This is a genomic window from Streptomyces sp. NPDC050617, assembly GCF_040654795.1.
In the GTDB taxonomy this organism is placed as follows: domain Bacteria; phylum Actinomycetota; class Actinomycetes; order Streptomycetales; family Streptomycetaceae; genus Streptomyces.
Genome location: NZ_JBFAIS010000021.1, coordinates 1 through 55,881 on the forward strand (window position 1 = coordinate 1; position 55,881 = coordinate 55,881).

Here is a 55,881-nt window from a genome sequence, read left to right on the forward strand (position 1 = left end):
GGACTTCCTGCACACCTACAACCACCACCGCTGCCACACCGCACTCAACGGCCACCCACCCATCACCCGCGTAAACAACCCTGCGGGTCAATACATCTAGGACGTCAACAGATAAATAGAGCAGTTACTCTGTTAATGTCGTAGAGCAGCGATACACCGAACCGCACGGGAGGCGCGATGCACAGCAACCGGACCCCCGACGAGGGGATCAGTCGCAAGCAGTTCCTGGCCGCAGCCGCGGCTCTCGGGGTCGCGGGGGCGACCATGGCCGCCAACCCCGCTGAAGCGGCCGAGCCCGCATCCGCCTCGGCGGCGGGAGCGGGCGGGCGCTCCGTGCGCTACCGGGGCGTGTGCTACACCGTCGGCGCCGGGGAGACGCCGGCGACCGCGTACAACGCCGATCGCATGCGCGAGGACGTCCGCGCGGTCAAAGAGCAGTTGCACGCCAACTCGATCAAGGTCACTGGTGATGGCGTCGACCGGCTGACCGCCACGGCCGAAGCAGCGGCGCAACGCGGACTGCACCTGCGCATCGAGCCCACGTTGGGGGACCGCCCGCCGCAGGAGATCCTTGATCACCTCGCGGAGACCGGTCGGTACGCCGAGCAACTGCGCCGAGGCGGCGCGCGCGTCGAACTCAGCGTCGGCTGCGAGTTCTTCCTGTTCGTACCGGGCATCGTGCCGGGCGCCGACGCCGTCGAGCGGGTCAACAACCTCGCCAGCGGAAACTTCGACGCGCAGCAGATGCAGAAAGAACTGGCCCGCTTCACCGCACGTGCCGCGAAGACCGGCAGGTCGGTCTTCCGCGGGCCGCTGAGCTATGCCGCCGCCCAGGATGAAGACGTCGACTGGAACCTCTTCGACATCGTCGGCATCGACTACTACTCCTACCACCCCCGCCGCCAGGACTACGTCCGGGAACTGCGCCGCTATCTGCGTCACCACAAGCCGGTGACGATCGCGGAGTTCGGCACCTGCACCTACAAGGGCGCCCCGGCCGAGGGCGGCATGGGCTGGGACATGGTCGATTACTCCAAACGCCCTCCGCGGATCAAAAAACCACTGGTCCGCAGCGAGCAGACCCAGGCCGACTACCTCTCCACGGTGTACGGAGCCTTCGAGTCGACGGGCCTGCACTCGGCGTACGCGTTCGAGTTCATCACCCCGGACGCGCCGCACTGGCCCCATGACCCCTGCCACGACCTCGACATGGTCAGCTACAGCATCGTCAAGACGATCCAGGACACCCCCGGCGCCCCGGAGTCCCCCTGGCACTGGGAGCCCAAGCGGGCATTCCACGTTCTTGCCCGCCACTTCGCGCGTGCCGCTTCACACCCGACGATCGGTTCACCGGTGCCTGGGTCACGCTCATGACACACCTGGGCGGGCCCGGCAGCCCGGACGCGGCGAGAATCCAACAGCCCCGCAGCCTCGGGACCACCCTCTACTGGGATGGCTGGCTGTAGCGGAGGGACGCGTGGCCGGCGGAGACTGATCCGCCGACGTCGCCGATGAGCGCGCAGACGATGGTGTCGCGGGCGTTGGGTGTCTGGCGGTGGGAGTGGAGGGCCTCGTCGAGGAGGGCGAAGACGGAGACGCCGGCCAGGGTTCCCACGGTCGAGCTGATGCTGTGCACCACGGTGCCGGGTGCGCCGAGTTCGGCGGCGACCTCGGCGAGCATGCGGGGGTTGGATTCGTGGAGGCAGAGCCGGTGCAGTTCGTCGAACGTGTCCAGTTCCAGCGCGGCGAGTCCGCGCTGTGCGGCGAGGGGGACGTGGGTGCGGTAGGTGGCGCCGACGCCGCGTGCTCTGATGACCATGTGGGGGGGGTGTTCTGGTCGGGCGGCATGGTCACGCGCCAGTCCTCCGTGACCGGTTCGGCGCCGTAGTCCTCGATGACCCAGTCCCCGCCGTCGCGGTCCGCGTGTCCCAGGACGATGGCGCCCGCGCCTTCTCCGAAGATCGCCGGGAACAGCCACTGGTCGAGGTCCTCGTTCTGCGGGGCGGGGAGGGGTCTGCGGGTGTGGGCGATGGCGGACAGGTCGTTGCTCGCGGTGAGGAAGACCAGGGCGCCCTCGTCGTCCCGGGCGGCTGTCTGATGCAGGAGGTACTGGGCGTAGTCCAGGGCTTCGAACAGCCCCGCGCATCCGGACAGGATGTGCAGGGACGACAGGCCGGGTGTGTGCCATCCGACGTCGCGGCGCGCTTCGGCGAGCGCGAACATCAGCCGGTCGTCGCCCGACCAGGACACGTGGATGTGCCCGGCAAGCGTGCCCGGCCGGCTCCCTGACGGGCGGGAGGTGTGGGTGTGGTCGTCCACGGCCAGGCGCAGGGCCTGGGTCGTCATCGCGTCGATGTCCGGGTTGAACAGGGGATGCGCGGGCCCGCCCGTTCCGCCGCCGGGGTCGCCTGCCAGGGCTCGGGCCGTCAGGGCGTCGGTGGTGTGTGTCGTCGCGACGGACTCGATGCCCAGTTTCTCCCGGATGAAGGACGCGGGGACATCCCCGGCCGTGTCCTGGGGTTCCTTCGGGTGGCGTTTCGGGGCGATGTCCTCCACGAGTTCGTCCGTGGCGACCAGACGGCCGTACGGTCCGCCCGCCGGGCCGTACCCGGCCGTGACGGCTCGCGCGCTCTTGATGGCGAGGGAACCCGTAGACACCGCCACCTACCTCGCGTCAGCGAATGAAACGGACAGCGTGCTCAGGCTCAGCATGCCGCGCGGGGGCGGCGCCCGCACCTGCGGCCCCACCAGAGCCGGGCGTCCCGTTGCGGGGCCACCACGGAGAGGCTCTGGTGTGACGCGAGTGGGTACCGTCCGGCCCGCTCGCGCCACTGTGCCCGGCACCAGCGGCAGCACCGGCCGTCAGCACCGGCGGAAGTCGGGCGTCAACGCGGGGACGCCCGTCCCGGCGGCCGGCACCTGCCTCCGGCTCCGGCGGCTGGCCGATGCTGGCGGGACCTGGCCGACCCCGGCTTGAGCCACGTCGCCGTCCGGGCCATCGCCGCCCGGTGGGGGTTTCCCCAACCGGCCGAGTTCAGCCGGACGTTCCGTGCTGCGACAAGCATGCCGCCCAGCCGCTACCGCAACTTCCAGCCAGCTGTACCGCCCCGTGAGGCTGGTGACGCGGCGCGCTGACGGGCCGGGGGCACGGCAGTTCCGACGACAGCCTCGTCGGCATCGAATCCGGGATCTGTTCAGGGGACGCCGGCGAGCCGATGGCCGGGCGCGTACACCGGTGTTCCGGGGCATGGGAGGGGGTGCCGGCCCTTGGCCGCGTAGTAGTCGGTGTCGTGGTGCAGGGCGCGGATGCGGGAGTGGGCGTCGGAGCGATCAGTGGCCATGAGCAGCGGTGCGCTGGTGCGTGCGTCGGCGGATCTGGTCGCAGAGCGCGTACGGCGTCCAGGCCAGCCGGCCGGTCGCCCCTGAGGCCGAACACGTCTTGGTCCCCTGGCGGTACGCGGTCGGATCGACCGGCGGCACGGGTCACGCGATGCGCGGCGTACCGCCCGAAAGAGGGAAAAGTGCGTCAAATCGGTCGGTGGTGCGCAGAGATCCCATGAACGGCACATCAGAACCACCGCGCACCGGTACGGCCGGTGCGCGGCACGGCCGCCGAGCCGAGCGAAAGGACCACCCGTGACCGCACCGTCCACGATCGACCACCGCACCGCCACCGGCTACAGCCTGCCCATGGCCTACTGGCTGGCCAAGGCATCCGACCTGGCCTACAAGGACGAAGCCGCCATCGAAGCCGAGGCGCGTTCCTGGGGCTTCGACGAGGTGCGCCATCACAAGACGCGATTCACCCCGCCGTTTCCGCTGGAGGACACCCAGGCGTACACCGCCGCGAGCGATGACATGATCATCACCGCCTTCCGCGGCACGGAGCCGAAGCAGATCCGCGACTGGCTCTCGGACGCCACCACTCCCCCGTGGCCCGGACCTGCCCGGACCGGGTACGTCCACTACGGGTTCGCCGAGGCCCTTCAGTCGATCTTCCCCGACGTCAAGGACACCCTGGCCGAACTGCGCACCGGGGACCAGACCGTGTGGTTCACCGGGCACAGCCTCGGCGGCGCGCTCGCGATGCTCGCCGGGGCGCGGATGTACCTGGAGGACCCGCGGCTGCGGGCGGACGGCGTCTACACCTACGGGCAGCCCCGCACCTGTGACCGGCTGCTGGCCGGCGCGTACAACAAGGGCTTCACGGACCGTATGTTCCGCTTCGTCAACAACAACGACATCGTGCCGCAGCTGCCGCCCGAGCCAGCCTTCACCCACGTCGAGAAGCTGAAGTACATCGACTCCGACGGCAAGCTCCGCGACACCATGGGCCTGCTCGGCGGCCTCGCGGACCGGGCCAAGGGCATGACCGCGGACGCCTTCGCCCCCGCCTCGGACGGCATGCGCGACCACTCCATCAAACGCTACGTCGCCGCCCTCGAAAGCAACCTCGCTTAACCGCTCCGGCACCGGAACCCTGCCCATGTCTTTCGTGCCCGAGGTCGCGTCTCGGGTCCGTCGGCCGACTCGGGCTCCCCCAGTCGGCCGGTGTTCGCCCGGGTGAGACACTCTTGTCATCAGATGAAGACATCGTCTGATGACATTGCCTGATGACAGGAGTAGTCCATACCGTGCACCCGATATCCAGCCCTGCCCCCTCCGCCTGGCGGCAGCGGGCCCTGGTTCCCGTTCTGGTGTCGCTCGGCATGCTCGTCGCGATCATCAGCAGCCTCGGGGCGCCGCTGATTCCGACGATCGCCGCCGTGGATCACGTCTCGGCGGCCGACGCGCAGTGGTCCCTGACCGTGACGATGCTGGTCGGGGCCGTGGCCACGCCGGCGATGGGGCGTCTGGGAGACGGGCCGCATCGCAGGAGGGTGATTCTGACGGGGCTTGCCGTGGTGCTCGTCGGGAGTCTGCTGGCGGCGCTGCCGCTGGGGTTCGCCTGCCTCGTCGTGGGGCGGGCGTTGCAGGGGGTAGGGATGGGGCTCGTGCCGCTGGCGATCGCCACGGCGCGTGACTCCGTACCGCCGGAGCGGGCCCGGTCGGCGCTGTCGACGCTGTCGCTCACGACAGCGGCCGGGGTCGGCGTCGGCTATCCGGTCACCGGGCTGCTCGCCGAGAGCCTCGGGATGTACGCGGGGTTCTGGTTCGCCGTCATCGCCACCGCCGTGGCCCTCGTCACCGCCGCCGTCGTCCTCCCCGCTCCCCCGCCGCGCCCGGCGCACCCGATGGACTATCCCGGCGCGGTGCTCCTCACGCTCGGCATGAGCGGGCTCCTGTTCTCCCTCACCCAGGGGGAGCAGTGGGGCTGGGGATCGCCCCGGCTGCTGGTGCTGGCCGCCGTCTCGGTGCTACTGCTGGCCGGCTGGGTGTTGCAGGAGCTGCGCTGCGACCATCCGCTGGTGGATCTGCGCCTGGTCCGCGACCGTACGGTCTTCGCGGCGCACCTGACCACCGTGATGGGCGGCGTCGGCATGTATCTGCTGATCTCCCTGGTGACGCGGTACGTGCAGACGCCGTCGAGCGCCGGGTACGGCTTCGGGGCCTCCGTGGTGGTCACCGGGCTGATCCTGGTGCCGTTCTCGGCCGGGAGCCTGCTGGCCGGCCGAGTGGTGCGGGTCCTGGTCCGGAACCGGCCGCCGGTGCGTATGCTCCCCGTGAGCTGCCTGTTCTCCCTCGCGGCCCTGCTGACCTTCGTGTTCGCCCGTAACGGGCTGTGGGAGGTGTTCGTGACGATGGGTCTCGCCGGACTCGGCGTCGGCGTCAGCTTCGCGGTCACGCCCGGCCTCATCGTCGGCGGCGTCCCCGCGCACGAGACGGGCAGCGCCATGAGCTTCAATCAGGTCGTGAAGTACATCGGATACTCCTCCGGCAGCGCCCTGAGCGCCGTGATCCTCCAAGCCGCCGGCACGACCGGGCAGGGGCTTCCGCCCGAGAGCGGCTACCGCACGGCCGGGCTGGTGGGGTGCGCGGTCTGGGCCGCCACCGCCGTCGTCTCGTACGTCCTGATCCGGACCGGGGCCCGCGGCGCCTCGGTCAAGGCCGCCGGGATGGAGCACCGGCTGCGCGCGGCCGACGGCGGGCCCGGCTCGGACGGCGCGGACCTCGTCGCGAACACCGGAGCGGAACGGTGAGCGGCGAGACGCCCGGCCGCCGCCGCGACGCCGCCCGCAGCCGCGAGCTGTTGCTGACGGCCGCCAGCGAGCTCTTCGCCGAGCGGGGCTTCGACCGCACCACCATCCGCGACATCGGCGAGCGCGCCGGCGTGGACCCGGCGCTGATCGCACGCTACTTCGGCAGCAAGACGCTCCTGTACATCGCCGCCCTGCGCGCCGAGCAGGGCGACGCGGCTTCGACCGACATCTTCGACGAGGGGAGACTGCGCGAGGTCTTCGACAGAACCGACCGGCGCGGGCCCGTCCCGCTGCTCCAGGTCGCCGTGCAGCCGCTGGGCGATCCGGCGGCGCAGGAGGCGGCGCGTACGACCCTGCACTCGCGGCTCGTCGAGCCCCTCTACGAACGCTTCGTCCGCGAAGGGGCCGACCGGCCGCAGCTGCGCGCCGAACTGATGGCGGCCGCCATGACCGGAATCCTGCTGGGCCGGCACTCCGGCGCCTTCGACGAACTCGCCCGGGCCGACCCCGGCGACCTCATCGAGCTGCTGCGCGGCACCCTGCTGAACGAGGGCTGACCGCCGGTCGCCGGAGGTCGGGGGCGGGACAGGGCCAGGGGCCCGAGTGGGGCGGGCTGTCCATCCGCCCGCCCGACTCGGGACCGTCCCAGTGGATCGCGACGGCCGGCCGGGGCGTCGCGCTCTCTCGTCAGATCTGTTCCGTCAGACCTTGTCCACCGGTTCCTGGAGTTCGGTGACCCACTCGTCATGGTTGTCGGGGCACTCCAGGTTGATCTCCCGTGGGTAGCCGACCGAGCGGTAGCCGTTGGCGTCGATCCAGCGGCCGAGGGTCTGGACCGTGGGCAGGACGGTCTCCATCGAGCCGCGGTGCATGACGGTCGCCGCCTGCTCGACGGGCGGCAGCTCCACGATCCGCAGCCCGTCGTCCTCGCCGAGGGGCGCGGAGACCTCGACGCCCGCGTGGACGAGGATCCTGCCCTCCGGCGCATCCTCGTAGTAGGCGACCCCGGGCCCGCTGGGGGCGATGCCCGCCGCCTCCAGGCGCCGGAGCAGTTCGGCGTACAGCGGCTGGATGACCGGGCCGATGGTGTCGAAGTCCGGTGCCACTCCGGTCAGTTCGGCCAGCCGCACGCTCGGCAGGTTCTTCAGTACGACGTCGTCGCTGGGCATCTGCCCCTCGCTCTCGATCGAGCGGAGCCTCGCCTCGACCTGGACCAGCCGGGCCGCCGCGGCCGCCATGGCCGCCTCCAGCTCGGCGCGCCGCAGCCGGAGCATGGCGCGCAGTTCCTCGGTGGTCACCTTCTCGTCCAGGATCGCCTGGACCTGCTGGAGGGTGAAGCCGAGGTCCTTGAGCGCGATGACGCGGTTGAGGCGGGCCAGCTGGGCGGCCGTGTAGTAGCGGTAGCCGCTGGCCGGGTCGACGTGGGCCGGGCGCAGCAGTCCGGTCGCGTCGTAGTGACGCAGCATCCGGACCGAGACGCGGCCGTGCCGGGCGAAGTCTCCGATGGTGAACATGGTGTCTCCGAGTTCAGCGCCTGACACGGTGTGAGGGTCAAGGATCCTGGGAGCCGGGGCGCCGGCGCCCCGGCGGCAGGTCCGGTGTCGCCCCTCCACCCGTTCGCCGCGCGACAGCGGAGCGGCGGCTTCAGTCCGTCGGGTCCGCGGGGGCGTTCGTCTGCGGCGGGCGGGCCAGGACCAGGCCCTCGATGCTCTGGTTGAGTTCGCTCAGCAGCGTCAGGAAGCGCTGAGTCGTCTCGTCGGTCCACTGCGTCGCCTCGATGAGGCGGGCGGCGCCCTCGATGGTGACGGCCCGGTCGGCCCGGAGCCGTTCCAGGCCGAGGGCGGTGGGCCGGTACTTGCGGGCCATGCCGCCGTCGGGGTCGGGGATGCGCTCCACCAGGCCCTTTCGCATCATGGCGCTGACCTGCCGGTTGATGGTGGAGATTCCGACGTGGAAGGTGTGGGCCAGCTCCTTGAGGGTGAGCGGCTCGCCGGTCTCCAGGCGGGTGAGCAGCACGTAGGCGGAGCGTTCCAGGGTCTGGCGCGCGCGGGGCCCGCGCGAGGCGATGAAGTGGCGGGAGAGGAGGGTCAGCTCCCGTTCGAAGTCGTTGAGCCGACGCTGCTGTTCATCCATGTTTCTGCCCTTCCTGCGCCGACGCGTCGCCTCAATCATCGTTCATTCCCCCTGCCGTCCGTCCCGGCACTCCCCCTTTGTGCATGATGCAACACGTGTGTACTGTGAACATCAGTTGCATGATGAACATCGAGGTGGCCGATGGGCCGCCTCTCCTCTCCCACGTACTCGGCCGGAACGCCCCGAAGCAGGTCCTCCGCCTGCGCCGCGAGCCGCTCACCGGCCCTCGACCGCAGACCACCGACGGCAGTCCGCAGTCCGTAGTCCGCAGCCCCTTCAAGGAGATCTCTTGTCGACCGGTTCCTCTCCCCGCACACGAGGGCCGGGCGCGATCACCGCCGTGATCGCCCTCGGCGGCATCGTCGTGTCGCTCATGCAGACACTCGTCGTGCCGATCATTCCGCAGCTGCCGCGACTGCTCCACGCCTCGGCCTCCGACGCCTCGTGGGTGATCACCGCCACGCTCCTCGCGGCCGCCGTGGTCACCCCCATCTCGGGCCGGCTCGGCGATATGTACGGCAAACGGCGGGTGCTCATCGGCAGCCTGGTCGTGCTCATCGCGGGCTCCGTCGTCTGCGCCCTCTCCGAGAGCCTGGTCCCGGTGATCGTGGGACGCGCGTTGCAGGGCCTGGCCACCGGTCTCATCCCGGTCGGCATCAGCGTCCTGCGCGACGAGCTGCCGACCGCCCGGGTGGGCGGCGCCGTCTCGCTGGTCAGCGCCACGCTCGGCGTCGGCGGCGCGATCGGCCTGCCGGTGTCGGCCGCCATCGTCCAGAGCGCGGACTGGCACGTCCTGTTCTGGCTCGCCGCCGGTCTCGGCGCCGTCTGCCTGCTGCTGGTGACCCTGCTGCTGCCCGAGTCCCCGAATGTGTCGCCGGGGCGGTTCGACGCCCTGGGCGCGGTCGGTCTGGCGGGCGGTCTGGTGCTCCTGCTGCTGCCGGTCACCAAGGGCGGCGACTGGGGCTGGACCGGCGGTACGACGCTGGGCCTGTTCGCGGCGGGCGCCGTGGTCCTGGCCCTGTGGGGCTGGTACGAGACGCGCGTGTCCCAGCCGCTGGTGGACCTCAGGGTCTCCGTGCGCCGTCCCGTGCTGTTCACCAACCTGGCGTCCATCCTGGTCGGCTTCGCCATGTACGCCATGTCGCTGACCCTGCCGCAGCTGCTGCAGTCGCCGAAGGCCACCGGGTACGGGCTGGGCCAGTCCGTCCTGGCGGCGGGGCTCGCGCTGGCGCCGGGCGGCCTGGTCATGATGGCCCTCTCCCCCGTCTCCGCCCGCATCACCGCCCGGTACGGCCCCCGTGCCTCCCTGCTCACGGGCGTCGCCGTCATCGGCGTGGGGTACGGCGCGGGGCTGCTGCTGATGTCGCAGGTGTGGCAGATCGTCGTCACCTCGATGATCGTCAGCGCCGGCGTCGGCATCGCGTACGCCGCCATGCCCGCGCTCATCATGGGCGCCGTCCCCGTGACCGAGACGGCGTCCGCCAATGGGATCAACGCGCTCATGCGCTCCATCGGCACCTCGACCGCCAGCGCGGTCATGACGGCCATCCTGGCGAACATGACCATGCGGCTCGGCCCCGCGCGGCTGCCGACGGAGGGCGGTTTCCGCATGACCTACGCGGTGGCGATGGCCGCCACGGTCGTCGGCCTCCTGCTCACCCTCGCGATCCCGCGCCCCCGCGCCGCCTCTTCCGCGCCCGGCGTCCACGCCGCCGGGCCCGCCGCCCCCGCGTCGGCCGCCGCCGGGGAGCACTGAACCCCTCCGGGCTCGTACGCCCGTACTCACCACCATCAGCCGCGGGCACACACCCGTACCCACGCACCACGAGGAACACGAACATGAACCGTCTACAGGACAAGACAGCCGTCGTCACCGGAGCCGGGAGCGGCATCGGCCGTGCCGCCGCGCGGCTGATGAGCGCGGAGGGCGCCCGCGTCGTCGTCGCCGACTACGACGCCCAGGCCGCCCACGACACCGCCGACATCATCACGGCGGCCGGCGGCCAGGCCCTTCCCCTCGCGGTGAACGTCCTCGAAGAGGACTCCATCGCCGGGATGATCGGCTCCACCGTCGACGCGTACGGCGCCCTGCACATCCTGTGCAACCACGTCGGCGGCACCAGTCCCCGCACCGATCTCGACCTGCTCCGCATGGACATGGACGAGTTCGACCGCGCCGTGGCGCTCAACATGCGCAGCACCCTCCTCGGCTCCCGCCACGCGATCCCCCATATGATCCGCGCCGGCGGCGGCTCCGTCATCAACACCGCCTCCGTCGCCGCGCTCGTCGGCGACGTGACGCAGACCGCCTACGGCGCGGTCAAGGCCGCGGTGGTCAGCATCACCAAGTCCATCGCCACCCAGTACGGACCACAGAACATCCGCTGCAACGCCATCGCCCCCGGCGCGGTGGTGACCCCGGCCCTTCAGGACAACCTCCCTCAGGACGTCGTCGACAGCCTGAAGAAGGGCAACGCCCTGCCCTATCTGGGTGCTCCCGAGGACATCGGGCACGTCATGGTGTTCCTCGCCTCCGAGGAGTCCCGGTACATCACCGGCCAACTCCTCGTCGCCGACGGCGGCATGACCACGCAGTCCTCGGCCGCGCCCGGCCGCCGCGCCATGCTCCCCGACTGACCGGGGGGCGTTCCGGCACTGGACCGGAGAGCCGCGGATCACGCGGCGAACGCGGTGGTCTCGTCGCGCAGGGCCTGGAGCATGGTGAGCGCGGCGGGCGACGCGTCGGCGTCCGTGACTATCACGGTCTCCCGTTTGAGGACGTACGCGGGGTCCTCGACGCGCAGCCACTTGACGCCGCGCGGGACGCTGTCGGCGGCCAGTCCGGGAAGGACCGAGACGCCCAGTCCCGCGGCGACGAGCCCCAGGCGTGTCTGCCAGCCGCGCGCCTCGTGGGCCACCCGCGGCGACTGGAGGGTCGGCCAGGCGCCGAACTGGGGGTCGCCGTCGTCGCCGGCCCCCACGATCCACGCCTCCCGCGCCAGGTCGTGGACGTGGACTTCCTCGCGGGAGGCCAGCGGATGGTCCTCGCCGACGGCCACGCCCAGGCCGCGGCCGGTCCGTACGACCTCGACGCGCAGCCCCGTGAAGTCGTAGTCGGGCAGCCCTTCCCCGATCGCCGCCACGGCCACCTCGATCCGGCCCGCGCGAAGGCGGCGCAGCTGTGCGGGGCTGCCCGCCTCCCAGAGGCTCACGGTGAGCGCCGGGTGCGCCGTGCGCAGGCGCGCGATCGCCCGGGGCACCAGCGCGGCCGCCGCGGTCGGGTACGCGCCGACGGCCAGGCGGCCGGCGATACGGTCGCGGAGCCCGGCGATCTCCAGCCCCGCCGCCTCCACGTGCGCGATCATGTGGCGGGCGTGGCGCAGCAGCGCCTCTCCGGACGGGGTCGGCCGGACGCCGCGGGCGTGCCGCTCGAACAGCGGGGCTCCCACCGCCGCTTCCGTGGCGATGATCTGACGCGAGACCGCGGACTGCGTGTAGCCGAGGGCTTCGGCCGCCGCGGTGAAGGATCCGCGCCGGGCCACTTCGAGGGTGACGCGCAGGCCCGTCAGCGTCAGTTCAGGCATGGCCCGACGATATGCGCGCGGCGCGGGAGCGGCAAAGAACGGTGCTGGCGGTCCCGCATGGCGCCGCCGCGCGGGGCGTCGTCCCGTTCAGGCGCTGGGCGCCGGGTGTTCCGCGTCCGCGGCGTAGGCGGTGTCGCGCTGCCGTACGAGCGACGCGAGCCGGTCGCGCACCGTGGCGGTGACGGCGTCGTAGGCGTCGGAGTTCAACAGCAGGCGCAGCGGCGGGTCGTCGGACAGCGCCGCCTCGATCACGGCATGGGCGACGCCGGACTGGCTGGCGACCATGGACTCGACCGGGATCCGGGGAGCGTCCGCCGGGCCGCCGCGGTACGGCTCGCTGGGCGGGACCCGCTCGGCCGCGTCGTAGAAGCCCGTCCGTACCATGCCGGGTTCCACGAGCACCGTCTTGATCCCGAACGGCGCGATCTCGGCGGCCAGCGCCTCGAAGTACCCCTCGATCCCCCACTTGGCGGCGTGGTAGATCGCGAAGCCGGGGAAGGTGAGGTGGCCGCCCATGCTCGACAGCTGGACGAACACGCCGCCGCCCTGCGCGCGGAGGTGCGGGACGGCGCGGCGGGCGAGCTGGATCGAGCCGGTGAGGTTGGTGGCGATCACTCCCTCGACCTGATCGTCGGTGAGGTCCTCGGCCGCGCCGAACACGCCGAGTCCGGCGTTCGAGACGACGACGTCGATGCGCTCGTGGTCGGCGAACGCCCGCGCCACCATTTCCTCGACGCGGGCGGTGTCCGTCACGTCGAGGCGCCCGCGCCACAGCCGGTCGCCGTATTCGCGGGCGAGGTCGTCGAGTTGCTCGGGACGGCGCAGTGTCGCGGCGACCCGGTCGCCGCGCGTGAGGGCCTGTTCCGCTATCTCACGGCCGATGCCGCGGGATGCTCCGGTGATGAGCCAGGTGGTCATGGTTCGCTCCTGGGACCGAGGTCGTGGGCCATACCGCCGGCCGCGGAGAACCGGGGCCGGGGGAATGTTCGGGGGACGTCTCCCAACTTCGCCTCACCGGGCCGTGCGCACAAGCGATGGTTCGGCATCGCAGGCATGTGGTAACCGCATGCCCGCGGGCACGGCTTCCGGGTCGGGCCGCGGGCGTGCGCGGGAAACCGGGCGGCGCTGTGGCACCGGCGGGCCCGAGTGCGCATGCTGGAGAGCGGGACGGCGCCGCCACGGGCGTCGGCGGGAGGGGGCGGCCGTGCGGAAGCGGATGGCGCAGTACGCGGCGTGGCGGGAGCTGCGGCGACTGGTGCCCGGCGCGGGGCCCCGGCCCGACCGGCGGGGCTGGGCGGTCGCGCCCGATCTGCTGCTGCATCTGGTGCGCACCGTGCGGGAGCGCCGGCCGGCGCTCGTCGTCGAACTCGGCAGCGGCGTCTCCACCTGCTGGCTGGCGCTGGCGCTGCGCGCCTTCGACGTGCCGGGCAGGCTGGTGAGTCTGGAGCACCAGGCCCCGTACGCGCTGCGCACCCGCGCCCAGGTGCGCGCGGCGGGGGTGGCAGATCTCGCGGAGGTGCGGGCGGCGCCGCTCACGGAGGTGGAGTTCGACGGCGAGCGGTGGCCGTGGTACGCGCGTACGGCCTGGGCGGATCTGACGGGGTGTGAGCTGCTGGTGGTGGACGGCCCGCCGGGGACGACGGGGCCGCTGGCCCGGTACCCCGCCGTGCCGCTGTTGGGCGAGCGCCTCGCACCGGGCGCCGCGGTGGTGCTGGACGACTACGACCGCGCCGACGAACGCGAGGCCGTCGCCCGCTGGCGGCGGCGCTACCCCGCCTGGTCGTTCCGCGCGGTCCCGCACGCGAAGGGCACGGCGCTGTTCCAACTCCCCCGGTACTGAGCCCCGGTGTCTTCCCGCCTCCGCCGTCCGTCACTACGCTCGTGTCCCGGCAGACGACCGGGAACCACTCGGACGACGAGAACCCGGCAACCACTCGGACGACGAGATCGACGAGAACGACGGGGATAACGGGAACGACGCAACGCGGACCGCGGGAACACGCGGTCAGGAACTTCCGTGCGCGGTCGACCTCGGGAGGGCGCGGTATGCCGGATGTCTCGCACCAGGTGGAACCGGCCCGGGGGCCCGCGCTGCCCCCGGCGCGGCTGACCGTCCTGATCCCGCACCGCGACTGTCCCCGCTTCCTGCCGCAGGCCGTCTCCTCCGTTCTCGGGCAGACGGCGCGCGATCTGGCCGTCGTCGTGCTCGACGACTGCTCGGCGGACGGTTCCTGGCGGCGCGCGCTGGCGCCGTTCGCCACGGACCGGCGGCTCACGGTGCTGGCGTCCGCCCGCCCCGCGGGCCCGTTCCGGCTGGGCAACGCGGTGCTGCCGCTGGTCCGCAGCCCGTACGTGGCCTTCCAGGACGCCGACGACATCAGCCATCCGCTGCGCCTGGAACGGCAGTTGCGGCTGCTGGAGCGGGGCCGTGCCGACGTCGTCGGCTGCTGCTTCGAGGTGCTGGACGAGGCGGGCACGCCCCTGTACCGCAAGCGGCTGCCGCGCCATGCCGATGTGTGGATGCGGCTCGGCCGGAGCTTCGCCGTGCTGCACGGGGCCACGGCGATGCGCCGTGGGGTGCTAGACCGGCTCGGCGGCTTCGACGGGACGACGCGGTTCGGCGCGGACACCGATTTCCATCTGCGGGCGGCACGGCTGTTCCGGGTGCGCAATCTGCCGTCGGTGCTCTACCGCCAGCGCAGATGGCCGCGTTCCCTGACCGCCGCCCCGGACACCGGTTTCGGTTCGGCGGCGCGCGCCGCCTACGCCCGTGTGGTGCGGGACCGGGAGCGCGAGCGGCGGGCCGCCGCCTCGTGGGAGGAGCTGGCGCCGCTGCTCACCGCGGCCCCCAACGACGTGCGCGTGGAGCTGCGCCCGGTGCGTCTGGAGGGCGCGCGGTGAGGGCGGCGCAGGGCGCGCGGGAGCCGCGCCGCGCGGTGCAGCGGCTCGTCGACCGGGGCCGCGGCCGGGTCCGTGCGCCCGGCGGCGCGGTGCCGGTCACCGCGGTGCTGGCCGGGCCGGGCGGGGAGTGGCGCCGGGTGCCGGAGGCGGCGGCGCGGGACGCGCTGCCGTCCGTCGCGCCGGGCGGCGTCGCGGTGCTGTGCCCCACCTTCGTCGCCCGGTGCGGCGAGGACGGCCACCGCGCCGTCGTCGGCCATCTGCTGTCCCAGCTCGCCGAGTTGCACGACGCGCAGCCCGCGCTCCCGCTGGTGCTGTGGATCGGCATGCAGTGGTTCCCCGGCCGGGAGGGCGAGGAGGAAGAGGCGGCGCGGCGGCTCGCGGCGCTGGGCCGTCAGGCGGCGCGGGAAGCGCCGTGGCTGCCGTTCGCCGGTCTGTGCCTGCCCGGTCCCGGCAAGGTGCGGACCACCAACGCCGCGATCCGGCTCGGCGCCGCGCACGCCCCGGCCGGGTGGCTGTGGCTGGACGACGACGTGGTGGCCGAGCCGGGGTGCGCGACGCTGCTCGTGGAGCGCTTCCTCGCCGGTTCGCGGCGCGGCGCGGTGGGCGCGGTCAAGGTGCCGCTGGCCACCGGGCACCGGACGTCGCGGCTGCTGCGGGCGCTGGGCGGCGCCACGGCTCCCCGGCGGGCCCATCCGCACGCCTGCTGCATGCTCGTCGCGGACGGCGTGGTGCGCGGCGGCATCCCCGCCGAGCTGGACATGGACGACGCGTTCGTGCTGTTCGAGCTGCTCGACCCGCGGGCGGCGGAGCCCTTCCACGACCTGGAGCTGGTGGAGGGGGCGCGCTGCCGCTTCTACCAGGGGGCGGGGTTCGGGGAGACGGTGCGGCGGCTGCGCATCTCGCTGCTGTACCACCTCACGTTCATGGCGCGCTATTCCTGGCCGGCGGCGCGGGTGTACTTCCAGCAGTCGCTGTTCTACGGGCTGTGGCCGCTGGCTCCCTGGGACGGCAGCCGCGGTGTGCGCACCGGGCTGCTGCGCTGGCTGGTGAAGACGGTGCACTTCGGCTGGTTCGCGGGGTACGCGGGGGTGCTGGCGTTCCGGGGCGTGACGGGGCTGCGCCCGGCGCCGGAGGGCGGGCTGTACTCGGCGGGCTTCCAGTCGCCGCTGAACGCCGAGGGCGGCGGGCACGCGGCGGACCGGCGCGGCCCGCGGGACACCCGCTGACCGGCCCGGACACGGGCCGGCCGGCGTGGGCGCGCGAAGCCCTCACCCCGCCGCGTACTGCGGCAGCATGCGCTCCACGACGTCCCGCGTGTACTGGTCGATGACGGGCGCCAGGTCGTGCGCGGGGCCGCCGCGGGCGGCGGCCGCCGCGGCCCGGCGGCGCGCGGTCTCCAGGCGGGCGGTGAGGTCGCGCGGGCGGGCCGCGCCGGTCAGCAGCAGGTGTCCGAGGTTGCCGTCCCGCTCGCCCTTGAGCCGGTAGTCCTGGAGGTCGTCGGCGACCATGGTGACCATGCCGAAGCCGTGCGCGAAGGCGTGCGCGTGGTCCGCCGCTTCGGGCACGCCGCCCGCGACGGCGGCCAGCCGCCCGTAGCAGCCCTGGAAGGAGCCGCTGTAGCGGTCGGCGTCGGCCCACCACCGGTCGAGGTCGCGGGCGGGCCGGTGCTTGGCGCGTACCTGGCCGGGGCCGACGCGCGCGAAGCCGTCCTCCAGGACCTCCAGGACGCGCAGCGCGTCGGGCGCGCGGCGCGCGAGGCGGCGGGTGGCGGTCTGCCAGAGCATCAGGCAGTAGCCCAGTTCGTAGCGGTCCTGGTCGGTGTCGAGGTCGAGCAGGTCGTCGAAGAGCTTCATGCCCAGGCCGTGCAGGGTCAGGTCGCAGGCCAGCCGGCGCCGGGCCGCGCGGCCGGGCGTCCAGACGGTGAGCAGGTACGGGGAGCGCAGGTAGCCGCGGAGGCCGAGGAGGTAGCCGGTGAGCTCGGCGGAGGCGTCCAGCGCGGTCAGCAGGCCGGTCAGTTCCTCCTTGATGTACGCGTACGCCTCGTCCCACTCGGCGAGCAGGGCGGGCGCGGGCCGCCGGGCCGCCGCCGGCGCCGTCACCCCGCCCGCCGGCGGGCCATCAGGTCGCCCAGGACGTACAGGTCCACGTCCGTGGCGGCGAAGTCCATCAGCGCGTCGTGCGCGGTGTGCGCGATGGCGCGGCCCTGGGCGTTGAGGGAGGTGTTGATCAGGGCGGGGACGCCCGAGAGTCGCTCGAACTCGCCGAGGAGGTGGTGGAGCGGGGCGTTCTGGTCGCGGGTGACCGTCTGCATCCGGCAGGTGCCGTCGGCGTGCCGGGCCTGGGGGATGCGGCCGGCGGGCACGTCGTAGTTGAACAGCATGTGCGGGGACGGGAGTTGTCCGGGGAACCAGTCCGCGAAGCGCTCGGCGCGCATGACGGCGCCCAGCGGCCTGAACCACTCGCGGCGCTTGAGGCGCCCGCTCAGCCGCCGCCGCATGCCGTCCGTCTCCGGGTTGCCCAGCAGCGACCGGTTGCCCAGGGCGCGGGGGCCGCTCTCGGACGGTCCGTGGGCGAAGGCGACCACGCCTCCGTCGGCGAGCGTGCGGGCGGCGGTCCCCGGGTCGTAGGGCAGCGGGTCGAGGCCCGCGGCGATCAGGGTGGCGTGGATGTCGTCGGCGGGCTCGGCGCCGCCGTTGCAGTACACGCTGAACGGCTCCACCCGCCGTCCGTGGAGCACGTGGTGGGCAAAGACCGCGGCGCCGAGGGCGTGCCCGGCGTCGCCGCAGGCGGGCGGTATGGCGATGTCGCGGCCGAAGCGGTCGCGCAGGGCGGAGTTGGCGACGATGTTGAGGGCGCAGCCGCCGCCGAGCGCCAGGGCGGTGCGGGCGGGGTCCTCGACGTGCTTGGCGAGGAGGGTGTGCACGGCGTCGGTGAACATCTGCTGGAAGGTGGCGACGACCCGCGCCATGGCGTCGAAGTCGCGGGAGAACTCCGGCAGTCGGGCCAGTCTGCGGCCCTCCTCCTCGGCGAGCGCCCGGTCGTCGAGTACGCGCGGGTCGACCTCTTCCAGGAGTCCGCGTAGGCGCTCGTCGGGCGTGCCGTAGCCGCCGATGGCCATGACCTTGCCCGCGACGCTCGGGCTCTTGCCGAACCCGAAGAGCCAGCCGAGGGCGCTCCAGCCGAAGCCGTTGCCGTACCAGGGCAGCGGGTCCGTCTCGACCCAGTCGACGTCGCCGTCGGAGCACCGGAACACCGAGCTGCGGGCGACCTGCCCGCGGCCCTCGTTGACGAGGACCACGCAGTCGTCCGGGTATCCGGCGTAGTGCAGGGCGAGCGCGGCGTGCGAGACCTCGTGGGTGACGACGACGCAGTCCACAGGCCGCCCGAGCAGCCAGGAGGTGGTGCGGTGATACGGGGCTCCGCCGTGCACGGCGCGGCGCGCGGGGCCGGGGTCGGCCAGGCGCAGCACGGAGTCGCGTACGGGCGAGCTGACGGTGATCAGGTCGGCTTCCTCGGGCCGTACGCCGTCCTGGGCCAGCAGGTGGCGCAGCGCGAGGTGGATCCGGTGATCGTGTTTCCAGCGGGTCAGCCGCTCGGTCTCCACGGCGTGCACCAGCCGGCCGTCCTCGAACCAGGCGGCCGCGGTGTCGTGGCCCATCGAGTGCAGGGACAGGACCTTCAAGGGACGTCACCTCTTCTTCGGCGCGGGCTCGGGCCCGGGGGCCGCGGGTCCGGGCGGCGCGGTCCGGGGCAGGGCGTGCGGCGGGGCGGCGAGCGTGGTGTGGCCGCTCCAGGCCACCGCGCGCAGCGGGCGGCCCAGCAGGCCGCGTGCGTACAGTTCGGCGCCGGTGCGCAGGAACCAGCCGAAGTACAGCCATTTGACGGCGGCGTTCGCCGCTCCGTGGCGGAAGCCGCGGCTGCCGTCCCAGCCGGTGAGCGGCCACATGCCGGGGAAGAGCATGTGGTGGACGTAGTAGCGGGCGGCGGGGTACGGGGCGTCGGCCAGGTGGATGTGGTGGCACAGCAGCAGGCGGCGCACGCGGCGGCGGGTGGGGCCGGCCGGGCCGTCGGAGACGGTGTAGTGCAGCCGGGCGTCGGGCAGCAGCCGCAGGTCGTGCAGCGGGTCGGGGTGTGCGGGGTCGAGGAGGGCGAAGCAGAGGTAGCCGTCGTCGGAGTCGTAGCGGTCGGGGATGCCGTCCGCCACGACGTCGGTGGCGACCAGGACGCAGCAGCCGTGCGGGTAGTTGGTGGCGGGCGCGGCGACGGCCTTGGCGCGGTGCAGCAGCCGCGAGACGCGGTGGGCGCCCGCGTGGGCGATCTTGTGGGGTCCGACGGCGCCGCGGCAGCCGCCCGCGAGGAAGGCGTCGGCCATGCGCTCCAGGCAGTCGGGGTCCATGACCACGTCGTCGTCGATCCAGCCGACGCCGGCGGCGCCGAGCCGGACGGCGAGGGGGAAGGCGGCGTTGAGCGTGCGGATCTTGCCGGGGCCGGGCAGCAGGAGGCCCGCGACGGGCACGGGCACGGGCACGCGCTCCGCGGCCAGTTCCAGCAGCGCGTCGAGCCGCCGCCGCGCCTCGGCCCGGTCGTCCTCGTCGCCGGGCCGCCACTGCATGCCGATGAGCAGGGCGAGCGGGGTACCGGGCCGGGCGGCGGCGAGCCGCCGGGCGCAGTCGAGGAACCGGGCGACGGAGGCGCGCTGTTCGCCGGCCGTGCCGCGGGCGGTCTGGGTCGGCAGGATCAGGGCGATGCCGCCGCGCAGCGCGTCGGGGCCGCCGAGCGCGGTGACGGCGGCGTCGGGGCCGCCGTCGCGCGGGTCCGCCGCCCGCGCGGGCAGCAGGTGTTCGACCGGGGCGTCCCAGGTGCCCGCGGGCCGGTAGCCCGCGGCGACGCGGCGTCTGACGCGGGCCATCAGGGCGGGTTCCGGTGCGGGTGCGGCCGGTCCCGTGCCCGTACGGGCGGGCGCGGCGTGGGCGGTGGGGCGGGTCCGGGGCGCCATCAGAAGTCGCGCAGGGTGTTGGAGTCGGAGCGGGCCAGCCCGGCGAGGCCCGTGAGGGTGTTGGCCCACTGGCCGGTGCGCAGCATGTGGCCGATGAGGGGCCCGGCCATCTTGGGGCGCAGGAAGAAGGCGCGGTACGCGGCGCGGGCCCGCGCCTCCGCGTCCGGCACGAGGTAGCCGATGCGGCTGTCGAACCGGCCCTGGACGAAGCGGTCCCAGTAGTCGGCGGGGATGGCTCCGGCGTCGACGCACTCGGTGTGCAGCGGGGTGCCGGGCAGCGGGGTCGCGGTGTAGAAGCTGGCGTAGTCGAGCGGCAGCCGGCAGGCGAGGTCCAGGGTGCGGCGGTACTGCGCGAGGCTCTCGCCGAGCCAGCCGACGATGAAGTAGCCGAATCCGTTGATGCCCGCGCGGTGGGCGGAGGTGACGGCGGTGGTGATCTTCTCCAGGTCGCTCTCCTTGCGCATCCGGCGCAGGATGTCCGGGTCGCCGTGCTCGATGCCGAAGCGCAGCCGTACGCAGCCGGCCCCGGCCATCGCGGTCAGCAGCTTGTCGGGGACCAGGTCGACGCGGGTGGGCGCCTCCCAGCGCACCTTGAGCCCGGTCTCGCGGACGCGTTCGCAGATCTCGAAGACCCGGCCCCGGTGCAGGGTGAAGACGTCGTCGTAGAACATGATCTCCTTGACGCCCCACCGCTCGCGCAGATAGGCCATCTCGCCGACCACGTCATCGGGGCTGCGGTACATCGACCGCTTGTCGACCGCCTGCTTGAAGCAGAAGCTGCACTTGAACGGGCAGCCGCGGCTGGAGATCATCGTCGCGAACGGGCGCGGGGCCATGATGGAGTGGAACCGGTCCATCGGCAGGTCCTCGCGGGACGGCCACCCCGCGTCCTCCAGGTTGATCATCGGGGCCGGGCCGCCGTGCGCGGCGCGGCTGATGAGGCCGGGGACACCGCCGTCGGGCTCCTCCTTGTCCTCCAGCGCCTCGGCCAGGCGCGGCATGATGGTCATGCCCTCGCCCACGCCGATGTAGTCGATGGCGTCGTGGCAGAGGTTCTCGGCGGCGTAGACCTCGGTGTGGGGGCCGCCGAGGATGACTTTCGCGCCGGTGCTCTTGGCGGCCCGGCACGCCTCCAGGGCGCCGGGCAGGCCCGGCGTGGTGGTGGTCACGCCCACGAGGTCCGGCTCGAAGTCGGCGAGGGTGCGGCGCAGGCCCTCGCCGTCCAGGCCCATGGCGGGGGTGTCGATCTGGACGGTGTTCTTGAAGCCCGCCTTCTTCAGCGCGGTCTGGATGTAGCCGAGGCCCAGGTGCGGCAGGACCCCGGCGCGCCGCTGCACATGGCTGATCTGACGGGTATTCAGGCATAGGTCGTGGTGGCGCACCAGGGCGATGCGCAGCCGCCGGGGCGGGGCGGGCCGCAGGTCCCGCGCGCTGGGCGCGGGGGTCCCCCAGAGCCTGTTCCCGGCCTGGACGACGGGCAGTTCGGTGCGCCCGGCCGTGCCGGCGGTCGTCGGCGGCCCCGAGGGGGCCGCGCTGGTGTCGGTCATGTCGCCTCTCCTGCTTCCCTCTTCCCGTCCGCGCCCTCGGGCCGGGCTATGTCCGGCGCAGCGCCGCCGCGCCGCTTCGCTCGCGCGTCCCCGGGGCGGCGCACAAGCGATCCAGCTCCTCCCGCCAGTCCGCGCGCTCCAGCGCCCCGGCGAAGACCACGTAGTCCGCTCCGGCCCGCAGATAGCCCTCCACCTGTTCGCGGGAGCGCACATTGCCCCCGATGAAGATCAGCTGACCGGGGCTCAGCCGGTCCCGGAAGTAGCGGCACACCCGGCCCGTGACCTGCTCGAAGCGCGAGTACAGATAGACGACGGGGAAGCCGAACGCCCGGATCGTCTCGATCCGCCGGTCCAGTTGGGCCGGGGTCCGGCCGAGCGGCTCGGTGTGCATCACGGCGGCCGACACGGGGTCGTCGCCGAAGGTGAGCGCCGCCTCCAGCAGGAACTCCGGCAGCTCCTCCTGGGCCGTGCCGCGCCGGTACTGCACGTGCAGGGTCTCCAGGAGGCTCTGCCAGACGAAGTACGGGTCGGTGGAGCCCAGCAGCGCCGGTGCGAGCAGCGCGTCGGCGCCGGTCGCCACGGGCAGCCCGGCGCCGGGCCGGGGCGGGAAGTGGGTGATGACGGGGATGTCCACGGCGGCCTTGACCTGCGCCACGTACGCGGGCATCCGCTCGTCGAAGCGCTCGTAGTCGGTGCTGGCCAGCAGCAGGAACGGCAGCCCCGCCCGCTGCACGGCCGCGGCCTTGAGCACCGCTTCGCGCGGCGGCACCTTGAACGGGTCCACCACGTGCAGCGGGCTGCGCCGGTGGGCGCGCAGCCGGGCCAGGACCCCGCGGTCGGCGCCGATCACGACGGCCTCCCGCGGCCGGCGCCGCCGAGGGCGAGCAGCGCGGTGGCGGTCGTGAACAGGCCCGCCGTGTCCGTTCTGACGGTGCCGACGACCTGCGCGCCGCGGCCCTCGGTGCGCCAGGCGTAGGGGGCGTCGGGGTCGGTCAGGGCGGGCGGCGGGAGCCGCACCCGGGCGGAGCCCGGCCAGCCGCCCGAGGGCGACTGGGTGCGCAGCAACCACCGTACGGGCGGAGAGGGTTCGCCGCCGTCGGCCAGCGGCTCCGCCCCGCCGTCGAGGGTCAGGGCCGCGAGGGCGGTGGCGAAGGCCGATCCGTCCGGCGCCGCCTCGGTGCGGACCGCGCCGTCCGGGCCGCACCGGGCCGCCGCCCAGGCGCGTGCGGCGGCGGACTCGGCGGCTGCCGCGCCCAGCGCCCAGGCCGCGAGGGCCGTGGCGTACTCGTGCTCGGTCCACCAGTACGACTGCCAGCTGCCGTCGGGGCGCTGCCGTTCGCGCAGGCAGCCGCGCACCTCCTCGCGCCGGGCCAGGCCCCGCAGTCCGGCCGCGGCGGCGGTGACGCAGGTGTGCCCGGCGTACCAGCCGTCCCAGCCGCCCGGCACCGGGTGGCGGTCGAAGAACTCCCCGGCGCTCGCGCGGGCGTACGTGGCCACGCCGCCGTCGGGCCGTATGTGCGCGGCGAGAAAGGCGTAGCCGTCCTCGGCCGCCGGTTCGTCGGCGGCGCCGACGGCCTCGGCCAGGCGCAGCACCCAGGCGGTGGTGTCGGCGTCCGGCGGCGCGGTGGGGCCGTAGCCCCAGCCCCGGCGGGCGCGGTCGGCGGCGAGCCGCGCCCAGGCGTCCTCGGCGGCCTCGCGCGCGCCCGGCGCGCCGCAGCCGGCGAGGGCCGCGCCGACGTAGGCGGTCAGCCAGCTGCTGCTGGGCCCGTTGACGTCGAAGTCCCGCCACCAGCCGTCCGGTCGGCGCGAGCGGATCAGGAAGGCGGCGGCCCGGTCGGCCGCCTGCGGCGCGGGACGGGGCGTGGGGGCCCCGGTGTGCGGGCGGGTGGTCATAAGGGCTCCCCCGATGCGACGGTGGTGCGCGGCGCGCGGTCGTGGCGCAGCAGGTCCCGTACGGCCTGCCCGATCCGCCGGCCCACCGCGTCCTGGTCGAGCGCGGTACGGGCGTAGGCCAGCGCGTGCCGCCGGTGTTCCGCGACCGTCTCCGGCCGGTCCAGCCAGGCGTCGAGCGCGCTCAGCAGTTCCGGCCCGGTGCGGCAGCAGCGCCCGAGCCGCTGGTCCCGGACGAGGCCGGGCACCCATGCCTCCATGGGCAGGCCGGAGTCCAGGGTCAGGACGGGGATGCCGAAGTAGGCCGCCTCCAGCACGGTGGCCGGTCCGGCCTTGGAGACCAGGAAGGAGTGCGGTCTGCGCGCGGCGCCGTCGATGTAGGCGAAGTACTCCGCCTGCCGCAGCCGGGTGTGGAAGCGCCAGTTCCGGCCGGCCTCGCCGGCTTCGGCCGCGAGGGCCGCGGCGCGCCGGGTGGTGTCCTCGTCGCCGTAACCGACGAAGACGAGGTCCACGTCGGCCTGTCTGCGGGCCAGGTGCTCCACGGCGCGCAGATACGTGTCGCCGCCGCGGTTGCTGAACACGATGACCTCGGGCCGCTCCGCGCCCGGGCGCGGAGCCGTGCCGGACGCGTCCCCGTCATCGCCCCCGGTCCTGGCCCCGTCGCCCGTCCCGGCGGCCCCGGTGTCGCCTCCGGTTCCCTGCGGGCCGGTCAGGAAGTTCCCCAGTTCGTGCTGGGCCACCAGCGGTCCCACGGTCCGTACCCGGTCCTGCGGTGCGCCGACCTGGTCGACCAGCAGCGTGCGCGCCCATTCGAAGCCGACGAAGGTGAGGTCCAGGCAGGCGCTGCGGTGCACGTCCAGGCCCAGCAGGCCGGGGTTGGTCACGTGCGCGGCGACGCGCGGCCGCGGGCGGCCGTCGGCGTGGGCCGCCGCGTTGGCCGCGGCCAGGCACAGGCGGGCGACGAACGGTTTGGCCCCGACGACCAGATCGGGCCGGTGCGTCCGCAGGTGGCCGACGAGCCCGTCCAGCGCCCGCGCCCCCGGCGGCGGCGCCGCTCCCGCCTCGCAGCCGGCCGGCCATTCGGCGGCGAGCTCCGCCATGAGCGCCTGGTAGCGCCGGGTGCGGGTGGCCGTGTCCGGGCTCTGGAGGGTGATGTCCCGGATGCGCGCGCCGACGTCGCCGACCCAGGGCAGCAGCGACTCGGCGGTGAGGAGGGTGACCTCGGCGCCGGGCAGCTGATCCCGGAGCACCGCGGTGAATCTGGTCGCCGCCAGGTAGTTGCCGAACTCCCCCCAGGTGCGCGGGGAGAGGACGTGGACGCGCTCACCGGACATGGCCGGCCTCCCTTCCGTCGTCGGTCCGCTCGCCGGTCCGCCCCAGGTCGGTGAGGGGCGGGCGGTCCCTGGCCGGTGCGTGCAGCGCGTGGTCGTACCAGACCTGGAAGCACAGCAGCGCCCACAGCCCGGCCGTGTGGTCCGCGCGCGCCGCCAGGTGCTCGTCCACGAGGCGCCGAACGGCGGCGGGGTCGAACAGCCCGTGCCGCTCCAGCCGGCTCCGGGCCAGCGACTCCAGGAGGACGGGGCGCAGTTCGGCGCGGAGCAGCCGGGCCACCGGGGCGCGGAAGCCGAGTTTGCGGCGGCGCGCCGCCTCGGGCGGCAGGTGCCGGGCGGCCACGCGGCGCAGCAGGTACTTGGCGGTGAGGCCGCGCAGCTTCAGCTCCGGCGGCAGGGCGGCGCAGAAGGCGACGACGTCCCGGTCCAGGAAGGGGGAGCGCGGCTCCAGCGCGTGGCGCATCGCGCCCCGGTCGGTCTTGGCCAGGACGGTGTCGCACAGGAAGTGGCGGACGACGCCGAGCTGGGCGCGCTCCAGCGGCGACAGGCTGCCCGCGGCCGCGAGCAGCGCGTCGAGTTCGGCGAACGGGCGGTGCCCGGAGCGCTCCAGGGCGGCGCGCGCGGGCGGGCTCAGCAGCGCGGCCGTCGCCCGCGGACCGAAGGGGGCGGTGGCGGCGTAGAACCGGTGCTCGGCGGGCGTGCGCAGGCCGCGGGCGAGCTGGAGCAGGGCCGCCGAGGCCGGCAGGTTCCCCTCCCCCGGCCGCAGCCGGGCTGCGGCGCGCCCGGCCGCGTCCAGGAGCCGCGGCGAGAGGAACGAGAGGCGGCCGAGCACCTTCTGCGCCTGGAAGAAGCGGTAGCCCAGGAGGAGTTCGTCGGCGCCGTCCCCGGTGAGCACGGTCCGTACGCCGTCCCGAGCCGCCCGGCACACCAGCAGCGTCGGCAGCAGGGAGGGGTCGGCCAGCGGCTCGTCGAGGCGGGGGAACTCCTCGGTGAAGGCGCGCGCCAGGTCCGTGCCGCCCAGGCGTACGACGTGGTGGTCCAGGCCCAGGTGCCGGGCGACGGTGCGGGCGGGGCCGCTCTCGTCGAACGCCGCGTCCTCGAAGCCCGCCGTGAACGCGGGCAGCGGCCCCTCGCGGTGGCGCCGGGCGAGCGCCGCCACGGTGGAGGAGTCCAGGCCGCCGCTGAGCAGCACCCCGAGCGGGGCGCGGGTGCTGGTGACCCTGCGCTCCACGGCGCGGTCCAGGACCTGTTCCAGCCGCCGGGCCGCCGCCGCTGCGGGGATCTTGCGGCGGGCGCCGCCCGGCACGGCGGCGAGCAGTTCGTCGTACGCGCCGCCGCCCGGTTCCTCGCGCACCGCGCCGCCGTGCTCCACGCGCAGGACGCCGCCGGGCCGTACCTTGTGGACGCCCGCGAGCGCGGTGTGCGGCGCGGGGTAGGCGCGCAGCGTCAGATAGTCCGCGAGGGCGGGCAGGTCGGGCTCGCGGGGGCAGGCGGGGTGGCGCAGCAGCGCGGTCAGTTCGGAGGCGAAGGCGACGCCGCCGGGCACCGGCGTCCAGTACAGGGGCTTCTTGCCGAACGGGTCGCGGGCCAGCAGCAGGACGCCCCGGCCGGCGTCGTACAGCGCGAGCGCGTACATGCCCCGTACCCGCCGGAGCACCTCGCGCAGCCGGCCCCCGCTCTGCTCGTACAGTTCGGCGACGATCCCGGTGTCGCCGCCGCGCGCGGGCGCGCCCCGCCGGGCCAGGTCGCGGCGGAGCTCGCGGTGGTTGTACACCTCGCCGTTGAGTACGGCCACGGTGCGCCGCGACGCGGAGACGTAGGGCTGGCGGGCGGCGGGGTCGACGAAGGGCAGGGCGCAGTGCGCCATGGTCACCGGCGGCCGGTGCACGGCGCCGTCGCCCTCCGGGCCGCGATGGGCGACGGCGGCCAGCATCCGTGCGGCCACCTCGAACGCCCGGTCCCCGCCGAGCGCCGGGTCAGCGAAGCCCGCCAGACCGCACACGGCACGCCTCCCCCACGGCCTCACGCGCCCGGCGCGCCGCCGGGGCGCTCTCGGGCGTCACCGCTGCGCTCCGGACGCGACGCCCTGGGACGTCTCCCGGACAGTGGCGGCGACCTGGGCGGCGATGCCCTCGCGCAGGCCGGTGGCGGCGCGGTAGCCGAGCACGCGCGCCGCGCGGGAGGGGTCCGCGAGAGTGGTGAAGGCGTCGCCCGGCTGCGGTTCGGTGTGCTCCAGCAGCGGCGGGCGGCCCATGGCCTCGCCGACGGCGGCGCACAGCTCCAGGACGGTGGTGCGGCGTCCGGTGCCGACGTTGTACGCGCCGCCGGGCACCAGGGGCCGCTGGGCGAGGAGCACGGCGCGCACGACGTCGCCGACGTAGGAGAAGTCGCGGCTCTGGCTGCCGTCGCCGTAGACCGGCAGGGAGACGCGGTCCAGGACGGAGCGGATGACGCGGGCGGTGAGCATGTCGGGCCGCTGGCCGGGGCCGTAGACGGTGAAGAAGCGCAGCGAGACCACGGTGAGCGGCGAGCCGGGGCGGGCGGCGTAGGCGGAGCCGAGCCGTTCGGCGGCCAGCTTGGTGACGCCGTACGGGGAGACCGGGCAGGGCAGTTGGTCCTCGGCCATCGGCTGTTCCCGGCCGGGGCCCTCGCCGTAGACGCTGGAGGAGGAGGCGAGCACCAGCCGCGGCACCCCCGCGCGGTGGCAGGCGGCCAGGAGGCGCTGGGTGACCTGGACGTTGTCGCGCAGGCAGGCGGGGAAGTCGTCCCACGAGGACCGCACGCCGGGGCGGGCGGCGAGGTGGAAGACCACTCCGGCGCCGCTGAGCAGCGGCGCGAGGTCCATGGTGGCCAGGTCCCCGGCGACGTGCCGTACGCCGGGGGCCGCGGGGTCCGCGGAGCCGTCAGGACTGTCAGAGCCGTCAGCGCGGTCAGGGCCGTCGAGCAACAGCCCGGTGCGGGTCCAGGCCCGGTCGACGGCGGTGACGGGGCGGCCCTGCCGCGCGAGGGCGGGGACCAGGTGGGAGCCGATGAATCCGGCCGCGCCGGTCACCACCGCCGCGGGGACGCCGTGCCGCGCCGTTCCGGCCTGCTGCGTCATGTGCTCCCCCTCTGTCCTGGTCCGCTCCGGCCCGGAGCGGACCGCTCGCTTCCGTCGTTCTCCACTCCGGCCCGGAGCGGATCGCTCGCTTCCGCCGTTCTCCGCTCGCGCCGGTCCTGGTCCGTTCACTGCGCTGGGCTGTGCTGGGCTGGGCTGGGCTGGGTCCGGCGTAGGCGGCCGGGCGCCGCCTGTCACGCGACGGCGGCGCCGTACGCCTCGTAGGGCGCGCCGGCGGCTTCCGCCATCCGGCGCCCGGCCCGTATCTGGTAGTCGTCGATGCCGCCGGGTTCGAACGGCCCGGCCGTTCCCGCGCCGTGCGCGGCCGGGGACTTCGCGGGCACCCCGAGGTCCGCGCGCACCCGCTCCAGCGGCTGGTCCGCGAGGGCGAACCAGTCGACGCTGAGCAGGTCCGTCCGGATGCGGGCGCCCCTCCGGAAGGCGTCCTCCATGCGGACCGCCATGTCCGCGCGGGACAGCCGGTCGCCGGCCGCCTCGAACTGGGCGGCGGCCAGGCCCGTGTAGCCGATCAGGTACAGCCCGACCACCCAGGCGAGGAGTTCGAAGCCGCGCCGGTCGAGCAGCGCGCGGGCGACGAGGGCGAAGACCTCCAGCTCGGTGTCGAGGGTGGTGCCGTAGTCGGTGACCACGTGCGCCCAGTCGTGCTGGGTGAGGTACGCCGGGGTGCTGCCGGGCCGGCCCGGGAAGGCGAAGCCGCGGGCCAGGAAGTAGCGGTGGACGGCGAGGCCGAGGGAGCCGGGCGGGCAGTCGGCGAGCGCCGACCAGCGGGCCGCCAGCCGCGGGTCGTCGTGGCTGGGCCGCCAGGCGGCGGCAAGAGCCTCGGCCGTGTCGAGCGGGCGGCCGGTGTGGTCCCGGCGCGACGGCCGGTGGCCGCAGACCCGCTCGAAGTCGATCAGCGCTGCCCAGGGGTCGCCGCCCCGGAGGCTGCGGGCGAGGGCGACCAGCCCTTCGTGGGCGCCCGCCTCCGCCGCCCAGTCGGCGACCCGTTCGCAGGTCTCGTCGGTGAGCGGGGCGAGGATGACCTCGTTGACCAGGAGCAGCAGCCCCACCCAGGTGCGGAACTCGGCGTCCCGGTGGGCGAGCGCCCGGCGCAGTTCGCCGCGGCCGAGGGGGGCGAGCCCGGCGGGCTCGACGCGGTGGCCCGTCATGGTCGGGGCGAGGGCCCGCAGCAGGACGTCCTGGAGTCCGCATATCCCCTGCGGCGGGGCGGTCGCGGTGATGATGCCCCGCATCAGCAGTTCGGTCTCGGCGCGTCCGGGAGGGGCCGGGGCTCCGGCGGCTCCGGGGGGCGGCGGCTGCGCGGCGGCACGGGGTGCGGGGGGCGCAGCGTCCGCCGGTGACATGTTCTCGGGGCTGCGCATGTGTCCCCTCCTCTCGGGGCACCGCTCCCGCCGCTGTCCTCGAAGCCGGGAGCAGGCACTGGTGATCGCTCACGCGGTCAGCCCGGTTCGGCCAGCCATCCTTGCACGGAGAAGAACGAATGAAATTCGGGTTTTCGGACAGAAGTACAGCGGAGAAACACCCGCCGAGGACCTCATGGGTTCCCCTCCGCACCACCCTTCCCCGCCGCCCCAGTGGGACGGGGCCCAGGAGCGGCGAGAAACCCGAGGTGCGGGAGGGGAGCGCGCCGCTCAGCGGCCCCCGTCGGGCGGTTCGTGCCACAAGTGGCGCATCTCCTCGCATCCGTCGAGCAGTTCCGGCAGTGTTCCGCTCCCCGCCACCCGGCCGTCGGCCAGCACCACGATCCGGTCCGCGCGGCGCAGCAGGGCTTGCCGGTGCGAGACCGCGAGCACGGTCGTGCCGGTGCGGCGCAGCACGCGCCGCCACAGCAGGCGCTCCGTGTCGCCGTCCAGCGCGCTCGACAGGTCGTCGCACACCAGCAGTTCCGGGCGGCGCACCAGCATCCGGGCGGCGGCCACGCGCTGCGCCTGGCCGCCGGAGAGCCGCAGCCCGCGGGGCCCGAGCAGGGTGTCGGGGCCGTGCTCCATCCGGTCCAGGTCCGCCGCCAGCACCGCGTCGTGCAGGGCCGCCGCGAGGTCCCGCTCCCCGGCGGCGGCGCCCAGCAGGATGTTCTCCCGTACGGTGCCGCTGAACAGCCGCGGCACTTGCGGGGTGTACGCGCAGCGCGGCGGCGCGAGCCACGCGCCGGGGTCGTCCACGCGCTCCCCGTTCCAGCGCACCTCGCCGCCGGCGGCGGGCAGCAGCCCGAGCAGCACCCGCAGCAGCGTGGTCTTCCCCGCGCCCACCCGGCCCGTGACGACGGTGAGCGTGCCCCGCGTCAGGGTGAGGTCCACGTCCCGTATGCCCTGGCCACCGGGGTGACGGTACGTCAGTTTCCGGGCCCGCAGCTCCTCCAGTGGCGGTGCTTGATGACGAGTGGGCGCGGGTGGGGCGGGGGCCGGGCCCGTCAGATGCAGCGGGGTCCGCCGGATGGGCGAGCCGTCCGCGCCGGTGGAGGCCGCCATCCGCTGCATCGCCACCACGGCGCGCTGGTAGCGCACGGTGAACAGCCCCAGCGTGCTCACGGCCTCGGTGAGGAACTGGAGGAAGAAGCTGAACAACGCGAGGTCGCCGACGGTGAAGTCGCCCGCCCGCGCCTGCCCCGCCGCGAGGAGCAGCACGATGCCCGTACTGACGGACGCCGCGTTGGACAGCAGCGAGCCGCGCAGGTTGCCGAACAGCTCCTCGCGCACGGCCGCCGCCCGCCACCGCTCGTTCAATTCCTCCAGATGCGCGGCGACCGCTCCCTCGGCCTGCGCGGCCTGTACGGACTCGACGGCCGTGACCGCCTCCCGCAGCGCCCCCCTGGCCCGCGCCGACGCCGCCCTCCCCTGCCGGCAGGCGGCCAGGTAGCGGGCGTTGACCAGCCGGCTCGCGACGGCCGCGAGGCACAGCGGGACCACGAGGCCCAGGGTGACCACCGGGTTGATCGACGCCATGAACGCCAGGGCGGCGCCCGCGAACAGCCAGCGCGCCAGGTTCGCCGGGGACCAGGCCACGAACGAGGCGACGTCGTCCACGTCGGTGGAGAGGGTGGCGAGCGCCTCGGCGGACGAGCCGTGGGCGCCGTGCGCGCCGGGGCGCGAGAGCAGCGAGCCCAGCAGGTTGGCCCGCAGCCGGGCGGCGGTCCGGTGCTGGAGGGCGGGCTCCAGACGCCCCAGGATCGCCCCGAACTGCACGGACATCCGGGCCGCCTCGACCGCGACGACCGCGGCGATGAGTCCCCACAGCCCCAGGCGCACCGGTTGTGCGCCGGTCAGCGCGTCGAAGTACTCGCGCATGAGCAGTCCCACCGCGAAGGTGCCGGCCCGCCACAGCATCCAGAGCGCGGCCAGCGACGCGTACCGCCCCGCTTGTCCCGCCGGCAGCCGCGCGAGATCGCGGCGCGCCGCCGCGCGCCCGGCGTCGCCGCACCGCCGCACGGGCGCTCCCGCTCCCGCTCTCGCACCCGTTCCCGTCCCCGTCCCCGTCCCCGTCCCCGTCCCCGTCACAGGGTCACCTCGCCCGCGCGCAGCATCGGGTGGAGCGCGGAGGCCGGGTCCGCGAGCAGGTCCGCCCACCGCCCGTACTCGCGCACCCGCCCGTGGTCCAGCACCAGGACGCGGTCCGTCGCGCGCAGGGTCTCCAGCCGGTGGGCCACCACCACGGCGGTGCGGCCGCTCAGGAAGCGGCCGGTGGCCCGCCGCAGCAGCCGTTCGGTGTGCGGGTCGAGCCGCGCGGAGATCTCGTCGAACACCACCAGGCCCGGGTCGCGCAGGAACGCCCTTACCAGCGCGACGAGTTGGGCCTCGCCCGCCGAGAGGCCCGCGCCGCCGTCGCCGACGAGCGTGTCCAGGCCGTGGTCCAGCCCCCGGTACCAGGGGGTGAGACCGACCCGGTCGACGGCGGCCAGCAGCCGGTCGTCGGTGACGGCCGGGTCGTGGAAGGTGAGGTTGTCGCGCAGGCTGGCGTGCAGCAGCTGCACCTCCTGCGGGACGAGGGCCACGCGCTCGCGCAGCGCGGCCAGTCCGTAGGCGGACGCGTCCCGTCCGCCGAGCCGCACGGCGCCCGAGTCCGGGTCGTGGAACCGGAACAGGAGCCGGGCGAGCGTGGACTTCCCGCTGCCCGTGGGCCCCACCAGGGCCAGCCGCTCCCCCGGCGGCAGCGCGAACGACACCTCGCGCAGCACCCTGCGGGACGGCGCGCGGGGGCTCGTACGGGAAGCGGGGTAGCCGAAGCAGACCCGGTCGAACTCCAGGCCGAGCGGCCCCCGCGGCGGCACCGCGCCGCCGCCGTCGCCCACCGCGGCGGGCTCGGCGAGCAGTTCGTCGGTGCGGCGCAGACTGACCAGCGCCTCCTCCAGGTCCCCGAACTGCGTCGTGATCCCCATCAAGGGCGCCCGCAGCAGCGTGACGTAGGACAGCGCGGCGAACACCGTGCCGGTGCTGATGCGGCCCGAGGCGTGCAGCCACGCGCCGAGCGACAGCGCGAGCGCCAGGCTCACCTGCGTCAGCGCCTGCACCGCCGCGGGCCAGCGCACCGTGGCGCGGGCCGCCCGCAGCGCGGCGGCGTACTGCCGCCCCAGCACGCGCCACAGCTCCCGCGTCACATGCGGCCCGGCCCCGCAGCCCCTGATGTCCTCGGTCGCGCCGGCCCGTTCCTCCAGGAATCCCAGCAGGTCGGCGCCCGCCTGCCGGGCCTCGGCCAGCTGCGGCAGCGCCCGGCCCAGCAGCGTGGCGAGGAGCACCACCGCCAGCGCGCAGAACGGCACGTACACCGCCCCGAAGCGCCAGTCGAGCGTGAACAGCGCCACGAGCACCACCGTCACCAGCAGCAGCTGAGCCGCGATCACCAGGGACATCCGGGACAGGAAGTTCGCGAGCCGCGTCACGTCGCCGTCCATCCGGTCCACCAGCTCGCCGGGGGGATGCCGGTGGTAATACGTCAGGTCCAGGCGCAGGCAGTGGCGTACGAGCCGGGCCCGCATCCGGTTCGCGCCGCGCCAGGCCACCCGCGCGCCGAGGTACTGCGTCAGCACCGCGACGGCCTGGCCGCCGAGGGCGGCAAGCAGGTAGACCACGGCGAGCGCCACGAGCGCGGACTGGGCCTCGCGGTTCAGCGCCCCGTCGACGAACGCGCGCAGCAGGTAGGGACCGGTGGCCTGGAGGGCGACCTCCGCCAGCAGCAGCGCCGCCAGCACCGTGACGGCGCCGCGCTGCGCGGCCAGATGACCGGCGAGCGTCCGCGCGTACCCCGCGACGCGCCCACGCGCCGCACGCCGCGCGCGTGCCCCTTCCGGTCCGGCCTCCGCTGGTCCGTCCTCCGCTGGTGCGCCCGCCGCTCCGCCTGCTGGAGTGCCGCCGTCGACGCTCATCCGGCCCCCTGGGGTCGCCGTTCGGCCGGCCGGCTGCGGCGGGCCGCCTCTGTGCGCGGTGCGGCATCGACGATAGGGACCGCACGGCCGCGCGGACAACGCCCCGTACGCCCCACGACGGCCGCACGTCCCCCTTCGCGCCGCCTCCCACGTGCCGCTCCCCCGCCCCCTCTTGTGCCGGATTCGGCGGAGTCCCACATTGGAGGGCGGCGCGCGGAGCGCCTCGCGGCGGCAGCGGACGCGGGTCCGGCCGCGGGGAGCGGCGCACACCGCCGCGGCCGCGCGCGCCCACGACGCCTCGGACAGGGGGATGGCATGAGCACACCGTCCGGCGACCGCCCGCACGACGGCTTCCCGTACCCGCCGGGACCGCACGGGGACCCGCCGCCCGAGTACGCGCGCCTGCGCGACGAGGCGCCGCTGACCCGTATCCGGCTGCCCGGCGGCCACGACGCGTGGCTCGCGACGCGGTACGACGACGTGGTCACCGTCACCGCCGACCCGCGCTTCGCCCGCGACGACCGGTATCTCTTCATGCCGATCCCCGCGGAGAACGCGGCGGGCACGGACCGTGGGAACGGGGACGGCGACGGGGACGGCGAGGAAGGGGCGAGCACGGTCGAGGACCGCGGGCGCGCAGACCGTACGGCCGGCGGTGCCGCGGACGACGACCGTACGGACGGGGGCGTCGCCGACGACGACCGTACGGACCGGGGCATCGCCGACGACGACCGTACGGACCGGGAGCGGGCCGCGCAGGCCGCCGGGCGGCGGCGGCTGCGCGACACCGTCCAGGACGCGCTGCGGCCGTGGCGGGCGCAGCGCTGGCAGGGCCGCGTCGACCGGGCGGTGCGCGAGCGCCTCGATGCGCTGGAGGCCGCCGGGCCGCCGGCCGACCTCGTCCGCCAGTACGCGTTCCCGGTGCCCATCGCCGTCGTGTGCGAACTGCTGGGCATCCCCGACCGCGACCGGGACCGCTTCCACGAGTGGGCCAACGTCCGGCTCTCCGTGACCGCGTATTCGAAGGAGGAGGTCGCCGCCGCGTTCCAGGCGTACGAGGAGTACGTGGGCGAGCTGATCGACCGGCGCCGCCGCGCACCGCGCGACGGCCTGCTCGACGAGCTGATCCGGGTGCGCGACGCCGACGCGCACATCAGCGACTACGACCTACGGCGCATGGTGCGCGGCCTGATCACCGCGGGCCACCAGGCGAGCACCAACATGATCACTCGGGGCGCGCTCCTGCTGCTGCGCCACCCCGGCGAACTGGCGCGGCTGCGCCGCGAACCGGCGCTCATCGACAGCGCGGTGGAGGAGATCCTGCGGTACCACATGCCCGGCGACACGGCGGTGCCGCGCGTGGCCGAGGTGGACGTGCCCCTGTCGGGTGGCGTCGTGCGGCGGGGCGAGGTGGTGCTCGCCCCGCCGGTGTCCGCCAACCGCGACGAGCGCCGGTTCCCCGACCCGGACCGCTTCGACATCGCCCGCACCGACAACGCGCACCTCACCTTCGGCCACGGCGCGCACTACTGTCTGGGCGCGAGCCTGGCCCGGATCGAGCTGCGCACGGCGCTCGGCATGCTGGTGGCGCGCTTCCCCCGCCTCGCGCCCGCCGTCGCGCCGGAACGGCTGCGCTGGACCGACGGGCTGCTGGTGCGTCAGCTGGAGGAGCTGCCCGTCACATGGTGACGTGCCCCCGGGCGGCACGGAGCGCCCGGCGCACCTCGGGCAGCCCGGCGAGGGTCCGTTCGATCTCGGGGACGGTCATGCGGCGGGCGGTGCGCGAGTCGTAGTCGGCGGGGCAGGCGGCGGACACGTCGCCCTCGTCGAGGTAGGCGGAGTAGTTCAGGTCACGGGAGTCGAGCGGTATGCGGTAGTAGTCGCCGAGGTCCTCGGCGCGCGCCAGCTCCTGACCGGTCGCCAGGCACTCGTGCGTCTTCTCGCCGTGCCGGTGGCCGATGACCTTGATCTCGGCGTCCCTGCCGAACAGCCGCACCAGCCCGGTGACCAGGTCCTCCATCGTGCAGGCCGGGAGCTTGCGGATGAACAGGTCGCCCGGACGCGCGTGGCCGAGCGCGTGCTCGACCAGGTCGACGGAGTCCCGCATGGTCATCATGAACCGGGTCATGCCCGCCGCGGTGAGGGTGACGGGCACGCCGCTGACGAGCTGTTCGAGGAAGAGCGGGATCACCGAGCCGCGGGAGCCCATGACGTTGCCGTAGCGGACGCAGGAGACCGTGGTGCGGGCCAGGGGGTTGTTCCGGGGGTGGGACTGCGCGGTCTTCTCCAGGAGCGCCTTGGTCATGCCCATGGCGTTGATCGGGTACACCGCCTTGTCGGTGCTCAGGCACACCAGGGACGGCACGGCGTTGCTCTCGGCGGCCCTGATGACGTTCGCGCTGCCCAGTACGTTCGTCCGTACCGCCTCCAGCGGGAAGAATTCGCAGGACGGCACCTGTTTGAGGGCCGCCGCGTGCAGGATCAGGTCGGTGCCGCGGCTCGCGCCGAGCACGCTGTCGTAGTCGCGGATGTCGCCGATGTGGAAGCGCAGCCGGCCGTCGTCCAGCCGCTTGCGCATGAGTTCCTGCTTCAGCTCGTCGCGGCTCAGCACGCGCACCTCGGCGCAGCCCGCGGAGAGCAGCCACTCGACCATGTTCTGCCCGAACGATCCCGTGCCGCCGGTCACCAGAGCACAGGAGCCTCGGACGGCGGACGCCATGGGAGCCATGGGACTGTGTCCTTCCCTCTCGGGGAACGGGGAGCCGCCCCCTCGCGGGGAACGGGGCCGACGATCCTAACGACGGTCGCGGGACAGGAACAGACCGATGCGACCCGCTGCGGCCCCGTGGGGCCTGCCGGGAGGAGAGGTTATGAGGTGGCGCGGGTGGGCGGCCTGGACATCGGCCGTCCACCCGCGCCCGCGCGAGGCATGAAAGGCATGAGAAGACGGCGACTACCGCCGACCCCTCATAACCGTCGGGCATCCGAGGTGGGGCATCACAACCGGCTGCCGGAATCAGTCGACCCAGACGTCCCACCATTGCTGTGACTGGAAGTTCTTCTGCCATAGCTGGACGCGGGCTCCGTTGCCCACGACGTTCGCGTCGCGGTCCATGACGATGTTGCCGTTGTTGTAGAAGCGGGCGTTGTAGATCGCGCGGTCGCCCGACGGATGGGACCAGCTCTGCTGCGAGGTGTTGTTGCAGTCCCAGATCTGCACCTTGGTGCCGTTGGCGCCGCCGCCGTTGAGGTCGGCGTCCAGGCACTTGCCGGGGAAGCGGTAGCTCTCCAGCGCGCCGTTGTTCCAGAGGTACCAACGCTGCTGGGTGCTGCCGTTGCACTGCCAGATCTGGACGACCGTGCCGTTGCCGCCGCCGTTCGCGTCCACGTCCAGGCACTGGGTGGTGGGGCGGTTGGCGAAGTCGTTGGTGATCCGCACGGGCTGGTTCAGCAGGCGGTGCGGCGCGGCGGACGTCGCGCCCTTCGGCTGTGCCGTCCAGTGCACGGGGGTGGTCCGGGCCGGGGCGGCGTTCTTGCCGGCGGCTTCGGCGCCGGCGGTTGCGCTTGCGGTTGCGGTTGCGGTGAGAGCGGTGGCACACGCGAACACGGTGACAGCGGTGACGGCCACCGATCTGGTGATGCGGGGCATGTTCTCTCCTGGTTATCCGGATGCATACAGGCGGTGCTGGTCCGGGCGACGACACCCGAGTCGCGTGAGTGCGGGAGCGACGGGTGCCGGGAGGAAGCTGAACACAGCCCGGCCACTCTCAGCCAGAGCCGATCCGGTCTCCGCCAGAGAGCCGTTCCGGCCAAGACCCGCTCCGGCTGTGCCGTCCGCCGTCCGGACCCGCCAAGGCATTCACCGCCCCCGCCCCCGGGCTCCGCGCGGCCATCGTGGAACGGAGTACGGCCGTCAGGGGCAGCCGCGGACGGCATCGCCGGGGTCGGCGGGGCAGGTGTCACGGCCGGTGTTGCCGTTGACGGAGTCGTTGGGCAGGCCGTCGACGGCGTTGAGGTCGTCGTCGCCGTTGCTGCCGCGGAGGGTGTCGGCGCCGGGGCCGCCGTTCATGGTGTCGTTGCCGTTGCTGCCGTCGAGGCTGTCGTTCCCGTTCCCGCCGGTGATGATGTCGTTGTCGTTGCTGCCCCTGAGGATGTCGTTGCCGTCCCCTCCGTCGAGGGCGTCGTCGCCGTTGCTGCCGCCGAGGTCGTCGTTTCCGTCCCCGCCATGGATGGTGTCGTTGCCGTTGCCGCCGTCGGCGCTGTCATCTCCGGATTCGCCGTAGAGGGTGTCGTCGCCGATGCTGCCGCTGAGCTTGTCGTTTCCAGGACCGGCGTAAAGAGTGTCGTTCCCGAGGCTGGTCAGAACGTTGTCGTCGCCAGGACCGGCGTACACGATGTCATTGCCTTCCCTGGCGGTGATGGTGTCGTTGCCGTCGAGGCCGCAGATGACGTCATCGCCGGGGGTGCCGTTGATGGTGTCGTCGCCCGGCGTGCCGGTGATGGTGCAGTTCTGGGCCTCGGCGCGGGGAGCGGAGTGCGCGGCCGGCGCCGCGGACAGCGTCAGTCCTACGGCGACCGCCAGCGGGGCCCAACCCCATCGCGCCGTCGGCCTTTTCGCGCTGGAACTGGTGTGTGTGGATAAGAACATGGCTTTCCTTCAGTCGCGGTAGGCGTCTCGTCGAGTCCCGCTCGGGTGTCTCTTGGGACCTTCTCGGAGCCTTCTCGGGGTCTTCTCGGGCGCGCCGGAGCGCACCATCTCCCCTTCGGGGCACCGGTTTTCTGTGACCTGCCGGCGATTCTCACGGCCTCCGGCGGCCTCGATCGGCCCGCCCGGTCATACCCGGTCACGCCCGGTCCTCGGCGGACGGATCACGGGCCCGTACGGCACTCCGCCACCGTCCACGGAGAAAGCCCTCGAATCCCTGGGATCGATCGGATCGATCGCGCGACAGCGACGAGACGCGCGGCGGGACGAAGTGAGCGGCGTCAGCGCCCCGACGCCTGCCAGTTCGCGAGCACGGCGTCGGCCGCGGCGTGCAGATGCGCGGCCGGCGCGCCGTCGCACACCTGCGTGGAGATGCCGAGCAAGAAGCCGTGGATCATCCATGTGACGCCTTCCACGTCGGTGTCCGCGGCGAGTTCCCCCGAGGCGATGCCGCGCACGACGCACGCCTTGATGCGTGCGCGGTCCCTGGCGCGGCGGGCGGCCACGGCCTTGCGCGCTCCGGATTCGTCGGCTCCCTGTGCCCGGTTCGTACCCGAGAGGGCGACGAGGCAGCCGCGAGGGTGCGACGCATCGGTCTGCATGGTGATCGAACCGTGCAGGAGCCGGGCGATGACCTCGCGGGGGCTCGCCGCCTCGTCGGCCAGGACGTCGGTGACGCTGCCCGGTCCGGCAATGTAGTGCTCGACGACCCGCTCGAACAGGCCCTCCTTCGAGCCGAAGGCGCCGTACAGGCTCGCGGAGGACAGCTCGGTGGCCTCGCGGAGCTGGGCGAGCGAGGTCGCTTCGTAGCCCTGTTCCCAGAACAGCAGCATCGCGGCGTCCAGGACGGCCTCCATGTCGAAGGTGCGGGGGCGACCGGCGGGGGACATGAGGAACCTCCTCCATTACGGACTGACCAATCCAGTTTGACGGACGACGACACCTCCGTCAATATTGGATCGTTCAATCCGTAATTAGCCGAGGAGACCCCGATGACGACAGCACGTCCCGCGCCGGTCCAGCCGATCGAGCCGGTCCATGAGCGTGCGCACAAGCCATTCCCCGTCCCGGCGCTGGTGGCGATGGCGTGCACCGGATTCATCGTGATCATGACCGAGACGCTGCCGGCCGGGCTGCTCCCACAGCTCGCCGCCGGGCTCGACGTCTCCGAGGGCAGCGCCGGCCAGCTCGTGAGCGCCTACGCGATCGGTACGGTCCTCGCGGCGATCCCCGCGATCGCCCTCACCCGCGGAATACGGCGGAAGCCGCTCCTCCTCACCGGCCTGCTCGGGTTCCTCGTCGCGAACGCCGTCACCGCCATATCGCCGTCGCTCGCCGTCGCCCTCGTCGCCCGGTTCGTCGCGGGGGCCTTCTCCGGTCTGCTGTGGGGCATGCTCGCCGGATACGCGCGGCGCATCGCCGCCCCCGAGCACGCCGGGCGCGCCCTCGCCGTCGCCATGACCGGAACCCCGATCGCCCTCTCCGTCGGCACGCCCCTCGGCGCCTGGCTGGGCTCGACGGTCGGCTGGCGCTGGTCCTTCGCCGCGATGTCGCTGCTCAGCATCATCGTCATGGTCTGCGCGAAGTTCCTCGTGCCCGACGCTCCGGGGCAGACGGCGCGGACCCGCGCTCCCCTGACCCGGGTTCTCGGCATCTCCGGCGTGGCGACCATCCTCGCCGTCGTGTTCGTCTGGATGCTCGCGCACAATCTGCTCTACACCTACATCGCCTCCTACCTGCGGCAGATGCATCTGGCACTCCGGCCCGACCTCACCCTTCTCGTCTTCGGCCTGGCCGCGCTCGTGGGGATCTGGGTCACCGGCGTGTTCGTCGACCGCGCGCTGCGCAGGCTCACCATGGCGAGCGTGGTCCTGTTCATCGCGGCCGGCGCGCTCCTCGTCGCCGCCCAGCACTCCACCGTGCTCGCACTGCTCGCGGTCGTCCTGTGGGGTCTCGCGTTCGGCGGCTCGGCGACTCAGTTGCAGACGGCCATGGGCGAGGCCGCGCGCGAGAACGGCGACGCGGCGAACGCCATGCTGACCACCTCCTTCAATCTGGCGATCTTCGCGGGCGGCGCGGCGGGGGCCGTCATCGTCGAGGGCGTCGGGGCGTCGGCTCTTCCGATCGGGATGATCGTTCTCGCGCTGCTGGCACTGGCCGCGGTCGGCCTGGGCCGCCGAGCGGCGTTCCCCACAGGACGGTGACCGAGCGGTGACCGGTACGTTTCCGGAAACGTACCGGTCCGCGTCGACCGGCCGCCTCTTCCTCTGACGACCCGTACGCCTCACACTCCACATCTGCCCCTTCCGTCGCCGAGGACAGCGCATCCCCCTACAACTCGGGTACCACACCCGGCTCTTGTGTCATCCGGAAGGAGGAGGGGTGCGCGCCCTGGCGGCGGATCCCCCGCGTGCCCGGCTCCTGAAAGATCTTTTCTGTCCGAACATCCGACCGGAAGGATCGATATCGTGCGCAGACGACGTCTCGCGCCCCTGTTGGCCGTGAGTGTCACGGCGACGCTGGCCCCCGCGCTCGCCACCTCGCCGGCCGCCGCCGCCCCGGCCGACGCCGCCCCGGCTTCCGTCTCCCCCGCTGCCGCCTCGATGGCCGCGTCCTCCTCCGCGGCCACGGGCGCACTGGACCGATATGTGCAGCAGAAGCCGCGGTGGAAACGGTGTGCGGCCGATTCTCCGGCGGAGTTCGAGTGCGCCACGATCAAGGTTCCGCTCAACTACCGGGCTCCTGACGGCAAGCGGATCGATATGGCCATATCCCGCATCAAGAGCACCGCGCCCGGCAAGCGGCACGGCATCCTGCTTTCCAACCCCGGCGGCCCCGGCGGGGAGGGGCTCGCCATGCCGCTGGGAATGCGGGAGAGCCTTCCCAAGTCCGCCCAGCAGAAGTTCGACCTCATCGGCTTCGACCCGCGCGGTGTGGGAAAGAGCAGCCCGGTGTCCTGCGGTCTCACATCGGAGGACCAGAACTGGCTGCGGCCGTACAAGGAGAAGACGTTCGACAAGGACGTCGCCTGGGCGCGCGGCGTCGCGAAGAAATGCGCGAAGAAAGCGGGCGACACGCTCCCGTACATCACCACACGCAACACCGCGCGCGACATGGATCTGCTGCGGGCGGTCCTCGGCGAGAAGAAGATCTCGTACGTGGGCTACTCGTACGGCACCTACCTCGGCGCCGTCTACACCCAGCTCTTCCCGGGCCGGTCCGACCGGATCGTGCTGGACAGCGCGGTCGATCCGGCGCGCGCCTGGCGGGGGATGATGCAGTGGTGGGCGGAGGGCGCCGAGCCCGCGTTCGACCGGTGGACCAAGTGGGCCGCCGAACGTTCGGCGAAATACGACCTCGGCGACACTCCGAAGAAGGTCGAGGGGACTTTCTGGGACCTGGTCGCGCAGGCCGACGAGAAGCCCATCGAGGTGAAAGGGCAGTCGGTCACCGGCGATGACATCCGCAACGGCATACGCGTGGCACTCTTCACTCCGAAGGAAGCCGCCGAAGGGATCGTCGAGCTGAAGAAGGCCGCGGCCGGCAAGCCCGCCTCCGCGAAGAAGCTCATGATGTTCGCCCGTACCGGGGCGACTGGGGCGGCGGGCGCCGCCGCCGAATCCAGGACCGGGTCCCGGACCGCCGAGGCGCCGTCCGACAACACGATGGCGAGTTTCTGGTCCGTGGTCTGCGGCGACAACTCGGCCGCGTGGTCCCGCGATCCGGAGAGCTACCGGCGCGACGCCATCGAGGACAAGGGCCGCTACCCGCTCTACGGCGACTTCGCGTCCAGCATCAAGCCCTGCGCGTTCTGGGGTGAATCCGCGGAACCGGCGACCAAGGTGAACAACAACGTCGGCTCCCTGATCGTCCAGAACGAATGGGACCCCCAGACCCCGCTGCCCAGCGGCCAGGCCGTGCACGCCGACCTGAAGGGCTCGAAGATGGTCACCGTCCTCGGCGGCGAGGGCCACGGCGTCTTCCCGAACGGCAATCCCTGCACGGACGGCGCGGTCACCGACTACCTGCTCGCCGGAAAACTCCCGGCGAAGGATGTGACCTGCAAGGCCACAGCCGAATCCAATGAAAAGGCGCGGAAGGACCAGCGCAAGGGCCAGAAGCGCGACACATTCCCCGGCTCCCCGCTCCCGGAGCGCGCCCCTGACCGCTTCTGAGAATCTCTTCTGAGCACGTCTTCTGTGCGCCGCTTCCGCGCACAGAAGAACGCCGGGGCGGGGCGCGGCTGTTCGGCGCCCCGCCCCGGCAAGGTCCCGATTACAGATACGGGCGGGTGATCAGTTCAATCGCGTGGCCCGCGGGGTCCTTGAAATACACGCCTCGGCCGCCGTGCTCAGCGTTGATCTCACCCGGGCGCCGCATCTGCGGATCGGCCCAGTGCACGACGCCGCGATCGCACAGCCTCCGGTAGGCGCGGTCGAACAGCTCGTCGTCGACCAGGAACGCGTAATGCTGCATCTGAATCTCCACCGGCGGCTCGGCGAACTGGAGGAGCACGCCGTCGGGGAGCTGGATATTGGTGAACGGACCCCAGGACGGCGCTTCCCCGATCTCCAGCAGATCGCGGAAGAACTGAGCCGACTCGTCGCGGTCCTTGGCGGCGATGATGGTGTGGTTGAACGCGATGGCCATTCGGCTGACCTCATTCTGCTCGGCACGAACACTCGAATTCACGAATAACGGACTCGCAGTGCACGAGCGCGGGGAGGCCCGCGTGCCGAACCGAGGGAGCGCCGTCCGCGCACCCGCCCCGCGGTCAGCCCTCCACCGGATAGCCGTTCTGTGTGTGGCGTAGCGCCGATCCGGTGTTCACATCAGGTGATGTTACTGGATCAGGAGCCGGGTTCGTCGGCCACGCGGCCATCGGCACGGCCGACCCGCCCGGTTGGTCCGCCTGCCAGTCCGCACGGCCGTACACCGGGCGGCATTGGCCGAGGCCCGCTCGCTCGCCGGTGGCGATCTGCCCCCTCAGAGCCCGGTGTCGCTGAAGACGGTGGGAAATCCGGAAAGCCGCGATGGGCGCCTGCCGGGGTCGGCAGGATGTGGGCATGGAACATCGGGATGTGAAGCCGGAGCGGATGCGACGGATCGTGGTGCGGTTTCCGGAGGATCCGGTGGAGTCGGTCGCGGAGGCCGACGCGCTGGACGCCGCGGTGGGAATCGAGACGCTGCTGGTACGGGGCCCGCTGTTCGGGGTCGCCGCACAGGACGCCGGGGAGGCGTCGCGGTGGCGGGTGGTGGTCGCGGTGGACGCCGGCTGTGCGCAGCAGGCGCGGGACAGCCTCCAGTCGCAACTGTGGTTCCGGGCGAAGGACGACGCCCAGGACCGGGCGGAACGGCGCGCGCTGCTGGCGGCGGTCGCCCGCCTGGAGACCGAGCGCGTCGACGACCTCACCGTGCTCGGGACCCGCTACCGGGTCGTACGCGCCGAGGAGTACACCGGCATGGGGCGGGACGGCATCGAGCAGCCCCGCCCGACCGACCCCGAGCCCGCCGCCCCGAACTGGGACCGCGGCGCCCGTGAGCCGAAGGTCGACGACGGCCTGGTGCTGGACCCGGACGCGCCCATCACGCCCACCCAGGCCGCCGAACGGCTGGCGCTGAGCGGTCTGGCCTACGCCGGTTCCCGGTATCCCCAGAACGTACGCGCCGACTCCGAGCGGGCCGTACGGACCCATCCCGACGTGTTGCTGCTGCCCGCGGTGTTCCGGGTCGTGGAGGGGGACGGCGGCCCCGGCTGGAAGATCGGCAGCGGTCTGCACGCCACCGCGCACGACGTCCGCAAGACGATGGACTTCGGCCTCGTCTGGCTGGAGCCCCGCCAGCACGGCCTCATCGCCTGGAACGCCGACGCCAAGACCGTCGACGCCCGTTCGGTGGCCGCGGCGGGCGCCGACCCCGCGGCCGCGGAGCTGGCCGAGTACGTGCGGGTCGCCGACCGGCTCCGGGCCGAACGCGCCAATCAGGTCGAGTTCCAGGGCACCGTGCGGCGGATCTGCCGGGCCCGCCGGCTGGTGCGCTGGGGCCCCGACGGGCCCGAAGGCCCGCGCCCGTCCGACGTCGACACCCACGGCCCCGAGAAGATGCATCCCTTCCTGGACGAGGACGGCGTCGTCCACTTCGACCACGAGGACGACGAGGACGACGGGGACGCCAAGGACGCCAAGGACGCCGAGGGCGCTGATTCCTGAGCGATTCCGTCGGAGGCCGGGTGGATTCCGGCCCGGCCCTGACGGGTGATGTGGACGCCCGTACTCCCCGAGTCTTGAGGAGTGCGGGCGTCCGCATGCGGCCGCCCGGTTCAGCCGCCCGCGCCGGCACGGAAGCGGCGCACGGCCGCGTCCGCCTCGGCGAGGCCGGCCGCGCGCTCGGCCGGCACGGCGAGGTGCCGTTCGCGGCGTCCACCACCGGCCCCACCAACCTCTACGCGGCCGTCGCCTGCTTCGACAACCGCGCCCTCCACCGCTACCTCACCGGCCCCGTCGCCGCCCTCCCCGGCCTGACGCAGGTCGAGAGCGCCCCTGTGACCCGTACGCTCAAACGCGCCGGCCTGATCGTCGGCGCGTGATCGCCGTGATCCCCATGGTCCCCTTGGTCAGCGGGCGTGCGGCGGAAGAAATCCACACCTCACTTCCGCGCTTGCGGCCGCTTGGACGGTGCGGCGACCGCCTGGGACAGCGCCGGCGACGCGGCGAACAGCGCGTGCACGCTGTCGCGGACCTGGGCGGCGACCGCCTCGGGGCTGGAGGTGTCGAGTTTGCCGTCGAGGTGGAGGAACGCGAGGCCGTGGACGAGGGCCCATACCGGGGTGGACAGGGCGTCCGGGTCGGCGCCGGGGAAGGCGTGGCGGACGATGTCGCGGACGTACTCGGATATGGCGGCGGTCGCGGCGGCGCGTTCCGCGTTGTCCGGGTCGCAGGGTTCCGCGAACATCACGCGGAACAGCGGCGGGTGGTCGAGCGCGAAACGCACGTAGGCGACGGCGACCGCCGCGAGGTCGTCGGGGGTGGTGGGCGCGGGGTGGACCGCGGCCAGGTGGGCGGCGAGTTCGCGGTAGCCCTCGGCGGCGACGGCGGAGACGAGCGCGTCGCGGTCCGCGTAGTGGCGGTAGGGGGCCGTCGCCGACACGCCGGCCCGCCGCGCCACCGCCCGTAGGGAGAGCCCGGCGCTGCCGTCCTCCTCCAGAAGTTCGCGCGCGGCGCGCAGGCAGGCGGCGCGCAGATCGCCATGGTGGTACGTACTCGCTTGCGGCATAGGTCACACCCTCTCATGTTTACAACGCTCACATCACTCCCTAATGTGAGCAGCGCATACATCGTAGTCGATCCAGATGGAACGAGACGGAAGAGGAACCCAGATGACCAGCGAGCTCTTCGAACCACTGCCCTTGCGCTCCGGCGCGGTGCTGGGCAACCGGGTCGCGAAGGCGGCCATGGAGGAGAACATGGCGGGCGACGGGCAGTTGCCCGACCGGCAGCTGCTGGCGCTGTACCGACGCTGGGCCGCCGGCGGCACCGGGCTGCTGATCACCGGGAACGTGATGGTGCACGCCGAGGCGCTGGCCGGCCCCGCGGGGGTCGTGCTCGACGACGCCGCGCCGCTGGGGCCGTTCATCCAGTGGGCGAAGGCCGCGAAGTCCGGTGGCGGATCGGTGTGGATGCAGATCAACCACCCCGGCCGCCAGATACAGGCCGACATGCCCGGCGTGGTGTGGGGCCCGTCCGCCGTCGGCCTCGACCTGGGGCGGCACAGCAGCCGCTTCGGGCAGCCCGTCGCCATGACCGCCGAGCAGATCGAGGCCACCGTGGTCCGGTTCGCGGTGACGGCCGCGCGGGCCGAGGAGGCGGGGTTCGACGGCGTGGAGATCCACGCCGCGCACGGCTATCTGCTGTCGCAGTTCCTCTCCCCGCTGGTCAACAAGCGCACCGACGCGTGGGGCGGGTCGCTGGCGAACCGGGCCCGGATGCTGCTGGACATCGTGCGCGCCGTACGCGCCGCCGTCTCGCCGTCCTTCGCGGTCGCCGTGAAACTCAATTCCGCCGACTTCCAGCGCGGCGGGTTCGACGCCGACGACGCCCGGCAGGTGATCGAGATGCTCGAACCCCTCGGCGTCGACCTGGTCGAGCTGTCCGGCGGCAGCTACGAGAGCCCGGCGATGTCCGGCCGCCCCGCCGACGCGCGTACGCAAGCGCGCGAGGCGTACTTCCTCGACCTGGCCAGGGATCTGGTCAGGACCAGCCCGCTGCCGCTGATGCTCACCGGCGGCATCACCCGCCGCGAGACCGCCGAGAAGGTCCTCGACAGCGGCGTGGCGCTCGTCGGGATGGGCACCGCTCTCGCCGTCACCCCGGACCTGCCCGCCCGCTGGCGCGACGGCCGCGAGGCCGACCGGCAGCTGCGGCCGGTGAACTGGTCCGACAAGGCCCTCGCCTCCGCCGCCGGCATGGCGCAGGTCCGTCACCAGATGCGCCGCATCGCCCGCGGCGACCGCCCCACGCCCCGCACCCACCCCGCGTACGCCCTGGCCGTCGAGCAGCTTCAGCAGCGGCGGGCGCTGCGCCGCTACCGCGACTGGCTGCCCACGGTACGGGGCGCCGCCGCCGCGAACCCGACCGTGTAACCCGGCCGCCCGGCGCCACTCCCCCGCCGGCGCTCGACAACCGGGCCGGATCTGTCGATCCAGTTGCCCACCCGTGCTCACCCCGCGTCCGCTGCGACCTGCGGTGCCTATGGTGTAGGGGCTCCAGCCCTCGCATCGGCGTGAAGGCCGTTGCCGCCTATCAGGAGCGGACAAAGCATCTGGTGACACGGCTGAATTGTTTCTAATATGGAGCTGTACTCCCCACTGTCACCAGAAGTGCCAGCATCAGATAAGCATTCATATCTTCGTCGATCTCCATTCGAGTCCGTTCACGGGCAGCCAACGGCCTTACCGGCAGGTGAATTCGGGCATTCGGGGACAGGAATCGCCGATGGCGTTACGAGCACGGCACAGCCGTGATGCGGACGAGGAAACCATGGTGCGCCGGCTGGCGCGGGCGCGGAAAGCGCCGCGCGACACGGTGACGCGCGCCCGGATCATCGAGTTGAGCTGGCAGGGGCGGCGGGTCCCGGCGATCGCCGTCGAGACGGGGTGCAGCGAGAAGACCGTGCGGCGGTGGCTGCACCGCTTCAACCGCTCGGGGCTGGAGGGGCTGGAGGACCGGGGCGGGCAGGGGCGCAAGCGGCGCATCACCGAGACCGAGCGTTCGAGGATCGTCGGCCTGGTCGACGACGCGCCACCGGGTTCGGGGCGGCTCGGCGAGCAGGCCGACCGCTCCCCCGCCGAAGGTGCCGACCCGCCGGAGTGGACGCTCGACGCTCTCGTGGCCGAGGCCAGGCGCCTGGGGATCGAAGTCGGACGCTCCCAAGTCCGTAGGATTCTGCTGGCCGAGGGGGTGGACTGGCATCGGACCAGGTCGCGTACCGCGTCCGCCGACGATCGGACAGACACCCGGAAAAGTCGGCTGCGCACCGCCTGACGGCACCCGTCCATCGGCCGAAGCCGTCAAGCAGTGCGCAGCACTAACGGCGGTGGCAGCACTGACAGCGATGGCGGCAACGGCGGTCTCAGGCCGTGCCCTCCCGCACCGCGTCCCCATAGAAGTCCGGCAGCGTCCGGCCCGCCCCCGCGGCCACCGCGCCCTCCCACACCCACTTCCCGACCGCCAGGTCGAGCACGCCGAGGCCGAACGGCGAGAACACCGCGGCCCGTCCCGGAGTGCGCGCGACGGTGCCGTGCAGCAGGTCCGCGAGCGTGCCGTCGATGAACCGCCGGTGTCCCACGCGCTGTTCGGTCAGGTGCAGGGAGGTCCGTTCCCGTACGGCGTGGGCGATGTCGTCGGTGAAGTTCTGGGCGGCGAGGATCATCGCCGGGTCCAGGTCCCGCAGTGACAGGTGTAGCACGACGGGGCCGTGGGCGAGCAGCTCGGGGTCGGCGAGGTGCGGCTCGCCGGCCACCGTGGTGATGACGACCAGGTCGGAGGTGCGCAGGACCTCCGCGGCCGTGTCCGACACGGCGGTCGGCCCGGCCCCGTCCGCCGCCAGGGAGTCGGCGAAGCGCTCGGCGCGTTCGCGGTGCAGGTCGAAGACGGTGAAGCCGCCGGTCTGCCACCGCAAGTCGCGCAGGAATCGCCAGACGTGCCCCGCGATGAGGCCGGTCCCTACGACGCCGATACGGGCGGCGCGGCGTCCCCCGGTCAGTGTTTCGGCAGCGAGCACCGCGGAAGCCGCGGTGCGGCTGGCCGAGACGATCGACGCCTCCATCGCGGCGAAGGGATAGCCGGTTCCGGTGTCGTTGAGCAGCAGAATCGCGGACGCGCGCGGGATACCGCGGCGGGGATTGTCCGGGAAACTCGCGACCCATTTGATTCCGGCGACCTCGAACTCGCCGCCCAGGTAGGCCGGGAGGGAGATGATGCGCGCCTCGGGGCGCTCGGAGAATCGCAGGAAAGAGCTTTCAGGATTTGCGCTGCGGCCGGCGGCGTGGCACAGATACGCGCGGCGCACGACGTCCACGCACTCCTCCCGCCGCCCCTCCAATCTGCGCAGTACGTCCGCGCCGGTCAGAATTCCCAGCGCGGGCAGGTCGGACCGTGTCGAGGGAGAGGGATTGTCCATGGGAAGCGGCTCCTCGGGGCTCAGGTGGGGTGGCTGTACCAGCGTTGGCCCGGTTCGTCCTCGTCGCAGGGGCGTCGGTGCAGGGCCGGGGAGGTCTTGAGCAGGTCGTCCTGGGTGAGGCACTGCCCGGAGGCGGGGTTTTCCGGCCCGTACGCGGAGATCCGTCCGAGTCGGTCGAGGCGCCAGCGCTGTTCCGGCCGTCCGTCGCACCTCGCGGTCGTCACGGTCGCGCCGACGGTCAGGCAGCGGCCGGTCGCCTTGTCTCGCAGCGTGCCCCCGCCCGTGCTCCAGTTCTGCGCCGCGCCTCCGTCGCAGGCGGCGGTGCGGACCTGCCGGGGGTCCGCTCCGGGGCTCGCGGACGCGTCCAGGCAGCGGCCGGTGTCGTCGTCCGTGTTGGGCGCGGTGTTGGAGCCGATCCAGGAGACGAGGGCGCCGGGCGCGACCGCGGGGGGCGTGCGGTGGTATTCGCGCGCCCACCAGGCGGGGTAGGACGGGAGTACGGGCGGAGGCTGCGGCGGGCAGTCGGCGGGGCGGCAGCCCTCGTGCCGGAAATAGGCCAGGTAGAGCTGGGCCTTGCGCTGTTCCAGTGCCGGGGACAGATTCTGCGGCAATTGGTCGATCGCGTATCCGCGGTAGGCGATCAGCGGTACGGGGCGGCGGCCACCGGGGCCGCCCTGCGTAAGGTCGGCCATTTCGGCGATGCGTACGAAGCGGGCCGCTACGGAATGGTCGCTGTGGTCGGCGCCGGGTTCGATGCTCCGCCCGAGCCTGGTGTTGTCGTAATCCAGGGTGCGCACCATATCGGGGCGGGGCGTGCCGATGATCGTGCGGAGCGTTCTGACGAGGCTGTGTTCGGTGTATGTGGCGCTGCCGTCTATCGCCGTGATGTCGGGTATTCGTCCGTCGAACAGCTTCTGGAGGCTCTGATAGCGGCCGGCGGCCGAGCCCTGTCCCCTTTCGAATCCGTCGGGCAGCCGCATGAACGTCACCTCTATATCGGGGCGGCCGGACGGCACGGTGAGCCGCGAGGTGCGTATGCGGTGGCCGTCGAGGCGTACGCGCTCGTTCTGCCACGCGTCGGGAACGCCGGCGAGAAGGGAGTACGCCGCCCGGACTCCGTCCTCACGGGACTCGTAGAAGAGCGCGCCTTCCCCGCCGTCCCCCGCCGTCAGATACACGATCTTCAGGCAGTTCCCCCGCTGGTAGTCCTTTTCCAGGTCGGGGCTCATGAACAGCAGATCGTCGTCCTGGTGCGCCACGGCCGCCACCGTCGTGCGAGGGCACTCGGGCGTGCCCGATGACCGCGCCGTCGCGGCGGCGGGCTGCGGCGTCACAATCGCCGGGAGGGCCAGGGCCAGTAGGGCTATGAGCTTCCGGAGAATGCGCCCCGCGAAGGGCGTCGCATCAGTACGCACACACAACACCGGCCTTTCTCTTGGTCTCCCGGGGTCCGCGGATCGCGGTGCGTCAATGGATGAGCAGTCGGTTCAGGCGCCGGGTGGCCACCAGCAGCCCGAGTCCCAGTGCTGCCGCGAAATAGCCGAGATGGACGAGAAGCGACGCTTCGACATGGCCGCCGACCAGCCCTCGCATCAGCTCGATGGCCTGGTAGAGCGGTGTGACACGGACGATCCACTGAATCGGCTGCGGATATACGGAGATCGGATAGAACGTGGTGGAGAACATCAGCAGGGGAACGGTGACCAGCCGGACGAATTGGGTGTCCTGCCAAGTGCGCATAAAGGTCGTCGCGGCCAGTCCGAGGGCGCCGAACCCCAGGGCCACCACGAATGCCGCCGCGGGGACGGCGACGGCCCACGGCGACGGTACGAGCCCGAGCGCGGCCATCACGCCGATGAACACGGTGCCGTAGGCGGCGCCCCGCAGAGCGGCCCAGAGCACTTCGCCGAGCGCGATGTCGAGCAGGCCCAACGGCGTTGTCATGAGGGCCTCGTAGAGCCGGGCGTGGCGGAGTTTGAAGAAGATGCCCATCGTCGTGTCATAGACCGCGCCGTTCATGGCGGACGCGGCCAGCAGGCCGGGAGCGATGAACGCGGCGTATCCCGCGCCGAGGGGACCCGGACTGTCTTTGAGCAGGGCCCCCATTCCGTTGCCGAGGATCACCAGGTAGAACAGCGGCTCGAAGAGCCCGGACAGGATTTCCCACCAGGCGCGGCGGTACACGAGCACGGAGCGCAGCAGTATGACGCCGGGGCGGCCCGCGAAGGACTCGTGCCGATTCCGTCGCGTACGGGGGGCAGCCGCCGAGGTTGGCATGATCCGCGTCAACTCCTTTCACGGGGTTCATGAGGTTCGCGCGCAGGGGGATTTCGTGCGCGGAGCGGATTTCGTGTGCGGGGGGGCGTATGCGGGGGCGGGTTTCGTATGCGGGGGGCGGATTTCGTACGCGGTGGGGGGCGGGTTTCGTGCGTGGGCCGGGTTTCGTGCGCGGGGAAGTCAGGAAGTGAGGCGCCGCCTGAAGAGCCGGATCGTCACGGTGAGGCCGACCGCCGCCCACAGCGCCAGGACGGCCAGGTGCACGACGACGGCCCCTGGTGAGAAATGTCCGGTCACGCCCGCGCGGCACAGTTCGACCGTGTGCCACAGCGGGGTCGCCATGGCCAGCCCGCGCGCGGCCGCCGGCAGCTGTGAGACCGGGAAGTATGTACCGGCCACCAGGGTCATCGGGAGCACGATCATCCTGTTGAGCGCCGTGAACGCCGAGCCGTCGCGGACCATGGCGGAGAAGGCCATCACGGGCGCGGCGAAGGCCAGCGCGCCGACGGTGGAGAAGAGCAGAGCGAGCAGGGCCGGCAGTGGGTCCATGGCATCGCAGACCACCATGACCACCGCCACCAGAACGCCCGAAGCGGCGATTTGGACGGCGGTCCAGAGCAATTGCCCGATGACCATCTGCGGGGGCGTCACGGGGGTGACGGCCACGCCTTCGTAGGTGCGCTGCCATTTGAAGCCGGCCATCACGGGTTCTGTCGACTCGGCCACGGCGTACTGAAAGGCCGCGGTGGCGAGCACGGCCGGGGCCACGAATCTCAGATACGAGCGGTCGCCGACCGCCCCGTGCGGAACCACCGCTCCGAGTCCGAATCCGATCGCCGCCAGGGTGACGACGGGAATGACGAGGCCGCCGACCACGGCTCCGCGCCAGTTGCGGATTCCGTGGACCGCCTGCCATTCCAGGATCATCAGGCATCCCCGTATCCCCGTGACGCCGGTGGAGGGCGTCGTGGGCCGGGGGCTCGGAACGCGCGCGTAGTCAGTCGTCAAGGCTGCGGCCTGTCAGGTGGAGGAATACGTCTTCGAGGGTGCTGCGGCGCACCAGGCTGGATTCCGGCGGCAGTCCGCTCCGGTAGACGTCGGAGAGGGCCTGCTCGGAATCGCGGACGAAGAGGAGAAGGCGCTCCGGGAGCGTCTCGATGCGGTCGCAGAGGCCGGCGAGCTTTTCGGCCGCGGCGGCCTGGCGGTCCGGCGGGTACCGCAGTTCCACGACCTCGGGCGGCGCGTGCCGTTCGATGAGGTCCGCCGGGGTTCCCTGTTCGATGATGCGCCCCTGGTCGATGATGACCACCCGGTCGCACAGGCGCTCGACCTCGTCCATGTAGTGCGTGGTGAGGACGAGGGTGACGCCGGCGCGCTTGAGTCCGAGCAGGCGGTCCCACAGCAGATGCCGGGCCTGCGGGTCGAGCCCCGTGGTGGGTTCGTCGAGCAGGACGAGTTCGGGGTCGTTGACCAGGGCCCGCGCGATGGTCAGCCGACGGCGCATTCCTCCGGAGAGGGTTTCCACTTCCGCTCCGGCCCGGTCCGTGAGGGCCGCGAACTCCAGCAACTCCGCTACTTTCCGGCGTACTTCGAGACGCCGGATGCCGAAGCACCGGGCGTAGACCCGCAAGTTCTCGCTGACGCTCAGTTCGGTGTCGAGGTTGTCCCGCTGCGGGACGACGCCGATGCGCGCGCGGATCGCGGGGCCGCGGCGGTCGGGATCCATGCCGAAGATCGACAGGCGGCCGTCGGTGCGGGGCGAGACGCAGGCGACCATGCGCAGGGTGGAGGACTTGCCCGCGCCGTTGGGGCCCAGGAATCCGAGGAATTCGCCGCGCCGGACCCGTATGTCGATACCGCGTACGGCCGTCCGGTCGCCGTACCTCTTGGTGAGCCCGTCCGCGACGACGATGTCGTCGGCGGCGTCGCCGTCCGCCGCGTCGGCGCCGCGCGAGCCGGTCCGCTCCCCGCCCCCTGCCGTCACCGGTCTTCTCCCGCCATCACTGGCCTTTCCCTGCCGTCACTGGATTTCCCCTGCCAACACTGGACCTGACGTGCCATCAGTATGTGAGAACCTCGGCAACTCGCTCATAGTCCACACGATCCTCCGCGAGGAGACGGGTCCGCCGCGCGAGCTCCGGGGGCAATTCGCCGTCGGTCACGGCGAGCAGGCGCTGGACCACGGCTTCGGTGCGGTAGTTTCGCTCGAAGAACGCGCGCAGGGCGGGTGCGGCGGCCTGTGCGTCCTTGACGGCCTGGACGAAGCCCTCGGAGGTGAAGTCGCGGAGGCTGTCGGTGATCGCGAGGTCCGGCGCCAGCAGGTTGGTGCCGCACCGGGCCCGGCGGACGACCACCGGTACGCCCGCACCCGCCGCCTCCGCGACCATCCGCCCCCATGAGTCGCTGACGGAATTGGCCAGCAGCACGTCCACGGCTCGGTAGAAGCCGGTCATCCAGGCCCATTCGTGGTACTCGCCGACGCGCACGTGCACGCGCGGGTGTGCGGCCGCCGCGGCGGGCCACCGCGCCGCGGCCGTCGCCGACTCGCGAGGGACCAGGGTGCACAGCAGATGGGCGTTCGGGTCCGTACAGGTCTCCAGAAACCCTTCGACCACCTCGCCGACGCGCTTTCCGGGGTGCAGTTCGTTCCCGCCGGCCCCGTAGACGAAGCCGCCCGCCGGAATTCCGTACATCGCGCGGATCGCCTGCCGCCCGATCCGTGCCACCGGCCGCTTCTGGGCGATCGGGATCACGTGCAGGGGGCGCTTACGCAGGGCTGGGTAGAGCCTGAGCAGTTCGTCGCGGTTCCAGTCCAGGAATGTGTACGGCACGACGTGGTGCGGGAGCGACAGCACCTCTTCGATGTATTCGTGCGGGTCGATTCCCCGGGAAGCCGGCACGAGGGGGCAGTCGGCGGCGTATCCGGAGAATTCCAGCTTCCAGAGGACCCGGGCCCCGGCCGGCAGGTGTTTCAGCACCTCCAGGGGCCGGCGGTGGAAGTTCGCGATACGTATCCATACGGGGTCCGCTTCTCCGGCGTCGGCGGCGATCTCCGCCACGGACCGGCGGTCCCACTGCGCGTGGTCGAGCGGGAGGATCAGGCCGTCGCCGCGGCGGACGGTGACGCGGGCGTTCATGAGGCGGCTCCCGGTACCCGAGTGTCGTGGAGGAATACCGATTCCAGGTACCTTTCGCCGCGGTCCGGCAGAAGCAGCACGTGTGTGGAGCCCGGCGGGGTGGCCGCCATATGCGTCAGCGCGGCCGTGACGACGGCCCCCGAAGAGGCGCCGGTCATCAGCCCTTCCGATGTCAGCAGGCGGATGCATCCGGCCCGGCAGTCCTCCTCGCTGACATGGCGGACATGGGCCTTCTCCAGGAATCTGGCGAAGGGGGGCGGGTACGGGGCGCCCATGCCCGGCAGTGTGCGGTTCCCCCGCGCTTTCACGCCGAAGATGCCGCTTCCCAGAATGTCGACGGCCACTATCCGTGTCGGCCAGCCCCGTTGCTCCACATACCGCTGGCACCCCGCGAGGGTTCCGCAGGTGCTGACCGCGCCGTACACATAGTCGGGCGGGCGGCGCAGCGCCCGGTAGATCTCCGGCATGGTGGTGGAGATATGCGCCGAAGTGACGGCCTCGTTCTCGTACTGGTTGGTCCAGAAGCTGTTCGGATGCTCGGCGAGCAAACGGCGGACCCGGGCCAGCCGGGCCGGAAGGAATTCGCCCGACACCGCGTCCGGTGTGTCGATGACCTCGATCGACACACCGTATGCGCGCAGAAGATCGCGGTGGGCGGCGGTGGTACGGGCGTCGATGACACAGATCATCCGGAGGCCCGTGGTGGCGCACAACTGGGCCAGGCCGATCGCGGTATTGCCGGAGCTGGATTCGACTATCACGGTGTCGTGCGTCACCCGTCCCGCGGCGATCGCGTCGACGAGGATCTGCCGGGCGATACGGTCCTTGATGCTCCCGCCAGGATTCGCTCCCTCCAATTTGCCGTACAGGCGGTGCCCGTCGGCGCCTGCTTTGGCGGCGAGATTCTCCAAGCCGACCAGTGGCGTCCCCCCGATGGCCTGGAACACGGCGGACCGTTCCAGGACGTCGAGGAGGGCCTCATCGGCACCTACCGCGGTCAATGCTCTGCGCCCCCGGCCCCATCATCGTCGGAGTCGGGGCCTTCGCACGGCGGGACCGAAGCGACGGCGCCGGGCGACGAGCCGTGCAGGGCGAGGGCCATGAATTCCGCGCGCAGCTTTCCCGAGGAGCGGACCAGTCCGCGGAGCGCGGACGTGCGGGTCCTCGCCCCTCGGGAGCGCACTCCCCGCAGGGTCATGCAGGTGTGCTCGGCTTCGAGTACGACGCCGATGCCGCGGGGCTGGAGATTCTCCTCCAGCCAGTCCGCGATCTGCACGACGAGGCGTTCCTGCACCTGGGGGCGGCTGGCGCAGTATTCGACGGCTCGGGCCAGCTTGGAGAGCCCGATGATGTGCGCGCCGGGGATATAGCCGACGCTCGCGGTCCCGATGAACGGAAGGAAATGGTGCTCACAGATGGACCGGAACGGTATTGCGTAGGCGACCACCAGTTCGTCGTATCCGTCGTGGTTGTCGAAGACGGTCGGCTGGAAGGGCTGGGGGGTGAAGAACTCCTTGTACGCCTGCACCATCCTCCGCGGCGTGTTCCGCATCACCTCCTCGTCGTCGCCGGCTCCCAGGGCCACCAGCATCTCGCGCGCGGCCTTCTCCGCCGCCTGCACATCCTGCACCCGGTGGGCCGGCAGGGGTTTCTTGCCGTCGATCACCTCGGTGTGACCGGGCAGTGTCTGCTCCATGCGATTCGGTCCTCTCGCTGATCAGGCCGGCTTGCGCAGCACGCAGGCGGACGTGCACGTCTCGTGGACGGTGATCGCGGAGAGCAGCGGCAGACTGGGCTGCAGGCGATCCCATACCCAATAGGCGAGCACCTCGCTGGTGGGGTTCTCCAGGCCCGGAAGGTCATTGAGGAAGTTGTGGTCCAACTGCTCGATCAGCGGATTCATCGCTGTTTTGATGTCGCCGTAGTCCACCACCCAGCCGGCCGAGGAATCGACGTCGCCGTCGATATGGATGGTGACGCGGTAGGAGTGCCCGTGCAGCCGGCCGCATTTGTGGCCCTCGGGCACGTAGGGCAGTTGATGTGCCGACTCGAAGCGAAATTCCTTGCTCAGTTCCATGCGGCCTCCCGGACC

The 55,881-nt window shown here is 72.8% G+C and carries 49 protein-coding genes and 1 pseudogene; 17 read left to right on the top strand and 33 right to left on the bottom strand.

The window, feature by feature from the left end:
* Together AB0I49_RS25390 and AB0I49_RS25395 are read left to right on the top strand one after the other, a co-directional pair.
* Positions 1-100, top strand: a pseudogene (locus AB0I49_RS25390) (IS481 family transposase); the annotation flags it as partial.
* A gap of 77 nt (positions 101-177) precedes the next feature.
* The gene (locus AB0I49_RS25395) at positions 178-1,374 is read left to right on the top strand and encodes an abortive phage infection protein (RefSeq protein ID WP_363229376.1); all 1,197 of its coding nucleotides are present in this window, start codon (positions 178-180) and stop codon (positions 1,372-1,374) included.
* Between the two features lie 70 nt (positions 1,375-1,444).
* Here AB0I49_RS25395 and AB0I49_RS25400 read toward each other — a convergent pair whose 3' ends face one another.
* A complete protein-coding gene (locus AB0I49_RS25400; protein ID WP_363229377.1) occupies positions 1,445-1,819 on the bottom strand; it encodes a 3-oxoacyl-[acyl-carrier-protein] synthase III C-terminal domain-containing protein in 375 nt (124 codons plus the stop codon).
* Positions 1,820-3,194: 1,375 nt separating this feature from the next.
* Positions 3,195-3,341: a hypothetical protein gene (locus tag AB0I49_RS25405; RefSeq protein WP_363229378.1), complete on the bottom strand. Its 147-nt coding sequence runs from the start codon at positions 3,339-3,341 to the stop codon at positions 3,195-3,197.
* Between the two features lie 349 nt (positions 3,342-3,690).
* On the opposite strand from AB0I49_RS25405, the gene AB0I49_RS25410 reads away from it, so the two are divergent.
* The 3 genes from AB0I49_RS25410 (at position 3,691) to AB0I49_RS25420 (ending at position 6,697) form a co-directional block, all read left to right on the top strand.
* Entirely contained in the window at positions 3,691-4,461 is a 771-nt protein-coding gene (locus AB0I49_RS25410) for a lipase family protein (protein ID WP_363229524.1), read from the top strand.
* A gap of 173 nt (positions 4,462-4,634) precedes the next feature.
* Positions 4,635-6,140 (top strand): MFS transporter, encoded by a 1,506-nt coding sequence (locus AB0I49_RS25415; RefSeq protein WP_363229379.1) that lies wholly within the window; start codon positions 4,635-4,637, stop codon positions 6,138-6,140.
* The gene (locus tag AB0I49_RS25420) at positions 6,137-6,697 is read left to right on the top strand and encodes a TetR family transcriptional regulator (RefSeq protein WP_363229380.1); all 561 of its coding nucleotides are present in this window, start codon (positions 6,137-6,139) and stop codon (positions 6,695-6,697) included. The genes AB0I49_RS25415 and AB0I49_RS25420 overlap by 4 nt, the downstream gene beginning before the upstream one ends.
* Positions 6,698-6,841: 144 nt before the next feature.
* Here the strand turns inward: AB0I49_RS25420 and AB0I49_RS25425 are convergent, their stop codons facing one another.
* Positions 6,842-7,654 (bottom strand): MerR family transcriptional regulator, encoded by an 813-nt coding sequence (locus tag AB0I49_RS25425; protein WP_363229381.1) that lies wholly within the window; start codon positions 7,652-7,654, stop codon positions 6,842-6,844.
* A 130-nt stretch (positions 7,655-7,784) separates the two neighbouring features.
* The gene (locus AB0I49_RS25430) at positions 7,785-8,273 is read right to left on the bottom strand and encodes a MarR family winged helix-turn-helix transcriptional regulator (RefSeq protein WP_363229382.1); all 489 of its coding nucleotides are present in this window, start codon (positions 8,271-8,273) and stop codon (positions 7,785-7,787) included.
* A 289-nt stretch (positions 8,274-8,562) separates the two neighbouring features.
* On the opposite strand from AB0I49_RS25430, the gene AB0I49_RS25435 reads away from it, so the two are divergent.
* The gene (locus tag AB0I49_RS25435; protein WP_363229383.1) at positions 8,563-10,029 is read left to right on the top strand and encodes an MFS transporter; all 1,467 of its coding nucleotides are present in this window, start codon (positions 8,563-8,565) and stop codon (positions 10,027-10,029) included.
* 83 nt (positions 10,030-10,112) lie between these two features.
* Positions 10,113-10,910: an SDR family NAD(P)-dependent oxidoreductase gene (locus tag AB0I49_RS25440; protein WP_363229384.1), complete on the top strand. Its 798-nt coding sequence runs from the start codon at positions 10,113-10,115 to the stop codon at positions 10,908-10,910.
* A 38-nt stretch (positions 10,911-10,948) separates the two neighbouring features.
* Here the strand turns inward: AB0I49_RS25440 and AB0I49_RS25445 are convergent, their stop codons facing one another.
* Together AB0I49_RS25445 and AB0I49_RS25450 are read right to left on the bottom strand one after the other, a co-directional pair.
* Positions 10,949-11,857, bottom strand: coding sequence for a LysR family transcriptional regulator (locus AB0I49_RS25445; protein ID WP_363229385.1), 909 nt, complete (start codon positions 11,855-11,857; stop codon positions 10,949-10,951).
* 87 nt (positions 11,858-11,944) lie between these two features.
* The gene (locus AB0I49_RS25450) at positions 11,945-12,775 is read right to left on the bottom strand and encodes an SDR family oxidoreductase (protein WP_363229386.1); all 831 of its coding nucleotides are present in this window, start codon (positions 12,773-12,775) and stop codon (positions 11,945-11,947) included.
* A gap of 286 nt (positions 12,776-13,061) precedes the next feature.
* Between AB0I49_RS25450 and AB0I49_RS25455 the strand changes: the two genes are divergently transcribed.
* From AB0I49_RS25455 to AB0I49_RS25465, 3 genes are all read left to right on the top strand, one after another.
* Positions 13,062-13,697 carry a class I SAM-dependent methyltransferase gene (locus AB0I49_RS25455; protein WP_363229387.1) on the top strand — a complete coding sequence of 212 codons (636 nt, stop codon included), beginning with the start codon at positions 13,062-13,064 and terminating at the stop codon, positions 13,695-13,697.
* A 206-nt stretch (positions 13,698-13,903) separates the two neighbouring features.
* Positions 13,904-14,758 carry a glycosyltransferase family A protein gene (locus AB0I49_RS25460; RefSeq protein ID WP_363229388.1) on the top strand — a complete coding sequence of 285 codons (855 nt, stop codon included), beginning with the start codon at positions 13,904-13,906 and terminating at the stop codon, positions 14,756-14,758.
* Positions 14,755-15,984, top strand: a complete 1,230-nt coding sequence (locus AB0I49_RS25465) for a glycosyltransferase family 2 protein (protein WP_363229389.1) — start codon at positions 14,755-14,757, stop codon at positions 15,982-15,984. Before AB0I49_RS25460 ends, AB0I49_RS25465 begins: the two co-directional genes overlap by 4 nt.
* A 42-nt stretch (positions 15,985-16,026) precedes the next feature.
* On the opposite strand, the gene AB0I49_RS25470 is transcribed toward AB0I49_RS25465, so the two are convergent.
* The 12 genes from AB0I49_RS25470 to AB0I49_RS25525 all read right to left on the bottom strand — a co-directional run bounded on the left by AB0I49_RS25470 (position 16,027) and on the right by AB0I49_RS25525 (position 32,993).
* The gene (locus AB0I49_RS25470; RefSeq protein WP_363229390.1) at positions 16,027-16,857 is read right to left on the bottom strand and encodes a Moenomycin biosynthesis protein MoeN5; all 831 of its coding nucleotides are present in this window, start codon (positions 16,855-16,857) and stop codon (positions 16,027-16,029) included.
* Positions 16,854-18,440 (bottom strand): carbamoyltransferase C-terminal domain-containing protein, encoded by a 1,587-nt coding sequence (locus tag AB0I49_RS25475; protein ID WP_363229391.1) that lies wholly within the window; start codon positions 18,438-18,440, stop codon positions 16,854-16,856. Before AB0I49_RS25475 ends, AB0I49_RS25470 begins: the two co-directional genes overlap by 4 nt.
* 6 nt (positions 18,441-18,446) lie before the next feature.
* Entirely contained in the window at positions 18,447-19,754 is a 1,308-nt protein-coding gene (locus AB0I49_RS25480) for a hypothetical protein (protein ID WP_363229392.1), read from the bottom strand.
* Entirely contained in the window at positions 19,754-21,301 is a 1,548-nt protein-coding gene (locus AB0I49_RS25485; RefSeq protein WP_363229393.1) for a radical SAM protein, read from the bottom strand. Before AB0I49_RS25485 ends, AB0I49_RS25480 begins: the two co-directional genes overlap by 1 nt.
* Before the next feature lie 46 nt (positions 21,302-21,347).
* Positions 21,348-22,151, bottom strand: a complete 804-nt coding sequence (locus AB0I49_RS25490; RefSeq protein WP_363229394.1) for a geranylgeranylglyceryl/heptaprenylglyceryl phosphate synthase — start codon at positions 22,149-22,151, stop codon at positions 21,348-21,350.
* Positions 22,148-23,194 (bottom strand): prenyltransferase/squalene oxidase repeat-containing protein, encoded by a 1,047-nt coding sequence (locus tag AB0I49_RS25495; protein ID WP_363229395.1) that lies wholly within the window; start codon positions 23,192-23,194, stop codon positions 22,148-22,150. The genes AB0I49_RS25490 and AB0I49_RS25495 overlap by 4 nt, the downstream gene beginning before the upstream one ends.
* Positions 23,191-24,525, bottom strand: a complete 1,335-nt coding sequence (locus AB0I49_RS25500; protein ID WP_363229396.1) for a glycosyltransferase — start codon at positions 24,523-24,525, stop codon at positions 23,191-23,193. Before AB0I49_RS25500 ends, AB0I49_RS25495 begins: the two co-directional genes overlap by 4 nt.
* Positions 24,515-26,524 carry an asparagine synthase (glutamine-hydrolyzing) gene (gene asnB, locus AB0I49_RS25505; protein ID WP_363229397.1) on the bottom strand — a complete coding sequence of 670 codons (2,010 nt, stop codon included), beginning with the start codon at positions 26,522-26,524 and terminating at the stop codon, positions 24,515-24,517. The genes AB0I49_RS25500 and asnB overlap by 11 nt, the downstream gene beginning before the upstream one ends.
* Positions 26,525-26,581: 57 nt before the next feature.
* Complete coding sequence (locus tag AB0I49_RS25510; protein WP_363229398.1) at positions 26,582-27,622, bottom strand: NAD-dependent epimerase/dehydratase family protein; 1,041 nt, start codon at positions 27,620-27,622, stop codon at positions 26,582-26,584.
* 191 nt (positions 27,623-27,813) lie between these two features.
* Positions 27,814-29,001: a hypothetical protein gene (locus AB0I49_RS25515; RefSeq protein ID WP_363229399.1), complete on the bottom strand. Its 1,188-nt coding sequence runs from the start codon at positions 28,999-29,001 to the stop codon at positions 27,814-27,816.
* A gap of 270 nt (positions 29,002-29,271) precedes the next feature.
* Complete coding sequence (locus tag AB0I49_RS25520; protein WP_363229400.1) at positions 29,272-31,062, bottom strand: ABC transporter ATP-binding protein; 1,791 nt, start codon at positions 31,060-31,062, stop codon at positions 29,272-29,274.
* Between the two features lie 65 nt (positions 31,063-31,127).
* On the bottom strand, positions 31,128-32,993 hold the full coding sequence (locus AB0I49_RS25525) for an ABC transporter ATP-binding protein (RefSeq protein WP_363229401.1): 1,866 nt from the start codon (positions 32,991-32,993) through the stop codon (positions 31,128-31,130).
* 315 nt (positions 32,994-33,308) lie between these two features.
* On the opposite strand from AB0I49_RS25525, the gene AB0I49_RS25530 reads away from it, so the two are divergent.
* Positions 33,309-34,682 (top strand): cytochrome P450, encoded by a 1,374-nt coding sequence (locus tag AB0I49_RS25530; RefSeq protein WP_363229402.1) that lies wholly within the window; start codon positions 33,309-33,311, stop codon positions 34,680-34,682.
* Here the strand turns inward: AB0I49_RS25530 and AB0I49_RS25535 are convergent.
* The 4 genes from AB0I49_RS25535 to AB0I49_RS25550 form a co-directional block, all read right to left on the bottom strand.
* Entirely contained in the window at positions 34,672-35,721 is a 1,050-nt protein-coding gene (locus AB0I49_RS25535; protein ID WP_363229403.1) for a polysaccharide biosynthesis protein, read from the bottom strand. The genes AB0I49_RS25530 and AB0I49_RS25535 overlap by 11 nt on opposite strands.
* Positions 35,722-36,009: 288 nt before the next feature.
* Complete coding sequence (locus AB0I49_RS25540; protein WP_363229404.1) at positions 36,010-36,642, bottom strand: RICIN domain-containing protein; 633 nt, start codon at positions 36,640-36,642, stop codon at positions 36,010-36,012.
* A gap of 264 nt (positions 36,643-36,906) precedes the next feature.
* Complete coding sequence (locus AB0I49_RS25545; RefSeq protein ID WP_363229405.1) at positions 36,907-37,641, bottom strand: calcium-binding protein; 735 nt, start codon at positions 37,639-37,641, stop codon at positions 36,907-36,909.
* A 338-nt stretch (positions 37,642-37,979) separates the two neighbouring features.
* On the bottom strand, positions 37,980-38,588 hold the full coding sequence (locus AB0I49_RS25550; RefSeq protein WP_363229406.1) for a TetR/AcrR family transcriptional regulator: 609 nt from the start codon (positions 38,586-38,588) through the stop codon (positions 37,980-37,982).
* Between the two features lie 102 nt (positions 38,589-38,690).
* Between AB0I49_RS25550 and AB0I49_RS25555 the strand changes: the two genes are divergently transcribed.
* Positions 38,691-39,902: an MFS transporter gene (locus AB0I49_RS25555; RefSeq protein ID WP_363229407.1), complete on the top strand. Its 1,212-nt coding sequence runs from the start codon at positions 38,691-38,693 to the stop codon at positions 39,900-39,902.
* Positions 39,903-40,166: 264 nt separating this feature from the next.
* The gene (locus AB0I49_RS25560) at positions 40,167-41,873 is read left to right on the top strand and encodes an alpha/beta hydrolase (RefSeq protein ID WP_363229408.1); all 1,707 of its coding nucleotides are present in this window, start codon (positions 40,167-40,169) and stop codon (positions 41,871-41,873) included.
* 100 nt (positions 41,874-41,973) lie between these two features.
* Here the strand turns inward: AB0I49_RS25560 and AB0I49_RS25565 are convergent, their stop codons facing one another.
* Positions 41,974-42,348 carry a VOC family protein gene (locus AB0I49_RS25565; RefSeq protein WP_363229409.1) on the bottom strand — a complete coding sequence of 125 codons (375 nt, stop codon included), beginning with the start codon at positions 42,346-42,348 and terminating at the stop codon, positions 41,974-41,976.
* Between the two features lie 416 nt (positions 42,349-42,764).
* Here AB0I49_RS25565 and AB0I49_RS25570 point away from each other — a divergent pair, with 416 nt between their 5' ends.
* Complete coding sequence (locus AB0I49_RS25570) at positions 42,765-43,907, top strand: DUF5954 family protein (RefSeq protein WP_363229410.1); 1,143 nt, start codon at positions 42,765-42,767, stop codon at positions 43,905-43,907.
* Between the two features lie 74 nt (positions 43,908-43,981).
* Entirely contained in the window at positions 43,982-44,284 is a 303-nt protein-coding gene (locus AB0I49_RS25575; protein WP_363229411.1) for a hypothetical protein, read from the top strand.
* A 59-nt stretch (positions 44,285-44,343) separates the two neighbouring features.
* On the opposite strand, the gene AB0I49_RS25580 is transcribed toward AB0I49_RS25575, so the two are convergent.
* Positions 44,344-44,970, bottom strand: a complete 627-nt coding sequence (locus AB0I49_RS25580; protein WP_363229412.1) for a TetR/AcrR family transcriptional regulator — start codon at positions 44,968-44,970, stop codon at positions 44,344-44,346.
* A gap of 103 nt (positions 44,971-45,073) precedes the next feature.
* Here AB0I49_RS25580 and AB0I49_RS25585 point away from each other — a divergent pair, with 103 nt between their 5' ends.
* A complete protein-coding gene (locus AB0I49_RS25585) occupies positions 45,074-46,336 on the top strand; it encodes an NADH:flavin oxidoreductase/NADH oxidase family protein (RefSeq protein WP_363229413.1) in 1,263 nt (420 codons plus the stop codon).
* A 352-nt stretch (positions 46,337-46,688) separates the two neighbouring features.
* Positions 46,689-47,237 (top strand): helix-turn-helix domain-containing protein, encoded by a 549-nt coding sequence (locus AB0I49_RS25590; protein WP_363229414.1) that lies wholly within the window; start codon positions 46,689-46,691, stop codon positions 47,235-47,237.
* Positions 47,238-47,325: 88 nt separating this feature from the next.
* Here the strand turns inward: AB0I49_RS25590 and sbnB are convergent, their stop codons facing one another.
* The 9 genes from sbnB to queD form a co-directional block, all read right to left on the bottom strand.
* Positions 47,326-48,375 (bottom strand): 2,3-diaminopropionate biosynthesis protein SbnB, encoded by a 1,050-nt coding sequence (gene sbnB, locus AB0I49_RS25595; protein WP_363229415.1) that lies wholly within the window; start codon positions 48,373-48,375, stop codon positions 47,326-47,328.
* Positions 48,376-48,395: 20 nt separating this feature from the next.
* Positions 48,396-49,634, bottom strand: a complete 1,239-nt coding sequence (locus AB0I49_RS25600; protein ID WP_363229416.1) for a ricin-type beta-trefoil lectin domain protein — start codon at positions 49,632-49,634, stop codon at positions 48,396-48,398.
* Between the two features lie 208 nt (positions 49,635-49,842).
* Positions 49,843-50,652, bottom strand: a complete 810-nt coding sequence (locus AB0I49_RS25605) for an ABC transporter permease (RefSeq protein WP_363229417.1) — start codon at positions 50,650-50,652, stop codon at positions 49,843-49,845.
* 180 nt (positions 50,653-50,832) lie between these two features.
* A complete protein-coding gene (locus AB0I49_RS25610) occupies positions 50,833-51,579 on the bottom strand; it encodes an ABC transporter permease (protein ID WP_363229418.1) in 747 nt (248 codons plus the stop codon).
* Positions 51,580-51,649: 70 nt separating this feature from the next.
* Positions 51,650-52,636, bottom strand: coding sequence for an ABC transporter ATP-binding protein (locus AB0I49_RS25615; RefSeq protein WP_363229419.1), 987 nt, complete (start codon positions 52,634-52,636; stop codon positions 51,650-51,652).
* A gap of 76 nt (positions 52,637-52,712) precedes the next feature.
* Entirely contained in the window at positions 52,713-53,789 is a 1,077-nt protein-coding gene (locus AB0I49_RS25620; RefSeq protein ID WP_363229420.1) for a hypothetical protein, read from the bottom strand.
* Entirely contained in the window at positions 53,786-54,736 is a 951-nt protein-coding gene (locus AB0I49_RS25625) for a pyridoxal-phosphate dependent enzyme (RefSeq protein ID WP_363229421.1), read from the bottom strand. Before AB0I49_RS25625 ends, AB0I49_RS25620 begins: the two co-directional genes overlap by 4 nt.
* A gap of 50 nt (positions 54,737-54,786) precedes the next feature.
* Positions 54,787-55,485: a GTP cyclohydrolase I gene (folE, locus tag AB0I49_RS25630; RefSeq protein WP_363229422.1), complete on the bottom strand. Its 699-nt coding sequence runs from the start codon at positions 55,483-55,485 to the stop codon at positions 54,787-54,789.
* 21 nt (positions 55,486-55,506) lie between these two features.
* Positions 55,507-55,866: a 6-carboxytetrahydropterin synthase QueD gene (queD, locus tag AB0I49_RS25635; protein ID WP_363229423.1), complete on the bottom strand. Its 360-nt coding sequence runs from the start codon at positions 55,864-55,866 to the stop codon at positions 55,507-55,509.
* Positions 55,867-55,881 lie beyond the last annotated feature (15 nt).

What these genes read in the sequence shown, in the direction of transcription:
- AB0I49_RS25445 (WP_363229385.1), bottom strand. Translation starts at nt 11,857, where the DNA reads ATGCCTGAACTGACGCTGACGGGCCTGCGCGTCACCCTCGAAGTGGCC.
- AB0I49_RS25430 (WP_363229382.1), bottom strand. Translation starts at nt 8,273, where the DNA reads ATGGATGAACAGCAGCGTCGGCTCAACGACTTCGAACGGGAGCTGACC.
- AB0I49_RS25535 (WP_363229403.1), bottom strand. Translation starts at nt 35,721, where the DNA reads ATGGCTCCCATGGCGTCCGCCGTCCGAGGCTCCTGTGCTCTGGTGACC.
- AB0I49_RS25480 (WP_363229392.1), bottom strand. Translation starts at nt 19,754, where the DNA reads ATGGCGCCCCGGACCCGCCCCACCGCCCACGCCGCGCCCGCCCGTACG.
- AB0I49_RS25580 (WP_363229412.1), bottom strand. Translation starts at nt 44,970, where the DNA reads ATGCCGCAAGCGAGTACGTACCACCATGGCGATCTGCGCGCCGCCTGC.
- AB0I49_RS25620 (WP_363229420.1), bottom strand. Translation starts at nt 53,789, where the DNA reads ATGAACGCCCGCGTCACCGTCCGCCGCGGCGACGGCCTGATCCTCCCG.
- AB0I49_RS25495 (WP_363229395.1), bottom strand. Translation starts at nt 23,194, where the DNA reads ATGACCACCCGCCCGCACACCGGGGCCCCCACGCCCCGTCCCGCGCCG.
- AB0I49_RS25555 (WP_363229407.1), top strand. Translation starts at nt 38,691, where the DNA reads ATGACGACAGCACGTCCCGCGCCGGTCCAGCCGATCGAGCCGGTCCAT.
- sbnB (WP_363229415.1), bottom strand. Translation starts at nt 48,375, where the DNA reads ATGGACAATCCCTCTCCCTCGACACGGTCCGACCTGCCCGCGCTGGGA.
- AB0I49_RS25540 (WP_363229404.1), bottom strand. Translation starts at nt 36,642, where the DNA reads ATGCCCCGCATCACCAGATCGGTGGCCGTCACCGCTGTCACCGTGTTC.
- AB0I49_RS25450 (WP_363229386.1), bottom strand. Translation starts at nt 12,775, where the DNA reads ATGACCACCTGGCTCATCACCGGAGCATCCCGCGGCATCGGCCGTGAG.
- AB0I49_RS25565 (WP_363229409.1), bottom strand. Translation starts at nt 42,348, where the DNA reads ATGGCCATCGCGTTCAACCACACCATCATCGCCGCCAAGGACCGCGAC.
- AB0I49_RS25525 (WP_363229401.1), bottom strand. Translation starts at nt 32,993, where the DNA reads ATGAGCGTCGACGGCGGCACTCCAGCAGGCGGAGCGGCGGGCGCACCA.
- AB0I49_RS25510 (WP_363229398.1), bottom strand. Translation starts at nt 27,622, where the DNA reads ATGACGCAGCAGGCCGGAACGGCGCGGCACGGCGTCCCCGCGGCGGTG.
- AB0I49_RS25550 (WP_363229406.1), bottom strand. Translation starts at nt 38,588, where the DNA reads ATGTCCCCCGCCGGTCGCCCCCGCACCTTCGACATGGAGGCCGTCCTG.
- AB0I49_RS25410 (WP_363229524.1), top strand. Translation starts at nt 3,691, where the DNA reads ATGGCCTACTGGCTGGCCAAGGCATCCGACCTGGCCTACAAGGACGAA.
- AB0I49_RS25610 (WP_363229418.1), bottom strand. Translation starts at nt 51,579, where the DNA reads ATGATCCTGGAATGGCAGGCGGTCCACGGAATCCGCAACTGGCGCGGA.
- AB0I49_RS25440 (WP_363229384.1), top strand. Translation starts at nt 10,113, where the DNA reads ATGAACCGTCTACAGGACAAGACAGCCGTCGTCACCGGAGCCGGGAGC.
- AB0I49_RS25530 (WP_363229402.1), top strand. Translation starts at nt 33,309, where the DNA reads ATGAGCACACCGTCCGGCGACCGCCCGCACGACGGCTTCCCGTACCCG.
- AB0I49_RS25485 (WP_363229393.1), bottom strand. Translation starts at nt 21,301, where the DNA reads ATGACCGACACCAGCGCGGCCCCCTCGGGGCCGCCGACGACCGCCGGC.
- AB0I49_RS25405 (WP_363229378.1), bottom strand. Translation starts at nt 3,341, where the DNA reads ATGGCCACTGATCGCTCCGACGCCCACTCCCGCATCCGCGCCCTGCAC.
- AB0I49_RS25570 (WP_363229410.1), top strand. Translation starts at nt 42,765, where the DNA reads ATGGAACATCGGGATGTGAAGCCGGAGCGGATGCGACGGATCGTGGTG.
- folE (WP_363229422.1), bottom strand. Translation starts at nt 55,485, where the DNA reads ATGGAGCAGACACTGCCCGGTCACACCGAGGTGATCGACGGCAAGAAA.
- AB0I49_RS25590 (WP_363229414.1), top strand. Translation starts at nt 46,689, where the DNA reads ATGGCGTTACGAGCACGGCACAGCCGTGATGCGGACGAGGAAACCATG.
- AB0I49_RS25605 (WP_363229417.1), bottom strand. Translation starts at nt 50,652, where the DNA reads ATGCCAACCTCGGCGGCTGCCCCCCGTACGCGACGGAATCGGCACGAG.
- AB0I49_RS25400 (WP_363229377.1), bottom strand. Translation starts at nt 1,819, where the DNA reads ATGGTCATCAGAGCACGCGGCGTCGGCGCCACCTACCGCACCCACGTC.
- AB0I49_RS25515 (WP_363229399.1), bottom strand. Translation starts at nt 29,001, where the DNA reads ATGCGCAGCCCCGAGAACATGTCACCGGCGGACGCTGCGCCCCCCGCA.
- AB0I49_RS25395 (WP_363229376.1), top strand. Translation starts at nt 178, where the DNA reads ATGCACAGCAACCGGACCCCCGACGAGGGGATCAGTCGCAAGCAGTTC.
- AB0I49_RS25425 (WP_363229381.1), bottom strand. Translation starts at nt 7,654, where the DNA reads ATGTTCACCATCGGAGACTTCGCCCGGCACGGCCGCGTCTCGGTCCGG.
- AB0I49_RS25585 (WP_363229413.1), top strand. Translation starts at nt 45,074, where the DNA reads ATGACCAGCGAGCTCTTCGAACCACTGCCCTTGCGCTCCGGCGCGGTG.
- AB0I49_RS25460 (WP_363229388.1), top strand. Translation starts at nt 13,904, where the DNA reads ATGCCGGATGTCTCGCACCAGGTGGAACCGGCCCGGGGGCCCGCGCTG.
- queD (WP_363229423.1), bottom strand. Translation starts at nt 55,866, where the DNA reads ATGGAACTGAGCAAGGAATTTCGCTTCGAGTCGGCACATCAACTGCCC.
- AB0I49_RS25545 (WP_363229405.1), bottom strand. Translation starts at nt 37,641, where the DNA reads ATGTTCTTATCCACACACACCAGTTCCAGCGCGAAAAGGCCGACGGCG.
- AB0I49_RS25500 (WP_363229396.1), bottom strand. Translation starts at nt 24,525, where the DNA reads ATGTCCGGTGAGCGCGTCCACGTCCTCTCCCCGCGCACCTGGGGGGAG.